Origin of the sequence: Solibacillus sp. CAU 1738 (assembly GCF_039888725.1) — a bacterium.
Lineage (GTDB): Bacteria > Bacillota > Bacilli > Bacillales_A > Planococcaceae > Metasolibacillus.
On sequence record NZ_JBDQQN010000001.1, the window covers coordinates 173,014 to 230,684 of the forward strand.

At 37.0% G+C, this 57,671-nt stretch carries 58 protein-coding genes and 1 other annotated feature (2 of these 59 only partly in view); of the genes, 39 read left to right on the plus strand and 19 right to left on the minus strand.

Going from position 1 to position 57,671, the window contains the following annotated elements; all coding sequences use genetic code 11:
* The 4 genes from infC to AAFN87_RS00860 form a co-directional block, all read left to right on the plus strand.
* On the plus strand, positions 1-149 hold the 3' end of the coding sequence (infC, locus tag AAFN87_RS00845) for a translation initiation factor IF-3 (RefSeq protein WP_347789097.1). Its footprint begins 358 nt before the window's first position; 149 of the gene's 507 nt are visible here — the last part of the coding sequence; its start codon lies off the left edge, out of view; its stop codon occupies positions 147-149.
* A gap of 33 nt (positions 150-182) precedes the next feature.
* Positions 183-383, plus strand: a complete 201-nt coding sequence (gene rpmI / locus AAFN87_RS00850) for a 50S ribosomal protein L35 (protein WP_036156293.1) — start codon at positions 183-185, stop codon at positions 381-383.
* 64 nt (positions 384-447) lie between these two features.
* Entirely contained in the window at positions 448-807 is a 360-nt protein-coding gene (rplT, locus tag AAFN87_RS00855) for a 50S ribosomal protein L20 (protein WP_347789098.1), read from the plus strand.
* A 58-nt stretch (positions 808-865) separates the two neighbouring features.
* Positions 866-1,129 carry a DUF1294 domain-containing protein gene (locus AAFN87_RS00860; RefSeq protein ID WP_347789099.1) on the plus strand — a complete coding sequence of 88 codons (264 nt, stop codon included), beginning with the start codon at positions 866-868 and terminating at the stop codon, positions 1,127-1,129.
* A 212-nt stretch (positions 1,130-1,341) separates the two neighbouring features.
* Here the strand turns inward: AAFN87_RS00860 and AAFN87_RS00865 are convergent, their stop codons facing one another.
* Positions 1,342-1,740, minus strand: coding sequence for a sigma-w pathway protein ysdB (locus AAFN87_RS00865; protein WP_347789100.1), 399 nt, complete (start codon positions 1,738-1,740; stop codon positions 1,342-1,344).
* 91 nt (positions 1,741-1,831) lie between these two features.
* Between AAFN87_RS00865 and AAFN87_RS00870 the strand changes: the two genes are divergently transcribed.
* Positions 1,832-2,314, plus strand: a complete 483-nt coding sequence (locus AAFN87_RS00870) for a dUTP diphosphatase (RefSeq protein ID WP_347789101.1) — start codon at positions 1,832-1,834, stop codon at positions 2,312-2,314.
* Positions 2,315-2,417: 103 nt separating this feature from the next.
* Here the strand turns inward: AAFN87_RS00870 and AAFN87_RS00875 are convergent, their stop codons facing one another.
* Positions 2,418-3,365 carry a 5-oxoprolinase subunit C family protein gene (locus AAFN87_RS00875; protein WP_347789102.1) on the minus strand — a complete coding sequence of 316 codons (948 nt, stop codon included), beginning with the start codon at positions 3,363-3,365 and terminating at the stop codon, positions 2,418-2,420.
* On the minus strand, positions 3,362-4,084 hold the full coding sequence (pxpB, locus tag AAFN87_RS00880; protein ID WP_347789103.1) for a 5-oxoprolinase subunit PxpB: 723 nt from the start codon (positions 4,082-4,084) through the stop codon (positions 3,362-3,364). The genes AAFN87_RS00875 and pxpB overlap by 4 nt, the downstream gene beginning before the upstream one ends.
* 153 nt (positions 4,085-4,237) lie before the next feature.
* Between pxpB and AAFN87_RS00885 the strand changes: the two genes are divergently transcribed.
* The 4 genes from AAFN87_RS00885 (at position 4,238) to AAFN87_RS00900 (ending at position 8,332) form a co-directional block, all read left to right on the plus strand.
* A complete protein-coding gene (locus tag AAFN87_RS00885; protein ID WP_347789104.1) occupies positions 4,238-4,999 on the plus strand; it encodes a LamB/YcsF family protein in 762 nt (253 codons plus the stop codon).
* Positions 5,000-5,010: 11 nt separating this feature from the next.
* Entirely contained in the window at positions 5,011-6,231 is a 1,221-nt protein-coding gene (locus AAFN87_RS00890; RefSeq protein WP_347789105.1) for an NRAMP family divalent metal transporter, read from the plus strand.
* Between the two features lie 107 nt (positions 6,232-6,338).
* On the plus strand, positions 6,339-7,124 hold the full coding sequence (locus AAFN87_RS00895) for a putative hydro-lyase (protein ID WP_347789106.1): 786 nt from the start codon (positions 6,339-6,341) through the stop codon (positions 7,122-7,124).
* A gap of 119 nt (positions 7,125-7,243) precedes the next feature.
* Entirely contained in the window at positions 7,244-8,332 is a 1,089-nt protein-coding gene (locus AAFN87_RS00900; protein ID WP_347789107.1) for a M42 family metallopeptidase, read from the plus strand.
* 786 nt (positions 8,333-9,118) lie between these two features.
* On the opposite strand, the gene AAFN87_RS00905 is transcribed toward AAFN87_RS00900, so the two are convergent.
* A complete protein-coding gene (locus AAFN87_RS00905; protein ID WP_347789108.1) occupies positions 9,119-9,256 on the minus strand; it encodes a hypothetical protein in 138 nt (45 codons plus the stop codon).
* 1,128 nt (positions 9,257-10,384) lie between these two features.
* On the opposite strand from AAFN87_RS00905, the gene AAFN87_RS00910 reads away from it, so the two are divergent.
* Complete coding sequence (locus tag AAFN87_RS00910) at positions 10,385-10,855, plus strand: GNAT family N-acetyltransferase (protein ID WP_347789109.1); 471 nt, start codon at positions 10,385-10,387, stop codon at positions 10,853-10,855.
* 127 nt (positions 10,856-10,982) lie between these two features.
* Here AAFN87_RS00910 and AAFN87_RS00915 read toward each other — a convergent pair whose 3' ends face one another.
* Positions 10,983-11,438: an SRPBCC family protein gene (locus tag AAFN87_RS00915; protein ID WP_347789110.1), complete on the minus strand. Its 456-nt coding sequence runs from the start codon at positions 11,436-11,438 to the stop codon at positions 10,983-10,985.
* A gap of 20 nt (positions 11,439-11,458) precedes the next feature.
* Entirely contained in the window at positions 11,459-13,129 is a 1,671-nt protein-coding gene (locus AAFN87_RS00920) for an FAD-binding protein (protein ID WP_347789111.1), read from the minus strand.
* A 328-nt stretch (positions 13,130-13,457) separates the two neighbouring features.
* Between AAFN87_RS00920 and AAFN87_RS00925 the strand changes: the two genes are divergently transcribed.
* Entirely contained in the window at positions 13,458-14,099 is a 642-nt protein-coding gene (locus AAFN87_RS00925) for a TetR/AcrR family transcriptional regulator (RefSeq protein WP_347789112.1), read from the plus strand.
* A gap of 28 nt (positions 14,100-14,127) precedes the next feature.
* Here AAFN87_RS00925 and AAFN87_RS00930 read toward each other — a convergent pair whose 3' ends face one another.
* Both AAFN87_RS00930 and AAFN87_RS00935 read right to left on the minus strand, forming a co-directional pair.
* Positions 14,128-14,583, minus strand: a complete 456-nt coding sequence (locus AAFN87_RS00930) for an SRPBCC family protein (protein ID WP_347789113.1) — start codon at positions 14,581-14,583, stop codon at positions 14,128-14,130.
* A 31-nt stretch (positions 14,584-14,614) separates the two neighbouring features.
* A complete protein-coding gene (locus AAFN87_RS00935) occupies positions 14,615-16,258 on the minus strand; it encodes an FAD-binding protein (protein ID WP_347789114.1) in 1,644 nt (547 codons plus the stop codon).
* Positions 16,259-16,555: 297 nt separating this feature from the next.
* Between AAFN87_RS00935 and argF the strand changes: the two genes are divergently transcribed.
* Positions 16,556-17,521 carry an ornithine carbamoyltransferase gene (argF, locus tag AAFN87_RS00940; RefSeq protein ID WP_347789115.1) on the plus strand — a complete coding sequence of 322 codons (966 nt, stop codon included), beginning with the start codon at positions 16,556-16,558 and terminating at the stop codon, positions 17,519-17,521.
* Between the two features lie 412 nt (positions 17,522-17,933).
* Here argF and sspI read toward each other — a convergent pair whose 3' ends face one another.
* Positions 17,934-18,143, minus strand: coding sequence for a small acid-soluble spore protein SspI (sspI, locus tag AAFN87_RS00945; protein WP_347789116.1), 210 nt, complete (start codon positions 18,141-18,143; stop codon positions 17,934-17,936).
* A gap of 121 nt (positions 18,144-18,264) precedes the next feature.
* Here sspI and AAFN87_RS00950 point away from each other — a divergent pair, with 121 nt between their 5' ends.
* The 4 genes from AAFN87_RS00950 to AAFN87_RS00965 all read left to right on the plus strand — a co-directional run bounded on the left by AAFN87_RS00950 (position 18,265) and on the right by AAFN87_RS00965 (position 24,657).
* Positions 18,265-19,026, plus strand: coding sequence for a TrmH family RNA methyltransferase (locus tag AAFN87_RS00950; RefSeq protein WP_347789117.1), 762 nt, complete (start codon positions 18,265-18,267; stop codon positions 19,024-19,026).
* A 47-nt stretch (positions 19,027-19,073) separates the two neighbouring features.
* Positions 19,074-19,312: a binding site (T-box leader), on the plus strand.
* A 163-nt stretch (positions 19,313-19,475) separates the two neighbouring features.
* Positions 19,476-20,513, plus strand: a complete 1,038-nt coding sequence (gene pheS / locus AAFN87_RS00955; RefSeq protein ID WP_347789118.1) for a phenylalanine--tRNA ligase subunit alpha — start codon at positions 19,476-19,478, stop codon at positions 20,511-20,513.
* 12 nt (positions 20,514-20,525) lie between these two features.
* Positions 20,526-22,934 carry a phenylalanine--tRNA ligase subunit beta gene (gene pheT, locus AAFN87_RS00960; RefSeq protein WP_347789119.1) on the plus strand — a complete coding sequence of 803 codons (2,409 nt, stop codon included), beginning with the start codon at positions 20,526-20,528 and terminating at the stop codon, positions 22,932-22,934.
* A 277-nt stretch (positions 22,935-23,211) separates the two neighbouring features.
* Positions 23,212-24,657 (plus strand): tetratricopeptide repeat-containing diguanylate cyclase, encoded by a 1,446-nt coding sequence (locus AAFN87_RS00965; protein ID WP_347789120.1) that lies wholly within the window; start codon positions 23,212-23,214, stop codon positions 24,655-24,657.
* Between the two features lie 49 nt (positions 24,658-24,706).
* Here the strand turns inward: AAFN87_RS00965 and AAFN87_RS00970 are convergent, their stop codons facing one another.
* Entirely contained in the window at positions 24,707-25,201 is a 495-nt protein-coding gene (locus AAFN87_RS00970; protein ID WP_347789121.1) for a nucleoside-diphosphate sugar epimerase, read from the minus strand.
* 125 nt (positions 25,202-25,326) lie between these two features.
* Here AAFN87_RS00970 and AAFN87_RS00975 point away from each other — a divergent pair, with 125 nt between their 5' ends.
* Positions 25,327-25,863 (plus strand): hydrolase, encoded by a 537-nt coding sequence (locus AAFN87_RS00975; protein WP_347789122.1) that lies wholly within the window; start codon positions 25,327-25,329, stop codon positions 25,861-25,863.
* A 141-nt stretch (positions 25,864-26,004) separates the two neighbouring features.
* On the opposite strand, the gene AAFN87_RS00980 is transcribed toward AAFN87_RS00975, so the two are convergent.
* Complete coding sequence (locus AAFN87_RS00980; protein ID WP_347789123.1) at positions 26,005-26,328, minus strand: DUF5658 family protein; 324 nt, start codon at positions 26,326-26,328, stop codon at positions 26,005-26,007.
* 112 nt (positions 26,329-26,440) lie between these two features.
* Complete coding sequence (locus AAFN87_RS00985; protein ID WP_347789124.1) at positions 26,441-27,631, minus strand: M14 family metallopeptidase; 1,191 nt, start codon at positions 27,629-27,631, stop codon at positions 26,441-26,443.
* Between the two features lie 130 nt (positions 27,632-27,761).
* On the opposite strand from AAFN87_RS00985, the gene AAFN87_RS00990 reads away from it, so the two are divergent.
* On the plus strand, positions 27,762-28,079 hold the full coding sequence (locus AAFN87_RS00990; RefSeq protein WP_347789125.1) for a hypothetical protein: 318 nt from the start codon (positions 27,762-27,764) through the stop codon (positions 28,077-28,079).
* A gap of 60 nt (positions 28,080-28,139) precedes the next feature.
* Here AAFN87_RS00990 and AAFN87_RS00995 read toward each other — a convergent pair whose 3' ends face one another.
* A complete protein-coding gene (locus tag AAFN87_RS00995; RefSeq protein WP_347789126.1) occupies positions 28,140-28,331 on the minus strand; it encodes an H-type small acid-soluble spore protein in 192 nt (63 codons plus the stop codon).
* An 11-nt stretch (positions 28,332-28,342) separates the two neighbouring features.
* On the minus strand, positions 28,343-28,501 hold the full coding sequence (locus tag AAFN87_RS01000) for a YfhD family protein (protein WP_347789127.1): 159 nt from the start codon (positions 28,499-28,501) through the stop codon (positions 28,343-28,345).
* Between the two features lie 281 nt (positions 28,502-28,782).
* Between AAFN87_RS01000 and AAFN87_RS01005 the strand changes: the two genes are divergently transcribed.
* Positions 28,783-29,199, plus strand: coding sequence for a VOC family protein (locus AAFN87_RS01005; RefSeq protein ID WP_347789128.1), 417 nt, complete (start codon positions 28,783-28,785; stop codon positions 29,197-29,199).
* A gap of 39 nt (positions 29,200-29,238) precedes the next feature.
* On the opposite strand, the gene bcaP is transcribed toward AAFN87_RS01005, so the two are convergent.
* Positions 29,239-30,627, minus strand: coding sequence for a branched-chain amino acid transporter BcaP (gene bcaP, locus AAFN87_RS01010; protein WP_347789129.1), 1,389 nt, complete (start codon positions 30,625-30,627; stop codon positions 29,239-29,241).
* 1,004 nt (positions 30,628-31,631) lie between these two features.
* Entirely contained in the window at positions 31,632-32,822 is a 1,191-nt protein-coding gene (locus AAFN87_RS01020) for a coenzyme F420-0:L-glutamate ligase (RefSeq protein ID WP_347789130.1), read from the minus strand.
* Positions 32,823-32,940: 118 nt separating this feature from the next.
* Here AAFN87_RS01020 and AAFN87_RS01025 point away from each other — a divergent pair, with 118 nt between their 5' ends.
* The 4 genes from AAFN87_RS01025 to AAFN87_RS01040 all read left to right on the plus strand — a co-directional run bounded on the left by AAFN87_RS01025 (position 32,941) and on the right by AAFN87_RS01040 (position 38,416).
* Positions 32,941-33,837 carry a LysR family transcriptional regulator gene (locus AAFN87_RS01025; protein ID WP_347789131.1) on the plus strand — a complete coding sequence of 299 codons (897 nt, stop codon included), beginning with the start codon at positions 32,941-32,943 and terminating at the stop codon, positions 33,835-33,837.
* A gap of 523 nt (positions 33,838-34,360) precedes the next feature.
* Positions 34,361-35,866 carry an acetyl-CoA hydrolase/transferase family protein gene (locus AAFN87_RS01030; protein ID WP_347789132.1) on the plus strand — a complete coding sequence of 502 codons (1,506 nt, stop codon included), beginning with the start codon at positions 34,361-34,363 and terminating at the stop codon, positions 35,864-35,866.
* Positions 35,867-36,062: 196 nt separating this feature from the next.
* Positions 36,063-37,601 (plus strand): DEAD/DEAH box helicase, encoded by a 1,539-nt coding sequence (locus tag AAFN87_RS01035; RefSeq protein ID WP_347789935.1) that lies wholly within the window; start codon positions 36,063-36,065, stop codon positions 37,599-37,601.
* Positions 37,602-37,636: 35 nt separating this feature from the next.
* A complete protein-coding gene (locus tag AAFN87_RS01040) occupies positions 37,637-38,416 on the plus strand; it encodes a YqhG family protein (RefSeq protein WP_347789133.1) in 780 nt (259 codons plus the stop codon).
* A 113-nt stretch (positions 38,417-38,529) separates the two neighbouring features.
* On the opposite strand, the gene AAFN87_RS01045 is transcribed toward AAFN87_RS01040, so the two are convergent.
* A complete protein-coding gene (locus AAFN87_RS01045; RefSeq protein WP_347789134.1) occupies positions 38,530-39,435 on the minus strand; it encodes a TetR/AcrR family transcriptional regulator in 906 nt (301 codons plus the stop codon).
* A 169-nt stretch (positions 39,436-39,604) separates the two neighbouring features.
* Between AAFN87_RS01045 and AAFN87_RS01050 the strand changes: the two genes are divergently transcribed.
* The 3 genes from AAFN87_RS01050 to AAFN87_RS01060 all read left to right on the plus strand — a co-directional run bounded on the left by AAFN87_RS01050 (position 39,605) and on the right by AAFN87_RS01060 (position 41,857).
* Positions 39,605-41,113, plus strand: a complete 1,509-nt coding sequence (locus AAFN87_RS01050; protein WP_347789135.1) for a DHA2 family efflux MFS transporter permease subunit — start codon at positions 39,605-39,607, stop codon at positions 41,111-41,113.
* Positions 41,114-41,248: 135 nt separating this feature from the next.
* Positions 41,249-41,626, plus strand: coding sequence for a VOC family protein (locus AAFN87_RS01055; protein WP_347789136.1), 378 nt, complete (start codon positions 41,249-41,251; stop codon positions 41,624-41,626).
* Positions 41,627-41,704: 78 nt separating this feature from the next.
* Entirely contained in the window at positions 41,705-41,857 is a 153-nt protein-coding gene (locus AAFN87_RS01060) for a YpzG family protein (RefSeq protein WP_347789137.1), read from the plus strand.
* A 249-nt stretch (positions 41,858-42,106) separates the two neighbouring features.
* Here the strand turns inward: AAFN87_RS01060 and rnhC are convergent, their stop codons facing one another.
* A complete protein-coding gene (gene rnhC / locus AAFN87_RS01065; protein ID WP_347789138.1) occupies positions 42,107-43,045 on the minus strand; it encodes a ribonuclease HIII in 939 nt (312 codons plus the stop codon).
* 170 nt (positions 43,046-43,215) lie between these two features.
* Here rnhC and zapA point away from each other — a divergent pair, with 170 nt between their 5' ends.
* The 12 genes from zapA to uvrC all read left to right on the plus strand — a co-directional run bounded on the left by zapA (position 43,216) and on the right by uvrC (position 56,610).
* A complete protein-coding gene (gene zapA / locus AAFN87_RS01070; protein ID WP_347789139.1) occupies positions 43,216-43,476 on the plus strand; it encodes a cell division protein ZapA in 261 nt (86 codons plus the stop codon).
* A 5-nt stretch (positions 43,477-43,481) separates the two neighbouring features.
* Positions 43,482-44,021, plus strand: a complete 540-nt coding sequence (locus AAFN87_RS01075) for a CvpA family protein (protein WP_347789140.1) — start codon at positions 43,482-43,484, stop codon at positions 44,019-44,021.
* Positions 44,022-44,075: 54 nt separating this feature from the next.
* Entirely contained in the window at positions 44,076-45,785 is a 1,710-nt protein-coding gene (gene polX / locus AAFN87_RS01080; protein ID WP_347789141.1) for a DNA polymerase/3'-5' exonuclease PolX, read from the plus strand.
* 18 nt (positions 45,786-45,803) lie between these two features.
* Complete coding sequence (locus tag AAFN87_RS01085; RefSeq protein WP_347789142.1) at positions 45,804-48,170, plus strand: endonuclease MutS2; 2,367 nt, start codon at positions 45,804-45,806, stop codon at positions 48,168-48,170.
* A 19-nt stretch (positions 48,171-48,189) separates the two neighbouring features.
* Entirely contained in the window at positions 48,190-48,603 is a 414-nt protein-coding gene (locus AAFN87_RS01090) for a DUF350 domain-containing protein (protein WP_347789143.1), read from the plus strand.
* A gap of 339 nt (positions 48,604-48,942) precedes the next feature.
* Complete coding sequence (locus AAFN87_RS01095; protein WP_347789144.1) at positions 48,943-50,634, plus strand: long-chain-fatty-acid--CoA ligase; 1,692 nt, start codon at positions 48,943-48,945, stop codon at positions 50,632-50,634.
* A gap of 99 nt (positions 50,635-50,733) precedes the next feature.
* A complete protein-coding gene (locus AAFN87_RS01100; RefSeq protein ID WP_347789145.1) occupies positions 50,734-51,315 on the plus strand; it encodes a TetR/AcrR family transcriptional regulator in 582 nt (193 codons plus the stop codon).
* A gap of 16 nt (positions 51,316-51,331) precedes the next feature.
* Positions 51,332-52,105 (plus strand): enoyl-CoA hydratase, encoded by a 774-nt coding sequence (locus AAFN87_RS01105; RefSeq protein ID WP_347789146.1) that lies wholly within the window; start codon positions 51,332-51,334, stop codon positions 52,103-52,105.
* A gap of 25 nt (positions 52,106-52,130) precedes the next feature.
* On the plus strand, positions 52,131-52,904 hold the full coding sequence (locus AAFN87_RS01110; RefSeq protein ID WP_347789147.1) for an electron transfer flavoprotein subunit beta/FixA family protein: 774 nt from the start codon (positions 52,131-52,133) through the stop codon (positions 52,902-52,904).
* A 31-nt stretch (positions 52,905-52,935) separates the two neighbouring features.
* On the plus strand, positions 52,936-53,913 hold the full coding sequence (locus tag AAFN87_RS01115; protein WP_347789148.1) for an electron transfer flavoprotein subunit alpha/FixB family protein: 978 nt from the start codon (positions 52,936-52,938) through the stop codon (positions 53,911-53,913).
* A 490-nt stretch (positions 53,914-54,403) separates the two neighbouring features.
* Positions 54,404-54,718, plus strand: coding sequence for a thioredoxin (gene trxA, locus AAFN87_RS01120; protein ID WP_347789149.1), 315 nt, complete (start codon positions 54,404-54,406; stop codon positions 54,716-54,718).
* A 101-nt stretch (positions 54,719-54,819) separates the two neighbouring features.
* Positions 54,820-56,610: an excinuclease ABC subunit UvrC gene (gene uvrC / locus AAFN87_RS01125; protein WP_347789150.1), complete on the plus strand. Its 1,791-nt coding sequence runs from the start codon at positions 54,820-54,822 to the stop codon at positions 56,608-56,610.
* Positions 56,611-56,716: 106 nt separating this feature from the next.
* Here uvrC and AAFN87_RS01130 read toward each other — a convergent pair whose 3' ends face one another.
* Positions 56,717-57,133 carry a YslB family protein gene (locus tag AAFN87_RS01130; RefSeq protein WP_347789151.1) on the minus strand — a complete coding sequence of 139 codons (417 nt, stop codon included), beginning with the start codon at positions 57,131-57,133 and terminating at the stop codon, positions 56,717-56,719.
* 271 nt (positions 57,134-57,404) lie between these two features.
* Between AAFN87_RS01130 and AAFN87_RS01135 the strand changes: the two genes are divergently transcribed.
* Positions 57,405-57,671, plus strand: partial view of a succinate dehydrogenase cytochrome b558 subunit gene (locus AAFN87_RS01135; RefSeq protein WP_347789152.1) — the start only. 348 nt of this gene lie beyond the right edge of the window; the window shows 267 of its 615 coding nt (coding positions 1-267); it begins with the start codon at positions 57,405-57,407; its stop codon lies off the right edge, out of view.

A 57,671-nucleotide genomic window follows, 5' to 3' on the forward strand; every position in this document is an offset into this window, starting at 1 on the left:
GTCGTGCTATAACGCACAAAGAAATCGGTCAACGCGTCTTAGATCGCTTTGCTGAAGCTTGTGCTGAACTATCAACGGTAGAACAGAAGCCGAAGATGGAAGGCCGTAGCATGTTTTTAGTTCTTCAACCGAAGAATGAAAAACAGTAATCATTTAGAAATTAGTTTAGGAGGATATTCGACATGCCAAAAATGAAAACTCACCGTGGCGCTGCGAAGCGTTTCAAAAAAACGGGTACAGGTAAATTAAAATTTGACCGTGCTTATGGTAGCCACTTATTCGCTAACAAATCTACTAAAGCAAAACGTCACTTACGTAAAGCGAAAGTTGCGTCTTCAGGCGACTTCAAACGCATCCGTACATTATTAACTTACATGAAATAATTTTTGAACATTCAGGTTCAAATTCAAAACAACACATTCGAAAGAAAAGCAGGAGGTAATTAGTATGCCACGCGTAAAAGGCGGAACAGTAACGCGCAAGCGTCGTAAAAAGGTTTTAAAATTAGCTAAAGGTTATTATGGTTCAAAACATACTTTATATAAAGTTGCTAACCAAGCAGTAATGAAGTCAGGTCAATATGCATACCGTGACCGTCGTCAAAAGAAACGTGATTTCCGTAAATTATGGATCACTCGTATTAACGCAGCTGCTCGCATGAACGGTCTTTCTTACAGCCGTTTAATGCACGGTTTAAAATTAGCAGGTATCGAAGTTAACCGTAAAATGTTAGCTGACCTAGCTGTAAATGATGCAGCAGCATTCGCTCAATTAGCAGACGCTGCAAAAAATGCACAAGCTAAATAATTTAACTTAAGGCTGATGGATTTCTCCATCAGTCTTTTTTCCATAAGAGGTGATGTTTATGGGTACAGCCGCTATCGCTTATGTTGCGGTCATTTCACTTGTACTTTGTATTTTAATGTACAATGATAAATCACGTGCAATAAAAAAAGAATGGCGTATCGCAGAAAAAACATTATTTACATTAGCGTTTCTCGGTGGTGCAATTGGTGGGGTTCTCGGGATGTATCTGTTTCGACATAAAACGAAGCACAATACATTCGCATTTGGCTTCCCACTACTTGCTGCAATTCAATTATTCATTATCGTGAGATTATTGACGTGAAAAATGGATCTACGTCAAATATTGGGGTGTACTAATTTTGAGGAATCAAAATTTAGTGCATCTTTTTTTTATGGGTGCGTTGATTTCCATTCTGGGTCGGAAAGCGATCGCCAGAATGGAAAAATCAACGGCATCGAAGAAAAAGCGAGTAGGTGAACAATTTTCGTTCACCTACTCGCTAATGATTTATGGATTTTTACAATGCTGTCGTTTTACAGCTCGTCACTTTTTTCATCTTTCATTAACTTTTCAATTGGGTTTTTCCAATTAATTTTTGCACTTGGGTAGCTCATTTTAATTTCCTTTTCTAAATACAAAAAATCTTCTTTCGTAAATCCTTGTAGTTTCATCGGGTCGTGAACAAATACGAAAATCGATACAACTTCAAATGCATTGGTCGTTGTACCTAAGTATTTTTCTCCTTCAAAAAGCGCACCGTTATAAGAAATAAAAAAGTTTTTACGTACATTTTTCACATCATCATAAAAATAATATTGCCCCTTTTCGAAAGCTTCGTCTAGTTTACGCTTTGGATCAAACAAATAGCGAACGCCTTTATAAAATATGTAAATGATGAGCGCAATAATTAATATACGAAATAGAAGAGCCATGAAAGTTCCCCCTTGTCAGTTCATGTTTCTTTGCTATACGATTAGAAGGTACAATAAGTTTCATTTTTTATAAAGAAATTGAGGGATTTTTATGGAATTTAAACAACTTTTTGAAATGCAGCACCAACTGGACCGCTTTATTGAGGAAACACAGCAAGTTACAAAAGATGTGTTCAATGAAAAAGGGCTTGCGCTATTAGTAGAGCTTGCAGAATTAGCAAACGAAACACGTTGCTTCAAGTTTTGGAGTACAAAAGGTGCTTCAGAACGAAATGTAATTTTAGAGGAGTTTGTAGATTCTATTCATTTTTTATTATCACTTGGCAATATGCGAAAATATTCAATTAATGAATGGCCAACAATACAACAGGAAGCAGATTTAACAATGGCTTTTTTACGTACGAATAGTGCGGTAGGAGAATTTGTTACAGAACCAACAGAGGAACGCTATATTAATGTTTGGGAGCAATACAGCATAATCGCCTATAATCTAGGTTTTACTGTTGAGGATATTATTCAAGCATATATAGAAAAAAATGAAAAAAACTATGAGCGTCAGCGTTCAGGTTATTAATAAGCAGTAAATAATAGCATGTAGGGTCGCAAAAGGGCTCTACATGCTATTTATTATTTAAAATAACGAATGAATTCAGGGGTGTTCGTAAAGGAGTCAGCTCTTACTCTTTTCGTGATAATGCAGTTTTCATGAAAGCAAGCTGCTGCTGCTGTTGTAAATATATTTTTTGTGCTTCTTCTAATGATACTATTTCAAAATGAATCGTCGACATCGGCTGTAATTGCGCAAGCTTAGGTAAGTCTGCTTTAATCACTTGTGCAATTTTCGGATAACCGCCTGTCGTTTGACGGTCAGCCATTAAAATAATTGGCTGTCCGTTTGGAGGGACTTGAATAGTGCCAAACGTAACTGCTTCAGAAATTAAATCCTCTTTCACAACCCGCTCTAATGCGCTATGACTTTCTAAACGATACCCCATACGATCCGCATCCTTCGTAACAGTGTACGGAATAGAAGTGAGTGTTTGCTTGCTGTTTTCTGTGAACGAATACCATTCAGTCCCAACTGCTATACGAATGGTCACGCTATTTGAAAAAGATAATAACGACTTATAGTTAGCTGAGTATTTCCTTGGCACTTCACTATGTAATTTAATTGGCAATTGGTCTCCTTTTTGCAATGCGCGCCCTTTGAACCCACCAATTTGTGCACGTAAATAAGTACTGCGACTGCCTAATACTTCAGGGACTTGAATACCATGCTTGAACGCGATATAGCCACGTGCCCCTTGTTTAGCAGCTTGGCATTTTAACACGCTTCCGGCCTTCACTGTAACAGGCTGCCACATTGGACAAGGTGCATCATTTAATAACGGAGAAAAATCTGCACCAGTGCAGGCGATTACCGTATCTACCTCGAAGCGTAATGTAGGACCAACAAGTGTCATTTCAATAGCTGCTGTCCCAGATTGATTCAATAATGTATTAGCAATTTCATATGATAATTGATCCATTGCACCGCTTACAATTACACCGTATTGCTGTTGTCCGATACGACCCGCATCTTGAATAGTTGAAAAAAATCCTGGTTTTAAAACAACGATGGTCATACATTTGCCTCCCATTGTAAAAATTGCTCTTCAGAAATAGCCTTAAAGCGAATACGGTCACCCGCTTCTAAATACGTCGGAGGATAATCATTCGGTAAAAACAATGGCTGTGGCGTCCGTCCGATAATTTGCCAGCCACCTGGAGTTTCGAATGGGTAAGCCCCCGTTTGCATGCCAGCAATACCAACTGATCCAGCAGGGATTTTTAAACGTGGCACCTCCTTACGCGGAGTAGCAATCGTTTCATCTAGTCCACCCATAAATGCAAACCCTGGAGCAAAGCCAAGCATGTATACTAAACACTCACTTTCGGTATGGCGTTTAATAACTTCCTCTTCGGATAGCTGATGATAATTTGCTACATAATGTAAATCAGGTCCATACTCTCCGCCGTAAACGACCGGTATTTCGACAAGTCGTCCTTCTGTATGATGCCCTTTTTGTAATTGAAGTAATAGACCTTCCAAATAATTTGTAATGCCTTGATAAATTGAATCTGCATCCTTCACAAGAGGACTAAGTGCAACCTTCAAAATATCGTAGTGAATACATATATTTGTATAACCAGGTACAATATCTAGCATACCTGTAAATGGATTTGCCTGTAGTAATTCATAAAAATTTTGTATTTTTTTGTGTGTATCAGTTGAGATTGAATTTCCGAATACGACGAATAATGCTGAATCGCCTAATGGTTTAAATGTAATGTTTTCTAACATAAAACACCTCCAAATTATGAACTTGTGACTAATTATAAGGTAAATATACTAAAAATCCATATATTTTTCACAAAAGATTCACTTTTATCAGAAATGTGTTAATATATTGTCATTGTCTTAGATAATAGTTAAATGAGAAAAGGGGGGAATGAAATGAAGTATACGGTAGATTTGAATTGCGATTTAGGTGAAAGTTTTGGTCGTTATACGTTAGGGGAGCAGCGGGAAATCTTAAGATATGTCACATCGGCTAACATTGCTTGTGGCTTTCATGCGGGTGACCCTACAGTAATGCGTGAGACTATAAAATTAGCAATTGACAACGATGTAAAAATTGGCGCGCACCCAGGATTACCGGATTTAGTCGGCTTTGGGCGTCGTGAAATGGCAATTACACCGCAGGAAGCATATGATATGGTCGTTTATCAAATCGGTGCATTACAAGGGTTTTTAACGACGATGAATGCAACGATGCAACATGTCAAGCCACATGGTGCGCTGTATAATATGGCCGCAAAAAATAAAGCGCTTGCAGAAGCGATTGCTCAAGCTGTTTATGATGTTTCACCAAAGCTTATTTTATTTGGGCTTGCTTCAAGCGAATTGACAAAGGCTGGAGAAAAAATAGGGCTTCAAACAGCACATGAAGTTTTTGCAGATCGTACATATCAAGCGGATGGTTCACTCACTTCACGTAAACAAGCAGATGCGCTAATAACGGATGAAGACCAAGCTGTCCAGCAAGTAATTAAAATGGTTACAACTGGTACAGTTACATCTCAACAAGGAATAGATGTAGCGTTGCGAGCAGATACAATTTGTATACATGGTGACGGAGCGCACGCAGTACAATTTGCAAAATTCACAAAGGAAAAGTTAGCAGAACAACAAATAGAAATAACAGCGTTTAACTAAGGGGATATTATATGGCAGAAATCAATATTAACTCACAAGTAAAAAAGGATAGAAATAGGCGCAATGCTTTGCTAGGTGCCGCATTTTTAATGGCAACATCTTCTATCGGACCGGGCTTTTTAACGCAAACAACTGTATTCACAAGTGAACTAATGGCAAGCATGGGGTTTGTCATTTTAATTTCATTATTATTAGACGTTATCGCTCAAATGAATGTTTGGCGCGTCATTGGGGTTTCAGGATTACGTGGACAAGATCTTGCGAATAAAGTATTCCCAGGTTTAGGTTATGTTTTAGCAGTATTAATTGTAATAGGGGGCCTTGCTTTTAATATCGGGAACGTAGCAGGCGCTGGTTTAGGCTTAAATGCAATGTTAGGAGTCGATACTATTTATGGCTCTATTATAAGTGCCGCATTTGCTATTTTCATATTTTTATTTAAAGAAGCTAGTAAAGTGATGGACCGTGTTGCGCAGCTAGCTGGATTCGTTATGATTTTCTTAATGCTTTACGTAGCCTTTACTACTTCACCACCAGTAGGAGAAGCAATTGCCCGTACAGTGTGGCCAGAAGAAATTGGTTTATTGGCGATTGTAACACTAGTTGGTGGTACTGTTGGTGGGTATATTACATTTGCAGGTGGACACCGTTTAATCGATGCAGGTATTACAGGAGTAGAAAATCTTCGCCAAATTACAGTAAGCTCGGTAACGGGAATAATAGTGACAGGAATTATGCGTGTTGCATTATTCTTAGCTGTTTTAGGTGTTGTATCGAAAGGCTTAACATTAGATCAAGCTAATCCAGCAGCGTCAGTATTTCAGTTAGCGGTTGGGGATATCGGATATCGTATTTTCGGTGTCATTATGTGGGCTGCAGCAATTACATCTGTTGTTGGTGCTGCGTATACTTCGGTATCATTTATTCGCACATTCCACCCAGTCATTGAAAAATATAAAAACTGGATTATTATCGGTTTTATCATTACTTCTTCAGTTATTTTTGCAGTCGTTGGTCAACCGGTTAAGATATTAGTCATTGTAGGGGCATTAAACGCATTAATATTACCACTAGCACTATCGATTATACTTATTGCAGCTCACAAAACGAGCATTGTTGGAAAAGTGTATAAACATCCTAAAGTGTTAACAGTATTAGGTGTAATCGTTATTGTTGTTATGAGTATTTTATGTGTTAATACAATGATTACAACATTCTCTAAGTTATTTTAATTGGTAAGAAAGTATAAATTTCTGGAGTGTGAACAGTGTCTAGCTCCAGCGCTTGTAGGGGCTAAGCAGGGCGCTTGCGCTTTTCTTAATAAAGGGGGAATGATTTTATGAATTATGAAACAATGACAGCACAGCAAATTAGACAATTAATTCGTGACGGTCAAATAACGGGGCCAACAGCAGGTATGGCTAAAGGTTTTACGCAAGCTAATTTAGCTATACTACGTAAAGAAGATGCATTTGACTTTCTTTTATTTTGTCAACGTAATCCAAAATCATGCCCTCTTGTTGATGTGCTAGAGCCCGGACAAATCGAAAGTTTAATAGCACCAGGTTCAGATATTCGTACCGATATCCCGAATTATCGAATCTACAAAGACGGAGAGTATGTCGAAGAAGTGGCAAATATTTTGGATTACTGGGAAGATGATTTTGTATGTTTCTTAATAGGCTGCAGCTTTACATTTGAAACGCCGCTACAAGAAAGTGGGATTCCTATTCGCCATATCGAAGAAGGCTGTAACGTACCAATGTATAAAACATCAGTCGCTACAACATCAGCTGGAAAATTCCACGGACCTTTAGTTGTTAGTATGCGTCCGATGAAACATGCCGATGCAATTCGCGCAGTACAAATCACTTCTCGTTTCCCAGGTGTTCATGGTGCACCGGTACATATCGGAGATCCTTCTCAAATAGGAATTAAAGATGTGCATAAACCGGATTTTGGTGATGCTGTAACGATAAAAGAGGGAGAGGTACCTGTATTTTGGGCATGTGGCGTAACGCCGCAAGCAGTCGCGATGCAGAGCAAGCCTTCAATAATGATTACACATGCACCGGGACATATGTTTATTAGCGATTTAAAAGATGTTCATTTAAGCGTATTATAATAAATTAATTGAAAATACCCACTTTTGAGATAAAATGTTGCGAAAGTGGGTATTTTCTCTTTTCTATTAGTTTTTATAGAGCTATAATACAATGGAGATATACTTAGGAGGTCGAAATAATGACGAATATAGATCCAACTATTCAAATGTTAAAAGAATTAACAGATGCAAACGGAATTCCGGGCAATGAACGTGCTCCACGCGAAGTAATGAAAAAGCACATCGCACCTTTTGCAGATGAAGTTGAAACAGATAATTTAGGTAGCTTAATTGCAAAAAAAGTAGGGGATGAAAACGGTCCTAAAATTGTTGTTGCGGGACACTTAGATGAAGTAGGTTTCATGGTAACAAAAATCGATGACAAAGGTTTCATTAGCTTCCAAACAGTTGGTGGCTGGTGGGGACAAGTAATGCTTGCTCAGCGTGTAACGATTACAACGCGTAAAGGTGAGGAAATTGTAGGGGTAATCGGTTCAAAACCACCACATATTTTACCTGCAGAAGTACGTAATAAGCCAGTTGATATTAAAGATATGTTTATTGATATTGGTGCAGTTTCAAAAGAGGAAGTGCTGAGCTGGGGTGTATTACCAGGAGATATGGTCACACCTTATTTCGAATTCAACGTGATGAAAAATGAAAAGCACCTCCTTGCTAAAGCATGGGATAATCGTATTGGTTGTGCCATTGCAATCGACGTATTACGTGCATTAAAAGACGAGCAACATCCGAACATTGTATACGGAGTAGGGAATGCTCAAGAAGAAATTGGCTTACGTGGTGCAAAAACATCTACACATAAGATCCAACCGGATATCGGCTTTGCTGTAGACGTTGGTATTGCTGGTGACACACCTGGAGTAACGCCGAAAGAATCTACTTCAAAAATGGGTGCTGGCCCACAAATCGTTATTTACGATGCATCAATGGTAGCGCATAACGGATTACGTGATTTCGTAATCGACGTAGCGGAAGAAAACAATATTCCGTTCCAATTTGAAGCAATTCCTGGCGGTGGTACTGACGCTGGCTCAATTCACATTACAGCAAACGGTGTACCATCACTTGCAATCGGTGTAGCAACTCGCTATATCCACTCACATGCGGGTATCTTACACCGTGATGACTACGAAAACGCTGTAAAATTAATCGTAGCTGTCATCAAAAAATTAGACCGTGAAGCAGTGAATAAAATTATTTTTGATTAAGTGCCGAGTAAAAACTTAGTGAACTAAATAGAAATACTATAGTTTTGCCTTCTAACAAAAATGTTAGAAGGCTCTTTTGTGTTGGTTAGACCAAAAGAAGTATAACCATGTTGAAGTTGATACGAGAATATTTGCAATTTAAACACAAACAAAAGAAGTAGAAGATGAGGTATTAGAAAAACAAAGCATTGTTGATAAGCTCTATATGCCAATTGTGAATGATAAGAGTATTAAGAACATTACTATTCATCATGCATTGCTCGTTCTCAATCAGCAAATGAAGCTGAATGGATTACGCAAGCGAACAATTGACGAGTACAATGGCTTTTTCTTAAAGTAACTAAGCATATTAGAGTAACTATTACTAGCCAAATTAATATTGCTAATTCTCTATCAGATAACATGTTTATACCTCCTATCCCTTAATACGAACGGAATTGGAAGAATTTTTGCTTTTATGAAAATATCAATAGTTGTTAGTAAGGGTAAGTACATTGTATAAGTGCATTTCCAGTTGTTGAAAAATACTAAATGATAAGTCATACAGGTGGAAATATTGGTTATAGTAGATTCAATCGAGTACTTTAACTTTGAGTTAGTATACAACATGCCCTTAGTTGTGTTTAAGGAGCCTATGAGCATTGATAGTGAAGCAGAGGAATTAAGAACACAGGTAGTCTGTTGGTGCTACAGCAGAGGTAGAGGAATTGAAACAAAAGGACTTGCATATATGAAGGTTAATCATATATGCAAGTCCTAGAGTAAGGATATTTAAGATTGACCTTTTTAGAATATATCTTTAATAAAGTTTTCAATGAAACTACCAATCGTGCCATAAAAGAAAAATTTACCTACAGTAATGACAACGAAAATTCCAACTACTAACAAAAGGTAGGTCATTGCTTTACTATTATTCGATTTCAAAATAATTACTCCCTTCTTACATTTAATCTCTTTATAAGTCTATACGAGAAATGGTCGAAAAAGTTTCGTTTTTTGTAAATTATGGGTATTTATGGTTTGTTTACCCGTGATAATATTGACTGTTATAGCAGTGCGATACTATGAAGTCTTAATGGCTTCAACTTTGAGTTAGCTTATAACAACAATCGTGGAAAGCTACTAGAAGGGTTTAACGTGCCTGTGGGCGTGGATAGTGGAGCAGATGAATCATTTACACAGGTTGTCTAATTGTAGCTACAGAGCAATGTGGTGCTATAGGAGTGATTGAGGAAACTTAACAAAAGGGCTTGTGTGTTAGGTACATGCCCCTAGATTGATGTGTGATGGTCGTTGAATGGTTGATGGTAGTCCACTATAACGAAAAATAATTTCTTTTAGTACAAATACAAGTACTGCATATATCCAAAATGAAAAAGACATTACAAAAAGAAAGATTAATCTAACAATCCAAGATGGCACACCAAAGGTTTCCACAATCTCCACAAACACCACTAATAATTCTGTCGTTTTTTGATTTCAATATTTTATTCATTTACTGACCCCTCCATCCTCTTGATAAGATAAGTACTCATAACGGAACTACCCTCTTTCTAAGTGATTGAAAATTCTATCTATAAAGAAATCATAACATAGCAAAGTGTGAGTTGGTATATAAGTGGTAATCGTGCATTAAACATGAATGACTGTTAATTAGACGACACGACAAAGTGTAAATGGCTTTGAAGTTTAATCACCAGTAAAACAAGCTATATACAGAAAAACTCTTCACTATTGCACAAATTGAATGACAAATCATTTAATAGCGATGCATAAAGGAAAAAATATTGTCACCTATAATGTGTGATCATGGTAAGGGTCTTTTGTGTTTGTTAGACCAAGGACGTATAACCATGTTGAGCTTGATACGATTACTGTTGTAAGCTATCAAAAATTTAACCTGTTTAACATCATCATAATAGTGTTTGTAATTATCAACCGCATTAGTTTCGTATTCTTCTTTAATATCCAAAAGGATAATTCACTGTGCTACAATCACCTTATAGAATGAATATTCAGCGAATTAATACAATGGCAGAAAGGTTGTGAATCATGGAAATCAATTTACTAACTAACTATCAAAAATATATTTTAGATGTTTCAATGATGATATATAAGGAATTTGTAGAAGGAACTAATAGTAAAAAAACATTTAGAGACGTAGTATGTTTTTTTGAAAATACAAACGTAAATACATTTCCAATAACTTTTATCGCAATTATTAATAATAAATGCGTAGGAACTGTTTCTGTCTTTGAAAATGATTTGGAAGAGCTTCCTCAATATAAACCTTGGCTCGCTTCGCTATATGTAGACCCTGAATATAGAAGTCAAAAAATAGGTAAGCAACTAATAAATTTTTTACTAGATTACATGGGGAGACTAGGATACAAAGAAGTGTTTCTTAAAACTGAAAACGCCTCTAATTATTACATAAAAAGAGGTTGGCATTTAATAGAATCATTAAAAGATTCTCAAGATGAACAAGTAGATATTTTTAAATATATTTTAAAAATGGATTAGTAAGTGGGTTTTTCTCTACTTTTCAGTTACTGAAACAATAGTCATTACTAACCACCTTGGGGGCTTGTGCGTACCATTTTCGCATAGAAAAAGGCGCTCCCAAGAATTTTGGGAACGCCCTTTTTGATTATTGGGAAACGCTGTTAAGTTCGAGTAGCTTCTCGACAATCGCATCTGTTAATTCTTGTGCGGTTTGAGGAACGAAATTTTTTAAGATCCCATTAATCATTGGTCCCATCATCCCACCAGCTGTAATGTCTAGGTGGCCAGTCATTTTTGTAGTGTGTTCATCAATGACTTCAGCTTCGAAATAACCGCCCCCACTAAAGTTTTCAGAAAGGCCTTTTAAATCGAAAAGAACTTGTGAAGGCTCATTCCATTCTTTAATATCAATTTGCAATTTGACAGTCTTTTTCATAAAACCTAAATCGCCTTTAAATTTCCAAGTGGATTGATTTTCACTTAATATTTCATGTTCGATATAACCAGGTACAAGAGGTGCCCAGTTATTCATTTCGCTTACAAAATCCCAAATTGTTTTAATATCTAAAGGGACATTGACTGAATGTATTCCGTTTGGCATATTATCACGCTCCTACTAGGTTAGTTCACAGACTGTTCTGACTTTATGTTACGTGCAGGTACACTTCCTACATGTTTACCGGCTAAGTAACCCACTGTCATAGCTGGTCCAATTGTGCCGCCAGCGCCAGCATAGGCTGTTCCTAAAATACCCATCGCTGCGTTTCCAGCTGCATATAGGCCTTCAATCTTGTTGCCACGAAGGCTAATCACTTGTCCATTTTCATCGATACGAGGTCCACCGTTTGTTCCAAGTGCCCCTAAGTTAACAGGAACAGCATAGAATGGAGCTTTTTCAATTTTACCTAAGTTAGCTTCTGCGTTACCGCCGCCATCAGCTAGAAGGTTTTCAAATTGTGTTGTACCACGATGGAAATCTGTATCTTTACCTTGTTCACATTGAGCATTCCAACGTGCAACTGATTGCTCTAATCCTTCTGCATCGACACCAATAATATCAGCAAGTTCAGCAAGTGTGTTTGCGCGGTCTAACCAGTCCGGCGCATCCTCACCAGGCATCATTGTAATAATCATTTGAGAATCTTTTAGTTGTTGGTCAAATACCATCCAAACAGGTGCTTCGTTTGGATATTCTAGTTTTACAGGATCATACTCATAAAAAGCACGTGGTAAATCATTGTATGTTGTCCCTTCATGCACGAAACGTTTACCGTATTTATTGACGATAATACTGTTCGGCCCCATACGACCACTACCTGTTTGGTTCATGATACGGTCTTCATATTCCATTGTTGGGTCCTGCATTGATGGATACCACCAAGCTTCACTCATATTTCCGAGTGCAGCACCAGCCTCCATTGCCATTATTAGACCATCTCCTTCATTACCAGGAGGGGACATTGGATGTGTAATAGGTGCTTTTAAGAATGTTTTAACAAGCTCTTGATTCCATTCATAGCCACCAGAAGCAAGTACGACACCTTTACGCGCTCCGATATAAATTTTTTCACCAGCTTCATCTTCTGCAACGACTCCAATTACAGCGCCGTTGTCATCTAACACAAGCTCTTTACCTGGTGTGTTATTTTTAATTTTTATATCGCGATCAAGTGCACCTTTTAATAAAGAAGCAATTAGTGATCTACCCATTGTTACAATATTATTTTCCATGCGCTCTGCGATTTTATTGAAATCCACACCACCGATTGCGCCACCTTCAGCTAAAGTTAATGGTGGGAATAATGGGTTTTGACGAATTAATGAACCCCATTCGCCAACTAAATTTAAATCGAATGGTTCTGGGTCAAGTGAACGTGTGCCCTTTTTTAATGCTTCATCTACATGTCCATAGTATTCATTAAATGGAACCGGCATTTCAAAACGAACTGGTGTATTTTCATGTAAGTAGTCAATCATTTTATGCCCGTTATCTACGTAAATCTCGATATATGCTGGATCAGGAACTTTACCTAAAGTTAAACGCTCTAAAAAGGCGATTGCATCTTCACGAGTATCCTCGATGCCTGCTTCCTTCATATAACGATTTACTGGAATCCAAGGCACGCCACCTGAGAACGCTGTTGTACCACCGATTTGATTTGCTTTTTCTAACATCAATACATCCGCACCTTGGTCCGCCGCTAAAATAGCAGCGGTAAAAGCTGCGCCACCCGTTCCTAAAACAATTACGTCAACTTCTTCGTGCCACTGATTTGGTTTTTTTGCTGGCATAAACATTCCTCCTATTATTTTAGTCCGTTTGCTGTTAATTAATGATAGCAAATCTATCATCAAACACATTGTACACAAATTATGGTATATTTGGAATAGTTAAAAAATAATTTTCTATCTAATTCAAATAATTTCTATTTTAAACATTAATTTTGTAAAATAATATTATTAAGATGGAAATTGTATTTGGGGATTAAATTAAGATAGTAGAATAATTTTTTGATATTAAGTAAGATGCAAGGCGTTTACTTATGATAGCCTACGTGTGTCTTATTTGATATATTTGTTTGGACAACTTTATTATGGGGGTATTAGAGGTGAGGGGGTTTTGAAAATACATGAAAATATATCAATAAAAGAGAGACGCCGGCAAAAAATATTAGAGTCTGCGTTTCAAGTATTTGCTCGAAAAGGTTTTGAGTGGACGACGATGCAAGACGTTGCAGATGAGGCCAATATAGGGGTCGCAACGGTATTTCGTTATTTTCCAAAAAAGAATAAGCTAATCATTAACGTGATTATATATATATTAGAAAATAGTTTGCCTACCTTTCAACAAATTTTTAATGAAAAAGGTACAGGATACGAAAAATTTGAGCAATTATTAAATCATTACATTCGTTTATCTGAGCCGGGGTCGTTAAATAATATGAAACTATTAGAAGCCTTCGAAACGTATATAGTATTTGCTCAGGAGCCTTTAGAAGATTTAGATGAATATTATGCTGCTTATGCAGGGATTACGAATATTATTTCTGACATGATTCAGCAAGGAAAACAAGATGGCTCAATACGTCAAGATATTGCAATTGTAGAGGTAATGGGGGCTATTGCCAATGCATTCGGTATTTTCACAAGAAAGCTATCGTTTTTTGAAAGTATGCGCATGGGTAAACTAGTCATTGTCCCAGCGGAGCAAGCTGAAATTGTAAAAAACGTTTTTCTAGAATATTTACAGCCAAAAAAATAGTCTGCGATCACTCGCAGACTATTTTTTACTATGCTTTTACGCTGTTAATTTCTGTGATTTTTGCAGCGATTGTTTCAGTTAATTCTGTAGCTGTTTCTGGAACGAAATTTTTCAAAATCGTATTAATCATCGCGCCCATCATACCGCCAGCTGTAATATCTAAATGACCTATCATTTTTGTTGAATGATCGTCAATTTTTTCAGCTTCGAAATAACCACCACCAGTAAAGTTATCAGATAAACCTTTTAAGTCGAATGTTACTTTAGTTGGCTCAATCCATTCTTGAATATCTATTTGTAGCTTTACTGTTTTTTTCATGAAACCAAGATCGCCTTTGAATTTCCATGTCGATTGACGTTCGCTTAATAATTCGTGCTCAATATACCCTGGTACTAATGGTGCCCATTTGTTCATATCGGCTACAAATTCCCAAATTTTTTCGATTGGTACTTGAATTTCTACTGTATGTGTTCCGTTTGGCATAATGTTTACACTCTCTTTTCAGTTAAATTTATTAAATATTACGTGCAGCTTTATTACCTGCATGGATACCTACTAAATAGCCCACTGTCATTGCTGGACCGATTGTACCACCAGCACTTGGATAAACTGGACCTAAAATGTTCATAGCCGCATTACCAGCCGCGTATAAACCGTCAATCACTTCACCACGTAAGCTCATTACTTGGCCATGTTCGTTAATACGTGGACCACCATTTGTTCCTAATGCGCCTAAATAAACTGGAATAGCATAGAATGGTCCTTTTTCAATTTTACCTAGGTTAGCTTGAATACTACCGCCGCCACCAGTTAAGTTTTCGAAATGCGTTGTTCCACGGTGGAAATCAGGATCCTCACCATTTTCACAATGCTCATTCCAACGCGCTACAGATGCTTCTAAATTTTCTGCAGGGATTCCAATTTTTTCAGCTAGTTCACTTAATGAATTAGCTTGGTCAACCCATTCAGGTGCATCTTCGCCAGGCATCATTGTAATAATCATCGTTTTGTCTTTTAGTTGTTGGTCGAATATCATCCAAACAGGTGCTTCATTTGGATATTCTAAAGCTACTGGGTCGTACTCAAAGAATGTACGTGGTAAATCATTGTAAGTTGTCCCTTCATGCGCGAAACGTTTACCGTGTTTATTCACGATAATACTGTTTGGACCAAAACGGCCACCACCAGTTTGGTTCATAACATGGTCTTCGTACTCAAAAGTTGGATCTTGCATTGTAGGGTAGTACCAAGCTTCAGTCATATTACCTAGAGCAGCTCCAGCTTCCATTGCCATAATAAGACCATCTCCTTCATTACCAGGAGGGGACATTGGATGTGTTACTTGTCCTTTTAAGAATGTTTTAATAAGCTCTTTATTCCATTCGAAACCACCAGATGCTATGATTACGCCTTTACGAGAACCGATGAATATTTTTTCTCCATCTTTTTCCGCAACAACACCAATAACTTTTCCTTCTTCATCAAGAACAAGCTCTTTACCAGGTGTATTGACACGTACGTCAATACCACGGTCTAATGCGCCTTTCATTAAAGCCCCAATAAGTGAACGACCCATTGTTACAATATTATTTTCCATACGTTCTGCAATTTTAGTGAAGTCGATACCACCAACTGCACCGCCTTCTGCAAGTGTTAGTGGTGGGAACACTGGATTTTGGCGAACTAATGAACCCCACTCACCGATTGAATTTAAGTCAAAAGGAACTGGATCTAATGAGCGCGTTCCGCTATGTAATGCTTCATTAATATGTGCATAATATTCAGTGTAGCCTTCAGGTGTGCTAAAGCGTACCGGTGTATTTTCATGTAAATAGTCAATCATTTTATAAGCTGTATCAACATATAAATCAATAAATTTTGGATCTGGTTCTCTGCCTTGTGTTAGGCGCTTAATAAATGCAATTGCCTCTTCACGAGAATCTTCAATTCCAGCTTCTTTCATATAACGGTTCATAGGAATCCATGGAACACCGCCTGAGAATGCAGTTGTACCACCGATTTGATGTGTTTTTTCTAACATTAATACAGATGCGTCTTGGTCAGCTGCTAAAATTGCTGCTGTATAAGCCGCTCCCCCTGTTCCAAGAACTACTACGTCTACTTCTTCGTGCCATTGTGCAGGTTTTTTTGCCGGCATACTTATTCCTCCTCTAACTGTAATCCCCTAAAAATGATAGCGTCACTATCATTACCGTAATTTTAATAGTAAATTTTTCGGATATCAATGGTAATAAATTACTGAAAAATATATCTTTGATAATAACTTTTTGTTAATATTTCTATTTTAATTGTAACATAGTGGGATTTTTATTCTTTTAACCTAATAATTGATTGTAAATTCGAATAGTTAAAATAAAACATAAAAATACACTTGTTTTAATAATTATGCATATGTATAATGGGGATATGATCAACTAATGAGGAGCGGAAGTACATGAAATTGTTAGAAGAGGTGCAGTTAAAATTAGTAACGAGCTTAAAAGGCAAAGACTTACTAACGCTGCTTGATTATACGAGTGAAGAAGTGCAAGACTTAGTGAAATTAGCAACACAGCTAAAATTTATTACAAAAGAAGGCAAGTGCCCCAAATTATTAGAAGGTAAAACGTTAGGGATGATTTTCGAAAAGCATTCTACACGTACACGAATATCATTTGAAGTAGGGATGAACCAACTTGGTGGTAAGTCGATGTTTTTACATTCACGTGATTTACAAATTGGGCGCGGTGAATCCATTTATGATACAGCACACGTATTGTCAGGATATTTAGACGGTATTATGATTCGTGCTAACTCACATGCGATGGTAAAAGAATTAGCAGAGCATGCTTCAATTCCAGTAATCAACGGTTTAACAGATATTTATCATCCATGCCAAGCATTAGCTGATCTAGAAACAATTGCTGAAAATAAAGGGGAGCTAAAAGGCTTAAAAATTGCTTATGTCGGTGATGGCAATAATGTTGCCCATTCTTTAGTCGTTGCATCAGCTCATGTAGGTATGCATGTAGCAGTTGCAACACCAAAAGGCTACGAATGTGATGCGGAAATTATTGCAAAGGCGCAAAAAATTGCTGCAGCAAATGGCGGTACGGTGACAGTGACAAATGATCCAGTTGCAGCAGTGATGGGGGCAGACGCTGTATACGCAGACGTTTGGACATCGATGGGGCAAGAAGAGGAAACGGCACAGCGCTTACTAGATTTCAAAGACTATCAAATTAACGACGAGTTAGTGGCACATGCAAAGCCAGACTATATGTTCCTTCATTGTTTACCAGCACATCGCGAAGAAGAAGTTGCAACTTCAGTTATTGATGGGCCAAATTCATATATTTTTGAACAAGCTGAAAATCGATTACATGCACAAAAGGCAGTACTTGCATCAGTACTTGCATAAGGGCTTACACATCTTTGAGATTTGCAAAATAATAGATCCGACATTTTACACAAACAGCAGAGGACTGTTTGTATAAAGTGGTAGTATAATTGACTGAGGCGTAGGGGACTCGCTACAAATCAGTCAAAAAACTACAAACGTGATGTTCGTTGTCAAGATGGATGGCCACATCACTACATAGTAAAACACAACTTGGGAGACGCTGGGTTGTGTTTTTTTACGTTTTTCTATTATATTTTATGTAATTTTTCTAGGTATGTGGTTGTTTCTTAGGTATAACCTAAATATTACATTTATTGAAAGAATATTGATACCCAATGAACATCCGCGAGCTTAGGCTTCCTAATGATGTTACTAGCCTAAAGTACTCGCGGATTATGTTTGATATATTTAATTTGCTTTATGGGTAAAACTAATGTGTATAATGTTTTGCTAATTTTTCTGAAAAAGCATTTCGCTCCGCCTCGTTAGACTCTTTCCACCAAGATTCTAAAAATACACCAAGCCCTGGTAATAAATGCTCATCGCCTCGCTCAATCGCGTCTTCTACAATATCTGTGAATTCCTGTGCACTTTGGTTTGTTACGTTTGCTGAAATAGCATCTCTTATTTGAAAGTTCATTAATCTTCCTCCTTTTACAAGTAGTTTGACCTCTCAGATGGCTTGCTATACACTCAGTTTTTACACAATCCTTATTTTCGGTTACACTAATAAAAGATTATGAATATAAAGGCGGAGCAATATGAAACGAATTGAATCAACTCAAAATGCGTTAGTTAAGCATTGGAAAAAACTAGTGACAACAAGAAAAGAACGTGAAAAATCAGGGGAATTTATCGTAGAAGGTTTCCATTTAGTAGAGGAAGCGTTAAAAAATATAGAGCAAATTACACAAATTATCGTGCGTGATAATGTTGATTTACCGTTATTATGGCCGATTGATGATGTTGAAATCGTACAAGTTAATGAAGCAGTTGCCAAAGAGCTTGCTGAAACAGAAAATTCTCAAGGTGTATTCGCACATTGCAAGCAACGTGAGGCAACAGAAATCGAAATGGCAGCTTGGCGAAAAGTGCTATTAGTTGATGCTGTACAAGATCCGGGCAATATTGGAACGATGATTCGTACAGCAGATGCTGCAGGAATGGATGCAGTCATTTTAGGAAAAGGCTGCGCAGATGCATTTAATCCTAAAACTGTGCGTTCAGCACAAGGCTCACATTTCCATATCCCAGTTGTGCGTGGGGATTTATTAGAGTGGGTAGAAAATTTACAAGAAGATGGCATTCGTGTGTATGGAACGTCGCTTGAAGAATCTGTTTCATATAGAGAAATAGAAGCATCAGATGCATTTGCATTAATAGTAGGGAATGAAGGTAGTGGTATAAGTCCGCAGCTTTTAGCGAAAACAGATCAAAATATTATTATTCCAATTTTAGGCCAGGCTGAATCATTAAATGTTGCTGTCGCTACCGGTATTTTATTGTACGCGTTTGTGAAGTAGACTTGAAAGCAATCAGGAAATGTCGTAAAATAAGTTGAAATATATAAATAAATGCTTTGACCGGGAAGAGTAGTAATTCCAATGATTCGTTTTAGGGAGTGCAAGCCATGACTGAAAGCTTGCATAGCGCAATCGAATTCTACAGTTCACCCCGTGAGCAGCTGTCCGGGAATTCAATTTTTAAATGATGCAAGGGCAGCCGGCGTAAATCGTCGTTATGAAAATGAAGTGATTGCTAATAGCAATAACTAGGGTGGTACCGCGATAAATAGTCCTCGTCCCTTTTATAGGGGCGGGGTTTTTTGTGTTTTGTGGGGGTTTGATCAATATTTTGGTGGGTTATTTAAATAATGCGCTAAATATGAAAATGAAGTTTGTATTTAGAAAATAGCAACCTCACTGACCTCACTATAGCGGATCATTTTTAACTATTAAAGGAGGCAAAAATAATGGAACAACAATTAAAGCAATTAGAGCAAGAAGCGTTAGCGAAAATTGAAAACGCCACTAATTTAAAAGAGCTAAATGATGTGCGCGTAGCTTATTTAGGGAAAAAAGGTCCAATTACGGATTTATTAAAAGGGATGGGTAAACTTTCTGCTGAAGAGCGACCAGTAATGGGAGCGCTTGTCAACACAGTTCGTGAAAACGTAACAGCTCAACTAGAATCTAAAATAACAATTCTTGAGGAACAAGCAATTTTAGAGCAGCTTGAAAAAGAATCGATTGACGTTACTTTACCAGGTGCTACTGTAAAAGTTGGGAATCGTCATCCACTAACGCGAGTTATTGAAGAAATCGAGGATTTATTTATCTCAATGGGCTATGAAGTTGGAGAAGGTCCAGAAGTAGAAAAAGATTACTACAACTTTGAAGCTTTAAACTTACCAAAAGGTCACCCAGCGCGTGATATGCAGGATTCTTTCTACATTTCAGAGGAAATCTTATTACGTACACATACGTCTCCAGTACAAGCGCGTACTATGGAAGCGAAAAAAGGTGAATCAATTCGCATTATTTGTCCAGGGAAAGTATTCCGCCGTGATACAGATGACGCAACACACTCTCACCAATTCATGCAAATTGAGGGGCTTGTTATTGGCGAAAACATTCGTATGAGCGATCTTAAAGGAACGCTTGATGCATTAGCGAAGAAAATGTTTGGTGATGAGCGTGAAATCCGTCTACGTCCATCATTCTTCCCGTTCACTGAGCCATCAGTAGAAGTAGACGTTTCGTGCTTCAAATGTGGTGGCGCAGGCTGTAACGTATGTAAGAAAACAGGTTGGATTGAGATTTTAGGAGCAGGTATGGTTCATCCGAACGTACTTGAAATGGCCGGTTATGACTCGAAAAAACTATCAGGATTCGCATTTGGTATCGGTGCAGAGCGTATCGCCATGTTGAAATATGGTGTAGATGATATTCGCCATTTCTACACAAATGACACACGTTTCTTATCACAATTCGAGCGTACAGAAGGGTAAGGAGGACTAATAATGTTAGTATCATTAAAATGGCTTAGCCAATATGTAGACACACAAAACTTATCACCTGAAGAGTTAGCGGAAAAAATAACGCGTTCAGGGATTGAAGTTGATGCAGTAATCGACCGTGCACAAGGTATGACAAATGTCGTTGTAGGGCATGTCGTTTCAAAAGAAAAGCATCCAGAAGCAGATAAATTAAACATTTGCCAAGTAGATGTTGGTGAAGAAAGCTTGCAGCAAATTATTTGCGGTGCACCAAACGTTGACGAAGGTCAAAAAGTTATCGTTGCTCGTCCAGGTGCTCATTTACCAGGCGGCATTAAAATAAAAAAAGCAAAACTTCGTGGTCACGAATCAAACGGGATGATTTGTTCATTACAAGAATTAGGGATTGAAGGTCGTTTAGTACCTAAAGCTTACGCAGAAGGTATTTATGTGTTACCTGAAGACGCTGTACCAGGTTCGGATGCGTTAGAGCTTTTAGGCTTACGTGATACAGTGCTTGAGCTCGGTTTAACACCAAACCGTTCTGATGCGTTGTCTATGTTAGGCGTTGCTTATGAAGTTGCGGCAATTTTATCAACAGACGTAAAATTACCAGAAATCAACTATACAGAATCTACTGAAAAAGCAGAGGACGTATTAAAATTACGCGTAGAAGATACTGAAGCAAACCCATTATATGCAGCAAAAGTTGTAAAAAATGTAAAAGTAGCAGAATCGCCACTTTGGTTACAGCATTATTTAATGGCTGCAGGTGTTCGTCCACATAACAATGTAGTCGATATTACAAACTACATTTTAATGGAATACGGTCAACCACTTCATGCGTTTGATTATGATAAGTTAGGTACTGGCGAAATCGTCACACGTCCAGCACAAGCGGGAGAAAAAATTACAACTTTAGATGATATTGAACGTACTTTACAGCCACATCACTATTTAATTACAAACGGTGAAGTGGCAGAAGCGGTAGCTGGTGTAATGGGCGGTGCAAAATCAGAGGTTTCAGATACAACGACTACTGTAGTAATTGAATCAGCTTACTTTGCAGGTTCTTCAGTGCGTCGTACGTCAAAAGATTTAGGTTTACGTTCAGATTCATCAGCTCGCTTTGAAAAAGGTGTTGATCCAAACCGAGTATTACCAGCTGCAGAGCGCGCGGCTCAGCTACTAGCAGAGCTTGCCGGCGGTGAAGTATTAGCAGGTACTGTATTAGTAGATGAGTTAGATAAATCTCCTTCTCGTGTTGTAGTATCACCTGACTTCATTAATGCTCGTTTAGGAATGAAAATTTCGTTAGAAGATATGCTATCTATTTTAAATCGCTTGCAATTTGGCGTAGAGGCTGCAAACGGATTATTGTTTATCGATGCACCAACGCGTCGCCAGGATATTAAAATCGAAGAAGATATCGTAGAAGAAATTGCTCGTATTTATGGCTATGATGAAATCCCAATGACATTACCTGAATCAGGTGAGCAAGTTGGTGGATTAACAGCGTATCAGGCAAAACGTCGTATTATACGTAATGTAATGGAAGGCGCTGGTCTTTACCAAGCCGTAACATATTCATTGACTTCTACTGAAGCGTCTCAAAAGTTTGCTCTGAAAGCCGAAGAAACAACAAAACTATTAATGCCAATGAGTGAAGAGCGTTCAACATTACGTCAAAGCTTAATCCCTCATTTAATAGAAGCGGCTAGCTATAACGTAGCACGCAAAGTAGATTCTGTAGCACTTTATGAAATAGGTTCAGTTTTCCTTGGTCAAACAACGGAAGAACTACCATTTGAAGAAGAGCATTTAGCATTTGTCTTAACAGGTCAATGGACAAATAATGCTTGGCAAGGTGAAAAGAAACATGTTGATTTCTTCGTTGCGAAAGGTATCGTAGAAGCTGTATTTTCTAAATTAGGCTTAACAGCTCGAGTAGCTTACGAAAAAACAGTAATCGACGGTTTACACCCAGGTCGTACAGCAAACGTACTGTTAGATGGCGAAAAAGTAGGCTTAATTGGACAATTACATCCAGCAGAGCAAAAGAAATCAGGTGTAAAAGAAACATATGTTGCAGAGTTAAACTTACATGCGATCTTAGCTGCTGCAACTGAAGCTTTAGTGTATACAGCAGTACCACGCTTCCCAGCTATGACACGTGACATCGCTTTAGAGCTAGACCGTTCAAAACCAGCAGGTGAAATTGTTGCAATCATTCGTGCAGCGGGTACAAAACTACTGAAAAATATAGAAGTATTCGATGTATACGAAGGTGAGAAAATGGCAGCTTCTAAAAAATCTGTCGCATTTTCATTAACTTATTTCGATGCTGAGCGCACTCTTACAGATGAAGAAGTCGTTGCAGCACATAGTAAAGTACTAAAAGCACTAGCAGAAGCAGGCGCAGAAGTACGATAATGAACGAAAAAACGCAGGACATAGCGCGCGCCTGCGTTTTTTTTTTATGTGTACCTACATGAAAGTTGAAGATTAATGTTAGTAGATGCATAACGGAAACCCAATAACTGTCATTTTTGAACTAATGAACTTTACCATTTTATTAATTGTGAGAAAATATATCTATTGAAAGACAAAAAGAAAATAAAAGTGATACTTTAGAATTGGATAATTATAGTGTAAAATAATTACAAAAGGTATAAAAGTAAAATATAGTATTAGATTAGGAGAATTAGACATGCTTGAGCAACAAACAGAAACAAAAACATTTGATGATCTAGCAACGCTTGATGAGAAGTTTGAATATGCAAAGAGCATGCATCTGGTTGCAAAGTTTGATGAAGGGTTAAGCTACTTTCGTATATTGAAAAATGAATACGAAGCGGTTAAACGCTATGATAAAGTAATCGACTGCCTAGGATGGATAATTCAAAATCTCGGTAATTTAGGGCGAGGAGAAGAAGTATACAATTATTTACCTGAATATACATCATATTGTAATGTTTATGGTACGGAATTAAACCAATTACAAATGAACTCTTATTTAGCGTTTATGAGCACCTCCATAGGTGATGAGAAATCGGCCATCAAATACAATAAGATAGCGCTAATGATAGCGAACCAATTGCAAGATACGAAACGTTATATGCTTATTTCACTAAACTTGCAGGCTGTATATTTATTAGTACTCGATCTTAAACGAGCATATGAAATCTCGCTTGAAGTAAAAACTTTATTTGAGCAAGATCCAAGTATTATGACAACAATGTCCGAAGCTGCCTATTACTTGAATTATATTACAATTCTATTAGAATGGCAGCAACTCGAAGAAATTGAATCTCTTTTACAACGCTTTAAGCAAATACCGAATATTGATAAGCATAACAGAGAAACGATGTATTATGAATGCGTCAAAGGACGTTATTACAATAAGCTTGAGCGTTTTGAAGAGGCGGTTGAAGCTCTAGAAAAAGCATATATTACTCTTGAAGAAACTAGTGAAGAACCATACTTAACGATCGTATTGGAAAATTTAGTGAAGGCTTATGAAAGTATGGGCAATTATAAAGAAGCACTATATTATGCAAATATATTAAACGCCCGTTTAATCAATCAAGAAAAAAAGCGAGTACTGAAGGAAACTATTAAAGTAACGAAGCAACTAGATTTTGAAAATATGAAGCAATTAGTATATATTGACGGCCTAACTTCTATTCATAATCGCCGCTATTTTGAAGAAGAAGGAACTAAGTTGGTCGAAGAAGCAAGTCGCACAAGTAGTAATATTTATTGTGCAATATTAGATATAGATCATTTTAAAAAAATTAATGATCGATTTGGTCACATAATAGGTGACGAAGCAATCCGAAAACTATCACAAGTAATAAAAGATGCGCAACCAACACCTGGTCGTATCTTTGCCCGTTATGGCGGGGATGAATTTGTTTTTTTATTTGCAGAAATCGAACGAGCAGAAGAGTTCTTTCAAGAGTTGTTTAACCAAATTACGAATTTTGAATTTCAAACAGACGGAATTTCGATGAGCATAACAATTAGTATGGGTGTTGCATCATTAAACGACTGCGAGATTCTATCACTTTCGAAATTATTAGATTGTGCAGACCAAGCACTTTATCATTCTAAAACAGCAGGTCGAAATCTAATAAGTTTTTATTTAAAGTAGAGGTAAGGGGGAAGTCTCAATTTATTTTTGAGACTTCCCCCCTCTTGCTTTACATATTATTTTCGTCTATTTGTGGCATTTCTTTTTTCGGCTTTATAATTCCGAACACAGCACCAGTAATAGCACTAATCGTATGTATGCACGCAAATGTATAGAAATTGATAAAAATACGATTTGTATATTCATTCAGAACAGGGAAGCCGTAAATAACGGAACCAGCATCATTAGTTGTGCCACCGAGTGAAGAGTACACCTCATTTTTATAAACATTCGCATAGTAGGCAGTTGCGATAATTAGCCCAATGCCTGCAATAATAAGAATGCCCCTTAAAATAGGATCACCCGCATTACGCGATGCTTCTGTAAAATAGCGGAAAGTAGTAAATAAGCTAAGTAAAATAAATGGAATTACTAGTGCAATACCTACAGCACCTAAATTGCCTGACCCCGCTATACCTTCGGGGGTAAGTGTGAAAAAATGTTCAATAACCATAACTCCGAAAAGTGAAATTCCGATACTAATTAACCAGCTTAATCTCAACATAAAGAGCCTCCTTACTAATATAACTATACATGCAAGGTGGATTACGTTCAATTGTTGAATTTGTTAGTGAAATACTAATGGGCACATTTTATAATGAAAGTATCACAAGTAAAGGGGTTATGTTTATGTTATACAATGATGAAGTCGTATTAGTCTTAATCGATATTCAAGGAAAGCTTGCGCAAATTGTAGATGAAAGTGAATCCGTTATTAGCAATATTGTTAAAGTTGTGAAAGGTGCAAATGTTTTAAAGTTGCCAATTTTATGGCTAGAGCAATATCCTAAAGGCTTGGGCTCAACTGTGGAAGCAATTGCTCATGAAATCGACAGTGAACCAATCGAAAAAATTACATTTAGCGCATACGACACAGAGGAATTCCGTACAAAGCTTGAAGCTACAGGTAGAAAAAAAGTGTTGCTAGCAGGCATTGAAACTCATATTTGTGTATACCAAACAGCTGCCCATTTACTTTCAAACGGTTATGAGGTTGAAGTGTTGGCTAACTGCGTATCGTCACGGACAGTAGGTGATAGAGAAGTAGGTATCCAAAAAATGATACAGCTAGGTGCTAAAATAACAAGCGTTGAAATGGCATTATTTGAAATGCTGCAAATCGCAAAAGGAGAACAATTTAAGGCAATTAGTGCAATTGTGAAATAAAATATTAAAAAAATAATATAGAATTAATTTTTATATGGAGCTTTGACTGCAAAAAAAAAGGGTTGTGCCGCTAGTTTAACTTGAGGCATAACTCTTTTTGTTAATCGCAAGTATTTAGTATTATTGTTTGCAATGCAAGTTTTATAATATAGACAACCAAAAAATATGCATGCAAGAAATTCCTACATAAATACCGCATACGCCTAGTAAAGAAATGAAAAATAGTTTCTGAAATCTAGCTGTACTTTTTTTATATACCAAATATGAAACTAATATAATCAATAATGAAAGAATAATTTTTATACATACAAATAGGATAGGGCTAAGTGACGCAAAAAACGCCATAATTGGATTAGATTCTTCGATTATATTGTTCATCAAACCATAATTAGTAGCAATACCATCAAACAAATTTAACATTGCTACTAATAAACTGTAGTCCATAATAATGCTATTATTTTTCATTTTACCATCCTTCGTTTGAAGTAGAAAAAAAGTAATATTTAAAAGCATTATTTACATGTTAAGATTTTACTATTCGCCGTAAAACGAATCATTTGCAAAGTTTTTTAAATGATTATAAATACAATGCTGCTAGGAAAATGCCCAATACATCATCGTATATTTTGTCAAATTGAGCAATAGGAAGTGGATTAATTCCTTTACCTATTTCAATGGTAAATCCTGGTCTTCGCCAATCTTGAATAAACCAGTCTTTATATCCTGCGTAGCTATTAGCTGATTGGATAGGTTCATAACCGCTTACTTTGCTAAACTCATTCGCAAGCATTTCTGATTCAGGAGGCTCGAGATTTTCAAATCCCCAATAAATGACTTCTCCTTGTGTATGAAACGCTAATACTCGTGCAAAATTCCGCTCCTTTGTTAAGTCTGCCATAGCAATAGATTCGGGTTCAGATAAAGGACTTTTACCGCCATAATCTCTTGGACCAGGAGTTTGCGGATTACGTGCATTTTCTAGCTCCCATTTCGCAGGGAACTGATCATTTAAATCCACACCATTTATATTAGCCTTCCAACCGGAAAAGTCTGTGCTGCCATTATTCCATTCTATTAGCTGATTGCGTAATTCCTCGTCTTCAGGAGGGCCATTTAACACTAAATTCACACCATCAGGATTGACCATAGGCACAATAGATAATAAAGCTTGTTCATAGGCAGGGAGAGTATATAGCCCGCGTATTGGAGTTTGATTTGTTAGGGAAAGTAAATAATCATTTAGAAAAGTCATGATAATTGGGGTCGTAATCCATTCATTCGCATGAAATGAGCCATCATAATGAACGCGTTTCGCCCCATTTCCAATGACGACTTCGGGAATTTCTCGATTTAAAACGGAATTTCCTATTGAAGTAATTTGTAAGAATGGATAAACCTCTTGTAGTTTTTTTATATCATTCATCATCGTATTATAATCATAATTTTGTTTGCCGTTGACGAGTCTCCAAGTAATCCTTAGAGGAACTCGAATCGTCTGTCCAATTTGCAGTTGGTACGGGTCCAGACCGGGATTGACAAGTGAAAGTGTATCTAAAGGGATTTTTCTGCTTTGCGCTATCGACCATAAAGAGTCTCCCGCTTTAATTTGATATTCAACAGCAACAAATCCAGGAATTTGAATTTGCTGACCTACTGAAAGTGTTTGCGGATTGATACCGCGGTTAGAATCGATGATAAGTTGAAGAGGTATTTTAAATACTTGGCTATAATACCATAATGAATCTCCATTTCTAACAACTATGTCCATGTCGTTCCTCCTTTTATGGAAAACCCTCAATTATAAAAGTATATGAAATATTAAGATGTTTATTATTAGGAAGATGGGAAGAACTTAATCTAATAATCAAAGAAGTACGTCAAAAGATTTATTTAAATTTATGAAAGCCGTTGTAGAACATAGATGTATAAAAAAAGAATCACTTATACAAATGATGCAATGGCGAAAAATGTGGTTAGGCGTAGATTATGGCTATGGGCTAATGAAAATACAATTACTTCCTTTAGTTAAAAAGTATAATGCATGGGGACATTTAGGGTCGATCGGTTCTTTTATGCTTTACAATCCTGTTTTAGATGTTTATATAATAGGTAATTTTAATAAAAAAGGCTATATAACGAAAAGTATGCGTTTTGTTCTCAAAGTTTTGCGGTTACTTTCCAAAATAGAGCCCGTAAAACAAGTAGGAGTTAAATAAAAAGGAGCGTCCATAGGGAATTGAGACGCTCCTTCTTTGAAAAAACTAGCCAACATTTTGTTAATGCACTAGTTTTTCTTCTTTTAATTCTGAAATATCTACCTCAGATCGCTCTTCTAATGAACGTCTTAAATGAACAGTTGCAGTTTTGCCATCATCGTGTACCTTATCAATCCAAACAGAAACGCCGTTGTAGCTCACTTCAAATTCTGATGCAGAGGCAACGATTTCTTGTGCACGTTGATAATCCAAACGAAGACCCCCTATTTTTCTTTAATAGACTTTGCAACCAGTTTCTCAAGTTCAGTTAATTCTTGAGAAAACTCTTCTTGCACTTTGTTAGGCGCTATTTTTTGATTTTTAGGCGTTTGAGGTAAGGAGCCTTTATTATTACTTTTACCTTGCTTATTGTCTCTTCCCATGCAGATCTCTCCTTTCGTTATGGATTGTTCTTAATATGGCATTGAAGCGTTTTTTTATCACTGGAAAAAATCATAACTTCAGACTAGAAAAACGGCGCAACTTGCAATAAATATTCAGATTGGATGAATAGATATTTTAAAAAATTCTCTCCAAATTGCAAATAAGGACTAGAAATTTTTGGGATGATTAATTGCGATAATTACTTAAATAATGCATAATTCAATTAGTTTTAGGCGATATTTTATTGCAGTTCAATACGATTTTTGAGGAGAGATATCAAATGGCGATAAATGTATATTTAGTATTCGATGGTAAAACACGTGAAGCATTAGCGCTTTATAAAGAAGCATTCCAAACTGACGACGCACAACTTATGACGTTTGGTGAGGCGCATCAAGAAGAGGAGCATAGTATTCCTGAGGTAATGAAAGATAAAGTGATGCACGCGAAAGTGGAAATTATGGGCGCAACTGTTATGTTTTCAGATACGTTCCCTGGACAACCATACACAGTAGGGAATAACGTAACACTTGCTGTTGTAACAGACGATGAAGCTAAGCTACGAAGCGCGTTTGCAGTGCTTAAACGCGAAGGTAAAGTAACTATGGAATTACAAGAAACATTTTGGAGTAAATGCTACGGTAATGTAACCGATAAATTCGGTGTTGAATGGCAGTTTAGTTTAGAACAAAAATAATCAAAAGGTTGTGCGTAAATGATGTTCATTCGCACAACCTTATTTGTTCATCAAACTATGTTTTTTGCCGTATCCGAAATATAGGAGAAGTCCAATTACAAACCAAATCCCGCAAGCAATCCAAGTTTGGACAGATAGTTGTAATATTAAGAAAATACAAAGCACAAATGAAACAATTGGTATGAATGGGAACAAAGGAACTTTAAATCCACCTTCAGAAATTTCCTTGTTTTTCCGTAACCAAAGGATACCAATTGATACCATTGTAAATGCGATAAGTGTTCCCATGTTTACAAGCTCTGTTAATTTATCGATTGGTAGTAAGCCTGCACATAAAGAAATTAAAGCCGCAAAAATCCATGTGTTTTTAACGGGTGTTTTATATTTGGGGTGGATTTCGCGCATTACTTTTGGCAATAAACCATCGCGGCCAAGTGCGAATAGTAAACGTGTTCCACCGTAGCACATGACAAGGATAACTGTCATCATCCCAACAATTGCACCAAGAGAAATTATACCAGCAATCCATTCTTGCCCTGCTAATTGAATAGCGTAGCTTACAGGATCACTAACATTTAAGTTTGTGTACGATACTAATCCAGTTAAAACAAGTGAAACTGCTACATATAAAACGGTACAAATAAATAGTGAACCGATAATCCCAATCGGCATATTGCGTTGTGGATTTTTTACTTCTTCAGCAGCAGAAGATACAGCATCAAAACCTAAATAAGCGAAAAACACAAGCGCGGCACCAGATAATACTCCGCTCATTCCGAATGGCATAAATGGTTGCCAGTTGTCAGGCTCAACATAAAATATACCGACGATGATAAATAATAAAATAACTACTACTTTTATAAATACCATAATTGTATTAAAGCGAGTTGATTCTTTACTTCCTAATGTTAATAAAAACGAGGTCAAGACAACGATAAAGATTGCAGGTAAATTAATATAAGTGTTTTCAGCTGGGTTGAAAGGTCCAGAGAAAGCAAGAGGAATATGAATATTAAACCCAGCAAGTAAGGAACTTAAATATGCTGACCAACCTGTTGCAACAGCAGCCGCTGCAAGCCCGTATTCTAAAAGTAATGCCCAACCTACAAGCCAAGCGATAACTTCACCGAAAACGATATAGCTATACGTATAAGCACTGCCTGTCACAGGTACTGCAGAGGCAAACTCCGAATAGCACATACCTGCAAGTGCACAGACGATAGCTGCAATCACGAATGAGAAGATAATAGCTGGACCGGAATGCTCCGCTGCAACTGTGCCAGGTAAAATAAAAATCCCTGTTCCGATGATAGCACCAACACCGAGTAAAATTAACGCAAATGGGCCTAAAGTTTTGCTTAACTGAACGTCATTATTTGCATTTAATAAATCATCAACATTTTTTCTTCTAAATAAAGACTTATTCATAGTAAACACCTACTCTTTTGTGGAGATAGATTTTATTTTGTGAGAAATAAATAAAATTATTCAAATGAAGTAATCGAATTATAAATAATTGCGCTGGGAAATGAGATTCACATGTTTTGGAGAAGGAATATTGAAGTTTTTTGGTTCTAATTCAATGTTGGGGTGTAGTGAATAATTTCACTGCACTCTTTCTTGCGAAAGAGGTTGATTTCCGCTCCGGGCAGGTCGCTTTTCGCGGGCACGGGTCCAACTAATTTTTGGGGGATTAATCCCCCGAAAAATGGATTTTCCTCACGTGCGACTGTCGCTCTGCTTTCGAAGCAGAAAACATTGCTGTTCCCGCAGAAGTCGGCTGCCCTTCGCTCCAATCAACGTAATCTTTCTAACCAAGGTGCACACCTACATTTTTATATACAAAATTTAATAATATCTTTGCTTTAAAATATTAATACTTCGTTTCTTTTAATGACTTTAGAAGTATTATTAAGCACTTCTAAAAAAACTATTCGAATAGCCAAATGCATAGCTATTTAGAGTTTCTAAGTGCCAATTTTTAAACTTGAACGAATCCGAACAACCTATTACATTCCTTAGAAAAGCGTTGATAGTGATCTATAAAAGTAGTGTTCTCGGAAAAACGTTTGCCATTTAGATGTTTAATTTTTTTGCATCCTATAATCCTGTACTTTACTTGTTTTTTACCACAAGTCGGGGAAGTATGTTCTTTATAGGGATAGAAAAAAGTTCATCACAAAAGTATGGTGTGATAATTTATTAAATAAAGTGAGAGTTGATTAGAGTGGAGGTTGGGCGACTCCTGGGGGATTAGCGTCCAAGATGAGACCCTGGACTGAGCTTGCGAGGGAAGCGGCTCATCTGACGCCCCCCGGAAAGCGTCCAACTGGAACGGAAATCAACCCCAAGTTACGCTGATGAATCGGCTTTTGTAGAGAATTTTTTTAGATAAATAAAAAGGAGACGGTTAACACCATCTCCTTTTAAAATTATTTCGTATAGTTATCGAAGTATCCTTGAATATAAATCATCGGAGTACCTTTGTCGCCTGAACCTGAAGTTAAGTCAGATAAAGAACCGATTAAATCAGTTAGCTTACGAGGAGTTGTTCCTTGCGCAGCCATTTGACCAGTTAAATCTTCATCTTTATTGCTAATGTATTCTGAGATAGCATTTTTCAATTCTTCACCGCGTAAGTTAGCGAAGTCATTATCTGCTAAATATTTAAGTTTAATTTCATTTGGTGTACCAACAAGACCTGGTGTATAAGCCGGTGAAACAACTGGGTCAGCAAGCTCCCAAATTTGACCTACTGGATCTTTGAATGCGCCATCACCGTAAATCATTACTTCAACAAGCTTTCCAGTTGCTGCTAAAATTTTTGATTGAATATTATCAACGATTGGCTGACAATTATCCGGGAATAATTTTACGCTATCTTCAGTCGATTTGTTTGAGCCAAGTAAACCGTATGCAGAGTTAAAACCTGAGCCGTTGTGCGATTCAGATAAAATATTATCTAACCCAAACACTTTTTCAGCACCGTTCGCATTTAAAATGCGTTTTGTACGGAAGCGAGAGTGGATATCACAAGTTAATACGTTCTTTGTATATTCTAAAATCGTTTTAGGATTGTTTGAGAAGATCACTTCAACTTCTGTGTTTTCTGCTTCAATGAGTTCTTTATAGTATTCAATATAGTCCACACCAGTAAATGTGTGCTTATTATAGCCGAAATGACCACGGAACTCTGCTTCAGTTAATACGTCAGTCCAAGGGTTAACGCCTTTTTCATCTAGTTCATCAAGTGAAACAAGGTGGTTACCTACTTCATCAGAAGGGTAGCTAAGCATAAGAACGATTTTTTTCGTTCCTTTTGCGATACCACGTAAAATATTTGAGAAACGGTTACGAGATAAGATTGGGAAAATCACACCAACTGTATCATCACCAAATTTTGCTTTTACGTCTGCTGCAATATCGTCGATTGTCGCGTAATTACCTTGAGCACGCGCTACAACAGATTCTGTTACTGTTACGATATCGCGGTCTTGAATTTCATAGCCCTCAACTTTTGCGGCATTTATTGCAGTATCGACAACGATTTGAACGATATCGTCACCTTCATTAATGATAGGGCCACGAAGACCACGTACTACTGTTCCAACTACACGTTCCAAAATAATCTCTCCTAACGATTTAACGTTCTTTAAATAAAACTTACATTGTTTACTATACAGCACCTATGTGATATAAGTAAAATTAATAATTATAATGGGCGATATAAGGAGTAGTTATATGATTGGGAAATTAGATTATTATCGTATTTTTAATGTAGTATGTCGAAATCTAAGCTTTTCTAAAGCTGCAGAAGAAATGTATATGACGCAGCCTGCTGTTAGTCAAGCAATTTTGAAGCTAGAAAAAGAGCTAGAAACGCATCTTTTTTATCGTACGCCAAAAGGAGTTACGCTAACGTCTGAAGGGAAATTGCTCCATGAATACGTTAATTCTGCGTTAGGTATTTTAGATGCAGGCGAAGAAAAGATTTTAGAATTCAAGCATTTAACAACAGGGCAATTACGGATTGGCGTAGGTGATACTATTTCACGTTATTTTTTACTTCCTTATTTAGAAGCATTCCACACAAAGTATCCGGGTATTCGTTTAAAAGTATTAAATGGTACAACATCAGAAATAACTGCGTTTATAAAAGCAGGAGAAGCAGATGTCGGCATTTGTAATTTGCCACTTGTAGATGATCAATTACAAGTACAGCCTTGTAAGGACGTTCATGATATTTTTGTGTGTGGAGAGAAATATAAAAATTTAGCGAGAAAACCAATTTCTTTACAGATGCTTATGAAAATGCCACTAATTTTTTTAGAGAAAAAGGCGAATTCAAGAAATTATGTAGAGAATTACTTAAAAAAACAAGGTTTTACAATTACACCGGAGTTTGAACTTGGCTCGCATGATTTAGTATTAGAGTTTGCGAAAATAAATTTAGGTATTGCCTGTGTGACGAAAGAATTCGCAAAGGATTATTTAGAAAAAGGTATTTTATATGAACTTCCTTTGCAAGAAGCTTTTCCGAAACGTAGCATTGGAATTTGTTATTTACAATCAGTACCATTATCGCGCGCAACAAGAAAGTTTATTGAGCTTGTCGATCCTGAATCACTTCGCACTTAAATAGGTAGAAGTGTTTTGAATGTATAATGTACTATTACAATTCAGTCAATCCATTAGTGAACCGATTTCAACATTATTGAGTTCATAATGAAGTAGGCAGTCATTTAGGTAAAAATCGTTGATTGTAGCAGAGGATCACCGACTCCACCGAGATGAGCACGAGCGGAAAATCAATTTTCGGGTGTTTCCCGAAAAAATTAGTTGAAGCCTTGCCCTGGGGAAAGAGTGCGGACCGTCAACACCCTTTGTAAGAAAGAGTGTATTAATTTGATCACCACACCCTAACATTCCATCCCTTCAATGCTTTTTCAGCGACAAGTAATCTCGGAAAAGATTGTATTATGTCGTATGAAAAAATGTTAGAAATAAAAATATTTTTTATTTTAAAGAGTGATATTTCCTGAATTAGTGGAATATATAGATAAATGATGGGCTGATTCTATCATTACTATAGAAATAATGAAAAAATTAGTAGTTTTGCGCCACAAAAAATTTATTGGAGAACAGCTAAAGGGGGATCTTTATGTTACAACAAGCAAATAAAAAAATTCGTCATGTATCTTTGCAGGACAAAGTTGTATCAGCAGAAGAAGCGGCTTCTTGGATTAAAGATGGCATGATACTTGGGATGAGTGGATTCACACGTGCAGGGGATGCAAAAGTAGTTCCACTTGCTTTAGTTGAAAAAGCAAAAACTGAGAAATTCAAAGTGGATGTATATACAGGTGCTTCTCTTGGACCTGAAGTGGACCAACATATGGCAGAAGCGGGTATAATTCGTAAACGTGCACCTTATCAAGGGGATCCTGCTATGCGCCAGAAAATTAATAGTGGTGAAATTATTTATACAGATGCACATGTTTCACACAATGCAGAGCTTATGAGACAAGGGATTATAGGACCGATTGATTTTGCTATAATTGAAGCTGCTGCGATTACAGAAGACGGCTTATTAATTCCTACGACGTCTGTTGGTAATTCACCAATTATTTTACAAATGGCGAAAGAAATTATTGTTGAGCTTAATGTAGCACATCCTGACTCACTTGAAGGATTGCATGATATTTATATTCCAACAGCACAAGGAGAGCGCGGGCCGATTCCGTTAACGAGTGCGGGCCAGCGTATAGGAACAGTTGGCATACCAATTGACATAACAAAAGTACGTGGAATCGTTTTGTCTGAAATTACAGATGCACCTTCAACAATTGTACCGCCAGATGAAGAAACGGCGATAATTGCAGAGCATTTACTGAATTTCTTACGCAATGAAATAAAAGCAGGGCGTTTAACGAATAAGTTAATGCCAATTCAATCAGGTGTTGGGTCAGTAGCGAATGCTGTGTTAAATGGATTCTTAAATTCAGAATTCGAAGACTTAGAAGTATATTCTGAAGTATTGCAAGATGCGGTGTTTGAATTATTAGACGCTGGCAAAGTGAAATTTGCATCTTGTACGTCGATTACTTTATCGAAGGAATGTGGAGAGCGAGTTTATAGCAATTTAGATCAATATGTTGACCGTTTAGTTTTACGTCCACAAGAAATTTCAAACCATCCAGAAATTATTCGCCGCTTAGGGTTAATTTCTGTTAATACAGCATTAGAAGTGGATATATACGGCAATGTCAATTCGACACATGTGAGCGGAACAAAGATGATGAATGGTATTGGTGGTTCAGGTGATTTTGCCCGCAATGCACGTCTCGGTATTTTCGTAACGAAATCATATGCAAAAGGTGGTAGTGTTTCGAGTATTGTTCCGATGGCGCCACATATCGATCATACTGAGCATGATGTTGATGTCATTGTCACTGAGCAAGGTGTAGCAGATTTAAGAGGTCTAGCGCCAAAAGAGCGTGTACCACTAATTATTAATAATTGTGCACACCCTGATTACCGCGAGCAGCTATGGGAATATTACAATGCCGCAGTAGAGAAAACAGGCAATCATCAGACACCTCATTTATTAGAGGAAGCTCTTTCATGGCATGTACGTTTAGCAAATACAAAAACAATGAAGAAATAATAAATATGTCCGAATCCTCTCATGCTAATAGCAGAGAGGATTATTTTGTTTAACAATCCGTATTCTATGCAAATACATAAATTACACTAATTTTATAAATCATAATAAAATCATGCGCAAATTTGTGGCTTTTATTAAACACAACATAGCATTCACTTTTTTGGACAATCTAATAAAGAAAAAATGGCATGAGGTGATGATCATGATTATCGAAAGGTCGTCCGAGTGGCAAGAAGATTTCTTAAATAGATTGGACAAGGATGAGCAGTGGAATAGCTGGACACTTTACAAAAGGAATTATGAAATCATTAAATCCAATCTAATTACTGAATTTTCCGGTTTGCAATGTGTGAAGTACTTACCAAAATTAACACCACTTCTTCACCAATTGGAAGCCGCCACAACTGTCATCGAAAGTATGAATGGTAAAGCCATTCTCGCAGATGAGGTTGGGCTCGGGAAAACGATTGAAGCAGGTTTAATATTGAAGGAATATCTTATTCGAGGGCTTGTGAAAAAAGCATTAATTTTGGCACCGGCTTCCCTTATTAATCAATGGGTAGAAGAATTAAATTTAAAATTTCATATTCCAGCAATGGCCTTTAAAAAAAAATATCCGATTGAGCATTACGATATTATTGTGATGAGTATGGATACAGCCAAAAAAAGCCCTCATAGGGAGGTTATTTATGCACAAGATTATGACATCATTATTATTGATGAAGCACATAAATTGAAAAATCATAAAACACAAATATACCAATTTGTTCAAAGCTTAAAGAAAAAGTTTTGCTTATTATTAACGGCAACACCAATTCAAAATGATGTGTTTGAGTTGTTTTATCTTGTATCTTTATTAAAACCGGGTCACCTCGGAAATTATGAAACATTTCAATCTGCATTTTCCGCTAGTAAGCATAATTTAGAGCATGATGAATTTTTAAAAGAACTAGTTAATCAAGTGATGGTAAGAAATAGGCGAGAGGATACAAGTATTGAATGGACGAATAGACGTGTTCATACTATTCCAATTCAATTTACGAAAGAGGAACGAGAAGCCTATGATTTACTCGTTATGCTAAAAGACGTTTCGCCTGTTTTTTCAAGCTCTATGTCACTCATTACACTCCAAAAAGAAATGTGCAGCAGTAAGGAAGCGACTTGTTTAACATTAAGTAAAATGCTTGAAAGCTGTGTCCAACAGGAAGAAATAGACTATGTGCAAGCGTTACTCGAAAAAATAATGTCACTTGAAATTAATTCGAAGGCAGAAAGAACTGCTGAAATTATCGCTCAGGTAAATGACAAAGTAATTATTTTTACAGAATATAGAGCGACGCAAATATATATACAATGGTATTTGCATACTAAAGGAATTACAAGTGTCCTCTTTAATGGGAAGTATAATAAAAGTAAACGTGATTATATGAAGCATCTATTTAAAGAACAAGCTCAAGTACTGATTGCGACTGAAGCAGGTGGTGAAGGGATAAACTTACAATTTTGTCATCACGTTATTAATTATGATTTACCTTGGAACCCAATGAAGCTAGAGCAACGGATTGGACGTGTTCATCGATTAGGACAAGAAGAAGACGTGCATATATATAATTTGGCGATTGAAAATACGATTGAAGACGACATATTGGCATTACTCCATACGAAAATTGATGTGTTTGAAAAAGTAGTAGGCGACTTAGATGCAATATTAACAAATCTGAAAAAATCCATATAAATAAAAGCGCCTAGCTGTTTGCGAGGAGGATTTCCATGTATCCACAGCAAGTTCATAGTTTTTTACGACAATTTTTTATAGAAAATCATTGCGAGGTTGTCCATGACAGTGATGATGCGCTTACAGTTCAATTAACAATTGATATAGATAAGAGAATAATGAATCGACCATATTATTGGCAGTATGTTGAAGCGACAAATAGTGAACCGAATCCAGCGCAAGTAACATTTATTACAGATCAAAACAAGCTTTCTGGGAATCGGCAAGGTGAAAACGTTCATTTTGGTTCCCAAAGGCTTAGCCAGTTATTTCAAGTAACAAAAGAACAAGGGGCTTTTGTCAAAATGTATGAGCAAGTTAATTCAGCCGAAGTCCAAGCAGTTTTAACGCCTTGGTTAAGTGTAAATTATAAAATATCCTACTGCAGTGATCGGACTAAAGAAATGTTATATTCATTTGGTATGAACTTATTGACAGGGCAAATAGAAGAAAATTTTCATGAATCATTATATGGTGTTGAGTTAGCACCTAATATGTCAGAAGCTGCATTTCATGTGCAATATATAATAAAACCAAGTCGAGCACTTGACCGATTAGATGCCGCAATTGAAGCTGTTATTTCCCAAGATGATCATACTTGGGCTGAAGAATCGGCAAAAAGATGGGAACGAGATATGAGGGTTTTAGAATATTTTTATGAAGGTATAGATAATAAACCTGAAAGCTATGAAATCGAAAAACAGGCGTTAGAAGAACGATACGATGCGAAAATTAAAGTTGAAATAATTAATGGCGGATTGTTTTATTTGAAATGAAAAAAAAACCCCAAATAATACACGTGAAAATTACGTTTATTATTTGGGGTAACTTCTTTATTGAGAGCCTTTGGAAACTGAAGAAGTGAAAGGGAAGATGTAGATGACGATTGTCAACAATCTGCTTCACCCGATTTAGTCATTGTATTGAGATAATACCACATCATATTTGCAAGGTCGATGGAAGCAGCCTCATGTGATGTATTGGAGAAAGCCTCGCGGAAAGGTTTTAATAACACTTCAATTACATGAGTACGTGGTGTTGCAAGCGAAAACTCCTCGGCTAAACAAGAAGCAAATTGTTCACCAATTATATTGGGCTCATTATCTAAACGGTTAATAAAGCCCTGTAATTGCTCAGTCAATTCGTCTTTCTCAATTGGTTTCTGCTGCATTTTTTTGCTCAGTAAATGCACAATATCAGGACCAAGCAAAACATCGTTTTCTTTTATTAATGTTGGCAATAATGCTTGGATATTGCGTAATGCAATACGAACAAGGCGTTTTGCTTCAATTTGTGTTTCATAAACATTGCGCCATGTCATAGACAAATGATTGACCATACCCCAAAAAATGATTCCGCATTCAAATGTGTATGGGCGGACCTCTTCACCGAAAACATCTGTAAACCTTTCCATTAACCACTCAATTTCGAATAGTCGATGGTTTGCTAAAGTTCTTTTCAGTTCTTTATCAGTTGATTTGATAACCCCTTCGAATAATGTAATTAAGTTTTGCTCCTCATTAATTTTCATAATAACTATAATTTGTTCGATTAAAACATCAATATCTTGTTTATCTTTGCCAACAAGTAGTTCGTGACGGCGTAGGCTTGCTTCATATCGGGATTGCTCTAAAATCGCCATGAAGCACTCATTTTTTGATGAAAAATAATTATAAAAAGTACCTTTAGAAATATTAGCGCGTTCTAAAATATCTTGGATGGATGTATTTTGAAATCCTTTTTCAGTAAATAGTTGTAGAGATGATTCTATAACTTGGCGTTTACGATTATTCATAAAATCCCCCCCTATTCAATAGTATTATACTCTCATTCTACCTTGGAAACGCTTTATTTACAACGTTTTATACTTAGCGGAATAAAATTGTTGATAATTTTGGACTGTGAGTATAAAATAAATCAAGCGAATAGCAATATAGAGATATAAAGAATTGTGAGGAACTAAAATGAATCAAGAAACACAAACTAAAAAACCTCCTTATTTAATGATTGCCATATTGTTTGTAGGTGCATTTGTTGCGTTTTTAAATAATACATTACTCAATGTAGCCTTACCTACAATAATGGTGGATTTAGGAATAAAGGATTATTCAACTGTACAATGGCTGTCAACAGGTTACATGCTTGTTAGTGGGGTATTAGTACCTGCATCTGCCTTTTTTATTACTAAATTTAAAAATAGACATATTTTTATAGTTTCTATGTCTTTATTTTTACTTGGGACAATACTAGCAGCAGTTGCGCCATCATTTGGTGTATTACTTGCTGGTCGTATGGTGCAAGCAGCAGGAGCAGCCACAATGTCTCCTTTATTAATGAACGTTATGTTGTCGAGTTTCCCTATTGAAAAACGCGGAGCGGCAATGGGTATTTTCGGTTTAGTAATGATTGCTGCTCCAGCAATTGGTCCAACTTTATCAGGTTGGATTGTAGAGCATCATGATTGGCGTTTATTATTCGAAATGATTATTCCATTTGCGGTAATCAGCTTATTATTAGGTATTTGGAAGTTAGAAAACGTCATGGAAACACGCGATGTGAAGCTTGATTACTTTTCACTCGTACTTTCCACAATTGGTTTTGGTGGTCTATTATATGGATTCAGTTCAGCTGGTTCAAAAGGCTGGGATACTCCTGAAGTATACGGCACGATTATCGTTGGGGGAATTAGCGTATTGCTCTTCATCTTGCGTCAAGTAAAAATGGAGCAACCGTTATTAAATTTACGTATTTACAAATACCCGATGTTTGCACTTGCTTCAATCATTTCGATGGTTGTGTCAGTGGCAATGTTCTCAGGTATGATCTTGACGCCGGCATATATCCAAACAGTACGTGGAATTTCTCCGTTAGATGCAGGGTTAATGATGCTTCCAGGGGCTATTCTTATGGGGTTAATGTCACCTATTACAGGTAAATTATTTGATAAATATGGACCGAAAATATTAGCATTAATTGGGTTAACTATTACTACAGTTTCAACATATTGTTTATCGAAACTATCAATGGACTCTTCTTATGCATATATTATCACAGTATACACTATACGTATGATGGGTATGTCGTTAGTTATGATGCCAATTATGACAAATGGTTTAAATTCATTACCTATGAAAATGAATCCGCATGGTACAGCGATTAATAATACTGTTCAGCAAGTTTCTGGTGCGATTGGTACAGCGATTCTTGTTACAATTATGAACTCTCATATTAAAACACGTGCAGCTGAGCTTGCAGCAGATGCCCAAGCTAATATGGTAGCAAGTGGTGTAACACCTACAGAGTCACAAATTGCTGAAATGACAGCACAAATCGGTCAAACAGCAATGTTAGACGGAATTAACTATACATTTATGGTAGCAACGATTGTTGCGGCTGTTGCATTATTCCTTGCTTTATTCTTAAAAAGAGTAGATGTAACAAAACGCGAAGGCTACCAATCTCCACAAAAGTAGTTTAGTAGTCTTTATAAATTAAGAGAAACAGGGCTTTCCTATAAGAGAAAGTCCTGTCTTTTTATAATTAAAAAAATTGCACATTTTTTGATATATGACATATAGTTAAAGAAATTGGTAGGAGGGAACTATAATATGATTCAACAAATTGGACAAGTTATGTTGTATGTAAAAAATCCGGAAGAAGTAATGAAGTTTTGGACAGAGAAGGCAGGATTTGTGTTAATTGCAGAACATTCAAATGAAATGATGCATTCGTATGAAGTGGCGCCAACTGTAGATGCTGAAACTTCTTTTGTTTTGCATGATAAAGCTATTATTGCGAAAATGTCACCTGAACTAACACTGGGCACGCCATCGATTATGTTTTATACAGCAAATATTGAAAGTTTGTATGCTGACTATCAACAAAAAGGTATTACAGTTGGTGAATTAGTGGAGATGCCTTTTGGAAAAGTGTTTAATTTTGCGGACGATGAAGGAAATTATTTTGCTGTAACAGAAAAGAAGTAAAAGGCGTATAAAAAGAGTGCTACAGCTTATACTATGACAGATTTCACACTAGTTCCAACATGGGTAGGAGGGAAAAAGATGAGTAAACCTGACAATTCAGATCCAAAATCTCGAAAAATCCGCCAAAACTGGACACGGATTAAGCATTCAAAATCTCAAGTAAATGGTGAAACGGAGATTACTCTCCATAACCAACTCTTGAGGTCAGAAGCAAAAGCCAGACAGTTTTAATTTCATGAAGGTGTTAAGTGAAATCGAGCCCGAAGAAAATTCTTCGGGCTTTTACTGTTGACAAACGTGATCTGCATCGTTGCACTAGCTTCGATCCGGACAATGCATTCGCTCGCATACTGCGTTACTTGCCTCGCTCGTCCGCTCATGAACTCATGTTCAATTCGCGTCTTCGCTCGACTGCGCGCCTTGTCTGACAAGCGTTTTCAAGACAGTCTGGTGTGTAAACTTGTTATTATTTTCAAAAAATTAATCCCGTGCACGCTTTTTTTGCACCAATTTCCGGGCTTTCTCTGTGTTTGCGAAATGCCATTTTGTCAACTTGCGTAATGTTTCCTCACCTTGTTTAAGCCAAATACGTGCAGCCATTTCATCGACTTTACTACTTGCTCCTTTTTGTAATGGGAAGCCTACAATTTCAGCTAATCGATCCATTTCCTTTAAAAAAGCATAGCGAGCTAAAATTGAAGCCGTTGCTACAGCGACGTGTAAATTTTCTGCCTTCGTTGAGAATAATACATTTTCACGAACAATTTCTTTTTCATTTTTTATATGGTTATAGTAAATGCCGCGCTCTGCAAACTGGTCAATTAATATATGCTGTGGTTTTTCAGGGGCAATTTTATTCAATACATGTTTAAGTGCCTGGTTATGCAGCATCGCCTTAATTTTCCCTTGAGAATAGCCACGTGCTTGAATCGCATTATATTTATCATTGCGTAAAGTTAAAATACTATGTGTACAAACCTTCATTAAATCAGGTGCAATTTTCCGCATATAGTCGTCTGTTAACATTTTTGAATCTTTGACGCCTAGCTCCTGCACAAGAGCGATTTTTTCTAAAGGGACGTAAACAGCTGCTACTGTTACGGGACCGAAATAATCACCTGTACCTGTTTCATCTGAGCCCAGAACCGACATTGAAGCGAAGTTTTCAGGTAGTGTATCACCTTTTGCTTTAGATACTCTTTTGTTATCCATAGTTTCTGTACCCCAGCGAGCTGCCTCGCGTTGTGCTCCCGCCCCCTGGAACATTACCTTTCCGGATTTGTACATCGTAATGGATGTATCGGAAAGCTTTGCTGCAAAAATTACGCCTGGTGCGTTTCGATTTATGAAATAAGTAGCATAATAGGATTGTACCTCCTTTTGTTTTTCACTTGTAAGTTGTAATACAATATTTGTCATTGATGGACTCCTTTCTACTCTCGTTATTCCCATTTAAAAGTGTTTCATGGTATGATATGTAGTATGAAAATTGCAGAAAATCGAACAGGGAATGTACGTGAGTTATAATCTATTAGAATGGCTACCTGATTGAGTTACTGTCGTTGCTTATGATTTTGGGAGGTATCAATTTGGCTGAACAAGAAAAAAATCGGATTTCAGTTGAAATTTACGGTCATACATATAAAATGGTCGGAACAGAGACAACTGGTCATATGCGATTAGTTGCTTCAATTGTAGACGATAAAATGCGTGAAATTAGTGTACATAATCCATCTTTAGATAGCGCTAAGCTAGCAGTCCTCACAGCGGTCAATTCCGTGCACGAATTACTACAATTAAAAGAGCAAGTAGGAGCACTTGAAGAAGAATTGAAAAAATTAAAGGATTGAAGTAAATGCTAGATATTATTTTATTATTTATATTGGTTGCTAGTCTAATTGTCGGTGCGAAGCGTGGATTTGTAGTTCAAGCAATTCATATTGGTAGCTTTTTTATTGCACTCATCGTAGCATATATTTATTATAAACCGTTAGCACAAAAATTCGTGTTATGGATTCCGTATCCTGGTTTTACAGAAAATTCTACTGCTACACTTATTTTGGATACATTAGACGTTGACCGGACATTTTATCGTGTTATTGCCTTTGCAATAATTTTCTTTGTTGTAAAAATCGCATTGCAAATTGTCGGTTCAATGTTTGATTTTTTAACGTATTTGCCTGTACTCGGGTCAATTAACCGATTACTCGGGGCATTATTATGCTTCGTAGAATTTTACTTCTTAATTTTTATCGGTTTATATGTATTTGCATTATTACCATTAGAAAGTGTGCAAGGAGTGCTAAGTAAATCTATTTTAACAGGTATCATACTCGAACATACACCAATAATAACGAGTATGTTCCAAAACTGGTGGTATATTTACTCGAAATAAGATGCACAAGGCTTCTCTCGACTAATGGGGGAAGCCTTTTTAAGGAGAGATAATATGAATAAAAAAATTATTATTCGTACGCTTGAAAAAATTGCGTTGTATCTAGAATTAAAAGGCGAAAACCCATTTAAAGTATCAGCATTTCGTAAAGCAGCAGCTGCACTAGAAACAGACGAGCGTAGTTTAAGTGAAATAGAAGATATTACGGCTATTAAAGGAATCGGAAAAGGTACAGCTACTATTATTTTAGAATTAATAGAAACAGGCGAGTCAAGTGTGTTAAAGGAGCTTGAAGAAACTGTTCCAAAAGGATTAGTGCCATTAATGAAGCTTCCGGGTCTTGGCGGGAAAAAGTTAGCCAAGCTTTATCAAGAGCTTAATATTATTGATGCTGCCTCATTGCAAGAAGCATGTGAAACAGGAAAAGTACAAGCATTAGCGGGGTTTGGTGCGAAAACAGCAGAGAAAATTTTAAAGGAGCTAGCGAATGTTGGCTCTCGTGCAGAGCGTTTACCAATTTGGCAACTAGAGCCGGTCGTCTTTGAAATTAATGAATTATTAGCTAGTTTATCTGAAGTACAGAAATTTTCGGTTGCAGGTAGCTTCCGCCGTGTAAGTGAAACGAGTAAAGATATCGATTTTATCGTCGCGACAGATGCATATGAGGCAGTACGCGAAGCGATTTTATCACAGCTCGTTATTTTAGAAGTTGTAGCGGCAGGCGATACGAAAATTTCGGTTATTTTAGATCGTGAGGAGCCGGTTAGTGTCGATTTCCGCTTAGTAAAAATGAGTGAATATGCGACAGCATTACATCACTTTACTGGTTCAAAAGATCATAATGTCCGTATGCGTCAGCTGGCAAAAGCACAAGGTAAGAAAATTAGTGAATACGGTGTTGAGCAGCCGGATGGTACAATTGCAACTTTTGAAACGGAGCAAGATTTTTTTGCACATTTTGATCTGCCATTTATACCTCCAACAGTTCGCGAAAACGGCAAGGAATTAGAGCGCTTAGATGAGCTAGATGATTTAGTGAAATTAAGCGATATCGTGTCTGATTTGCATATGCATACTACTTGGTCTGACGGTGCACATTCTGTAGCTGAAATGGGAGAAGCATTAATCGAACAAGGCTATAAATATGGCGTTATTACGGATCATTCACAATATTTAAAAGTTGCAAACGGTTTAACACCAGAACGTTTAGAGAAACAAAAACTTGAAATATACGCATTTAATGAAAAGCATCCGAATTTCCGATTATTTAGAGGGACGGAAATGGATATATTACCAGATGCTTCGCTAGATTTCTCGGATGATGTCATGAAGGAACTGGATTTTGTTATCGCGTCAATCCATTCAAGCTTTACGCAATCACAGGATAAAATTATGGCGCGTCTATATTCAGCAGTGACGAATCCATACGTGCATATGATTGCCCATCCGACAGGGCGCATCGTAGGTCAACGAGGTGGTTATAATCCAGATGTACCGCAATTAATTGAGTGGGCTGCGAAATATGGGAAAATTTTAGAACTGAATGCTAATCCATATCGATTAGATTTATGCATTGAACACTTACAGCTAGCGATGGAGAAAAATGTGCCAATCGCTATAAATACAGATGCTCATGCTATTGACCAGCTTCGTTTTATGGAAATTGGCACAAGCTATGCACAAAAAGCTTGGCTGAAAAAAGAACTGATTGTTAACACATGGTCAGTTGAACAATTTGAGACATTTATTCGCAAATATAAATAGATATAGGGGGTGTTTTTCATGATCGAAAAAAGAGCATTGAAAACACTAGAATTTGATAAAGTACGAGAGCAAGTAGCAAGCTTTTGTACATCTTCTATTGGGAAGGCTGCTATTGAGGAGCTAATACCCGAAACAGATTTTGAGACCGTTGTAGCGCTATTAGATGAAATGGATGAAGGACTATCTATTTTACGTGTCAAAGGCAATGTACCGATGGGTGGAATTTTCGATGTCCGTCCACATGCAAAACGCGCGCAAATTGGTGGGATGTTGTCACCTGTTGAGCTAATGGAAATTGCAAGTACAATTCGTGCGAGCAGAATTTTACGCAATTTTATAGAGGATATTGAGGCAGAGGGAGCGATTGAGATTCCTCATTTTGCTGAACGAAAAGAGCAAATGCCGATTTTAACCGCATTACAGCATGAAATTAATGATTGTATAGATGAAAATGGTGCTGTACTTGATTCAGCAAGCTCAGCATTACGTTCTATTCGCCAATCTTTACGGGCGGAGGAAGCAAAAGTCCGTCAAAAATTAGAAAGCTTAACGCGCGGTAGCAATGCATCGAAAATGCTATCTGATTCGATTATTACGATTCGAAATGACCGCTTTGTTATTCCGGTAAAGCAAGAATATCGTTCGCATTACGGCGGGATTGTACATGACCAATCTTCATCCGGTCAAACATTATTTATTGAACCAGATGCTGTTGTGCAAGCAAATAATGAAGTACAACGTTTAAAAGTAAAAGAACAAGCAGAAATTGAAAGAATTTTACTCGCGTTATCTGCAAAAGTAGAAGAAGTGGGTCATGACTTATTCGTACTAGTACAATTACTTGGCGAAATTGATGTGATTTTAGCGAAAGGTAAGTACGGTCAAGCGAATAAATGTACGAAGCCTACGATGAATAAAGAAGGCTTTACACGTTTAGTTCGTGCACGTCATCCACTATTATCAATTGAAGAGGCAGTGCCGAATACGATTGAATTTGGGCGTGACATTACAGCAATTGTTATAACTGGACCGAACACGGGTGGTAAGACTGTCACATTAAAAACTGTTGGTCTTTGCACAATTATGGCGCAGTCTGGTTTACCTGTACCTGCACTAGATGGTTCAGAGCTTGCCGTATTCGAGCAAGTTTTCGCCGATATTGGGGACGAGCAATCCATTGAGCAATCATTATCAACATTCTCCTCCCACATGGTGAATATTGTTGATATTTTAAGTAAGTTTGACGACAAATCACTGGTCCTATTTGATGAGCTAGGTGCTGGAACCGACCCACAAGAAGGAGCAGCCCTTGCGATTTCAATTTTAGATGAAGTAGTAGATTACGGTGCGCGCGTAATGGCGACAACACATTATCCAGAATTAAAAGCATACGGCTACAACCGTCCTAGCGTTGTAAATGCAAGTGTGGAGTTTGACGTAGAAACTTTAAGTCCGACGTATCGCCTGTTAATCGGTGTACCTGGACGTTCTAATGCTTTTGAAATTTCCAAACGTCTAGGCTTAAAAGCTGGAATTATTGATAGAGCAAAATCCTTTACTGGTACAGATCGCCATGAAGTAGAATCGATGATTGCATCACTAGAAGAAAGCCGCGTTCGCTCAGAGCGTGAAGCAGATGAGGCGCATGCATTGCTCGAAGAAGCGCAGTATTTACATGAACAGCTAGAAGAGCGTATACGCACATATGATGAGAAAAAAGAAAGCTTAGAGAAAAAAGCGAAAGATAAAGCTCGAAAAATAATTGATGAAGCAAAACGTGAGGCTGAAACAATTATTGAAGAGCTTCGTGAAATGCGCAAAAATGCAAGTAAAATCGTCAAAGAGCATGAGTTAATCGATGCGAAAAAACGTTTAGATGAAGCTGCTCCAAAAGAAAATAAAGTGTTGCAAAAAGCAGTAGCGCAAAGAGAACGTGCTCAAAATTTAACAGTTGGTGACGAAGTTAAAGTGTTAAGCTATGGTCAAAAAGGAATGTTACTTGAAAAAGTTTCAGATAAAGAATGGGTTGTACAAATCGGTATTTTAAAAATGAAGCTTGAAGAAGCGGATTTAGAATATGTGAAGCCTGAAAAAGAACAGCAAACGCGAACAATGACAAATGTAAAAAATCGCAATAGTCATGTAAAACTAGAGTTAGATCTACGTGGTGAACGTTACGAGGACGCATTAATCCGTACAGAAAAATATTTAGATGATGCGCTACTGGCAAACTATCCGCGTGTATCAATTATTCATGGAAAAGGAACGGGCGCATTACGTCAAGGTATTCAAAGTTATTTAAAAGGCCATAAACGTGTGAAGTCCTTCCGCTATGGAGAAGCAGGAGAAGGTGGGTTTGGCGTAACTGTTGTAGAATTGAAATAAGGAAAAAGGAGATGAGCATATGCTAGCCTCTACTTTTTGGCGACATCCATTAGTTGAAACAGCCGGATATTTTAGTGTTGTTGTTTTATGTCTTGTTGTATCTATGGTGTTGTTTGAAATTGTAACGAAATATAAAAACTGGGAGGAAATTAAAAAAGGAAATGTTGCAGTAGCTCTTGCTACAGGCGGGAAAATTCTCGGAGTATGTAATATTTTCCGGTATTCAATTGAGCGTCATACGACATTAGTTGAAATGCTCAGCTGGGGATTATTCGGCTTTGCATTATTAATTTTCGCTTACTTTTTATTTGAGTTTTTAACACCTAGCTTTAATGTAGATGAAGAAATAGCAATGGATAATCGCTCTGTAGGCCTTATTTCCTTCACAATTTCAGTAGGTTTATCGTTTGTCATCGGTGCAAGTATATTGTAGGAGTGCAAAATATGGAAAAATTAGCGAAAGTTTTGATTGTTGTTTGCGTTGTTTTTATTGCAGTGGGCATTTATTATTTAACAACAAGTTAATTATTGGGCAAGATCATGAAAATGGTCTTGCTCTTTTTTTATTTGGAAAGAAAGTATATTTATAAAATAAATCATAGGCTTTATAGAGTGAATCATTATTCATTCGATAACATTAAATAGAGAAATGAAGTATATTCGAGCGAATTTTGAAAATAATAACAATAAATCATTTGTAAACACATTCTTTTTTTATTATAATAAAAAATAATCAGAATATTTGTTAATTTAAAGCGAGGGGGAGATTAATATGACAGAAAAAGTTTGGTTATCAAAGTATCCAAAGGAGATTCCGCACACAATCGATTTACCTAGAATTCCAGTGCAACAATTTTTAACGGATGCGTATAAAGAGTATCCGGATAAAGTGTGTATTCATTTTATGGGGAAAGATCTAACGTACAAAGAAGTTTATGAATCTGCGCTCAAATTTGCAAACTATATACGATCTCTAGGGGTGGAGAAAGGCGATCGTGTTGCAATTATGCTTCCAAACTGTCCACAATCAGTTATTGCATATTATGGTACGATGTATGCTGGGGGAATAGTTGTACAAACGAATCCACTATATACGGAGCGCGAATTGCAATATCAAATGGCAGATTCAGGTGCCAAAGTTATTTTAGTAATGGATATTTTATATCCACGCGTTATGAAAATATTAAAAGAAACTCAGATTGAAAATGTTATTGTATCGGGCATTAAAGATTATTTACCTTTTCCAAAAAATTTATTATATCCGTTTGTTCAAAAGAAGCAGTATGGCTTTAGTGTAAAAGTAGAGCATAGTGGCATGAATCATTTATTCACTGAAATTATTAGATCAGCGCCATTAAAAGAGATAGAGTTACCGTTTGATTTTGAAGACGATGTTGCTTTGCTTCAATATACGGGTGGTACAACTGGCTACCCAAAAGGAGTTATGTTAACGCATAAAAACTTAGTTGCCAACACAATGATGTGTGATGCATGGATGTACCGGTGTGTCGATGGGCAAGAATCGATTTTAGGTATACTGCCATTTTTCCATGTATACGGTATGACAACCGTTTTAGTTTTATCTGTGATGAAGAAAAGTAAAATGATACTACTGCCGAAATTTGATGCTGAACAAGCATTAAAAACAATTGATAAGCAAAAGCCAACACTATTCCCAGGGGCTCCGACGATGTATATTGCTTTATTAAATCATCCAGACCTCGGTAAATATGACTTATCATCAATAAAAGCATGTTTAAGTGGGTCCGCACCTTTACCAGTAGAAGTCCAAGAGAAATTTGAAGCAATTACAGGTGGGAAGCTTGTTGAGGGATATGGTTTAACGGAAACTTCACCAGTTACGCATGTAAACTTTATTTGGGATGAACGTGTCTCCGGCTCTATTGGTGTTCCGTGGCCAGATACAGACGCTATTATTTTACGTTCGGGCGAATCAGAAGCTTTACCACCGGGGGAAATCGGCGAAATCGCCATTAAAGGGCCACAAGTAATGAAAGGCTACTGGAAACGCCCTGAAGATACTGCAATGACATTTAATGATGGTTGGTTTTTAACTGGGGATTTAGGTTACATGGATGAAAACGGCTATTTCTATGTAGTAGACCGCAAAAAAGATATGATTATTGCAGGTGGGTTTAATATTTATCCGCGTGAAATAGAAGAAGTTTTATATGAGCATGAAGCAATTCAAGAGTGTGTTGTTGCAGGTATTCCGGATCCGTATCGCGGAGAAACAGTAAAGGCCTATATCGTATTAAAAGAAGGACGTTCAGTAAAAGAAGATGACTTAAATGTATTTTGCCGTAAACAATTAGCAGCATATAAAGTACCTCGTCATTATGAATTCCGTAAAGAGCTTCCGAAAACAGCGGTTGGTAAAATTTTGCGTAGAACATTAATTGAAGAGGATAAGCAAAAAATGGAAAAGCAACAAGCGAAATAAATCAAGAGCCAACTATTGACAGAAGGTGGAACAAATTATAATATGAAAACATGAATGAATGGTCATTCATGTTTTCATATTTTTTTGGTGGTGAACAACTTGAAACGAAATAAACCCAAGTATAAACAAATTATTGATGCGGCAGTAATAGCAATTGCAGAGAACGGCTATCATCAAGCGCAAGTATCTAAAATTGCAAAGCAAGCAGGCGTAGCGGACGGAACTATTTATCTTTACTTTAAAAACAAGGAAGATATCCTTATTTCTGTATTTCAGGAAAAAATGGGGGTTTTCGTAGAGAATTTACAAGATATAATTAAAAGTGGGGATTCTTCTTCGGATAAACTTTGCCGAATGATTGAAAACCATTTTAAAGTATTATCTAGCGATCGCCATCTAGCAACTGTAACTCAATTAGAATTACGTCAATCGAATAAAGAAATAAGATTGAAAATTAATTCTATTCTAAAAGAATATTTAAAACTACTTGACGAAATTTTAATTGAAGGCATGGTCTCTGGAGAGTTCAATAGCACGATGGACGTTCGCGTAGCACGTCAAATGGTATTTGGTGCAATTGACGAAATTACTACGTCATGGGTTATGAACGATTATCGATATGATTTACTGGAACAAGCGCCAAAAGTGCAACAGTTGCTACTGAATGGTTTAAAAGCTTAAAAAGGGGTGTGGGAGAATGGAGTTTCTAAGTTGGACAATTGATGAAGGAGTAGCTGTTGTTACTATACAAAGACCACCAGCTAATGCATTATCACGAGGCATGATTGCCGAGGTGAATGAAATACTTGATGCGGTTGAACATGATGACTCTGTTCGCGTAATTGTTTTGCACGGAGAAGGTCGATTTTTCTCAGCGGGTGCAGATATAAAAGAATTTACAGCAGTATCTACAGGTGCAGAGTTTACTAAACTTGCACAAAACGGTCAAGTAGTTTTCGAACGATTAGAAACGTTTCCAAAACCAATTATTGCTGCGATACACGGTGCAGCACTTGGTGGTGGTTTGGAGCTTGCAATGGGTTGCCATATGCGTTTCGTTACTGAAAATGCAAAACTAGGCTTGCCTGAATTACAGCTAGGTTTAATCCCTGGCTTTGCTGGTACACAACGATTACCTCGTTATGTTGGTATGGCGAAAGCGGCTGAAATGATGTTTACTTCTGACCCAATTTCGGGTACAGAAGCCGTACAGTGGGGGCTAGCAAATAAAGCATTTTCAGATGAAGAACTACTTCCAAAAACGCTAGAAATAGCGAAGAAAATAGCGAAAAAAAGTCCAGTTGCGCTTAAAGCAGCAATTCAAATGCTGCAATATTCAAAGCCTGCTTCATTCTTTGAAGGAGTAGCAGCAGAAGCAGAAAGTTTTGGTACGGTATTCGTATCAGAAGATGCAAAAGAAGGAATTCAAGCATTTATCGAAAAACGTGATCCAGTCTTTAATGGTAAATAAATAATAGCTTCAGGAGGTCTGTATAATGAATATTTTTGTATTAGTAAAGCGTACATTTGACACAGAAGAAAAAATTGTCGTAGCAGGTGGCAAAATTCAAGAAGACGGTGCTGAATTCATCATCAACCCTTACGACGAATATGCAATTGAAGAGGCAATTCAAAAACGTGATGCACTAGGCGGTAAAGTTACGGTTGTCACAATCGGTGGAGAAGATGCAGAAAAGCAACTCCGTACAGCTCTTGCGATGGGCGCAGATGAGGCCGTATTAATTAATACAGAAGACGATTTAGATGAACTAGATCAATATTCATCAGCTTACATTTTAGCTGAATACTTAAAAGATAAAGAAGCAGATTTAATTTTAGCTGGAAACGTTGCAATCGATGGCGGTTCTGGTCAAGTAGGTCCTCGTTTAGCAGACTTACTAGGCATCAACTACGTAACGACAATTACGAGCCTTGAAATCGAAGGCACTAATGTGAAAATCGTACGTGACATCGAAGGAGATTCAGAAGTGCTGGAAACTTCATTACCACTTCTAGTAACAGCACAGCAAGGCTTAAACGAGCCACGTTATCCTTCTTTACCTGGGATTATGAAGGCAAAGAAAAAGCCGCTAGCTGAACTTGAGCTTGATGATTTAAATATCGACGAAGATGATGTGGCAGTAAAAATAGAAACAGTAGAAATCTATTTACCACCACAAAAAGCTGCAGGTCGTGTATTAGCAGGTGAGTTACAAGCACAAGTAAAAGAGTTAGTAAACTTACTTCATTCAGAAGCAAAAGTAATCTAATTTAACGAAGATAGGTAATGGAGGGATCGACATGTCAAAAAAAGTGTTAGTATTAGGTGAAGTTCGTGAAGGAAGCCTACGTAACGTATCATTCGAGGCAATTGCAGCAGCTAAACAAATCGCTGATGGTGGCGAAGTAGTAGGCGTATTAATTGGAGATGGGATTGCTAGCGTTGCGAGCGAGCTAGTAGCATATGGTGCAGACCGTGTTGTTACAGTTGAGCATCCACATCTTAAAGCATATACATCAGATGGCTTTGGTCAAGCATTTATGGCCATAGCTGAGCAAGAAAATCCAGAAGCGATCGTCTTTGGACATACAGCGCTTGGGAAAGACTTATCACCAAAAATTGCTTCTAAATTACAGTCTGGCTTAATTTCAGACGTAACTGAAATTGAAGGAGCAGGAGATACTGCGCTGTTTATTCGCCCAATATATTCAGGTAAAGCGTTTGAAAAAGTAAAAGTGAAAGACGGTATAGTATTCGTAACTATCCGTCCAAACAATATTGCGCCACTTGTAAAAGATGAAAGTCGTACTGGAAGTGTAGCAGCAATTTCTGTTGATATTACAAACTTACGTACGATTATTAAAGAAGTAGTACGTAAATCAACAGCAGGTGTAGACCTGTCAGAAGCGAAGGTAGTTGTTGCAGGAGGACGTGGTGTAAAATCAGAAGAAGGATTTGCGCCATTAAAAGAGCTTGCTAATGTACTAGGTGGAGCAGTAGGTGCTTCTCGTGGTGCTTGTGATGCAGATTACTGTGATTACTCATTACAAATCGGTCAAACTGGTAAAGTTGTAACTCCTGATTTATATATCGCTGCTGGTATTTCAGGTGCCATTCAGCATTTAGCTGGTATGTCGAACTCGAAAGTAATCGTTGCGATTAACAAAGACCCAGAAGCGAATATTTTCAAAGTAGCGGACTACGGTATCGTTGGCGATTTATTTGAAGTCATCCCGCTTTTAATCGAAGAATTCAAAGCGTTAAAAGTAAATGCATAATTATTTAGCCGTCTCTTTTAGAGGCGGCTATTTTTTATGGACTCTGTTAATTTCGTGTAAATTGCAATCATAGTGAGCGCACGAACACATTATCTTGACCAGTCGTAAATACGCTTTTATAAGTAAGTCTTATAGAATCGCTTGATAAAACCCCGTTTTATTCATGAAAAATTTTTAAAGATAAATAACTTAATATGTAAGGTTGATATATTAGTAAATTATATAAATAACTGACAACGTTAGAAACACGCTACAATAAAATTTTATAAACAAACTATGATTTACAAGAAATTCTCCTTTTTACAAAGAAAGGGTAGTGACCTTCGCCACTTATTAGAGAACGAATCTAATATTATATTAGGAAAGTGGAGTACATTTTAGTTTTTATGTACACTAATTGAGAAAAATTCAACGCAAGCATATAAATGTTTTTTCTTTGGTAAATCATGTTATACTACAAACAGATGTTAGTTTAAGGAGGCTATATAATATGGCAATTGTACACGGTACAGATCAAACTTTTGCACAAGAAATCGCACAAGGCGTAGTTCTTGTAGACTTCTGGGCAGCATGGTGTGGTCCTTGTAAAATGATCGCTCCAGTTCTTGAAGAAGTGGATGCGGAAATCGGTAATGACGTGAAAATCGTAAAAGTAGATGTAGATAACAACCAAGGTACTGCAGCGGAATATCAAATCATGTCAATTCCTTCATTATTATTATTCGTAGATGGTGAATTAAAAGCAAAAACTGCTGGCTTCCAACCAAAAGAAGCGTTAATTGACTTCATCAACTCAAACAAATAATGTATTGAATGGCCGTGTGTATTTAATTATACACACGGCTTTTTATTTACCTTCTTTTCAGATAAAATTGACGTATATGACAAAAATTTAGGTGATCAATGATGAATGAAATCATTCAAAATAAATTAGCCATTTTACCAGATGAACCGGGCTGTTATTTAATGAAAGACCGCCAAGGCACGATTATTTATGTTGGTAAGGCCAAAATATTAAAAAATCGTGTGCGCTCTTATTTTAATGGCACGCATAATGGGAAAACGCAGCGCTTAGTAAGTGAAATTGAGGATTTTGAATATATCGTTACGAGCTCCGATTTAGAAGCACTAATTTTAGAATTGAACTTAATTAAACTACATGATCCGAAATACAATATTATGTTAACGGATGATAAAACGTATCCATATATAAAAATTACGAATGAAAAGTATCCACGTATTTTAACTACTCGTAAAGTGAAAAAAGATAAGGCCAAATATTTTGGTCCGTACCCAAACGCCTATGCAGCGAATGAAACACGTAAATTATTGGATCGTATCTACCCGCTTAGAAAATGTGCACAGCTTCCTAGTCAAGTATGCCTGTACTATCATTTAGGACAATGCTTAGCACCATGTGTGAAAGAGATAGAGCAAAAGGTTTACGATGAAATGATCGAGGAAATAATAAAGTTTTTAAACGGTGGCTATGAAGATGTAAAAAAGGACCTTGAAGTAAAAATGCTAGAGGCAGCCGAAAATTTACAATTTGAACGAGCGAAGGAATTTCGGGATCAAATTGCACATATTGAAACAGTGATGCAAAAACAAAAAATAGTTACGGGGGATTTGTCGAATCGGGACGTTTTTGGTTTTGCTGTTGAAAAAGGTTGGATGTGCGTTCAAGTATTTTTTGTACGGCAAGGAAAACTAATTGAACGCGATGTATCGATATTTCCAATTTACCGTGATCCGGATGAGGAATTTTTAACGTTTGTTGGGCGTTTTTACGCTACGCCACAACATATTAAACCGAAAGAAATTTTCATACCTGCATCAATTGATGAAACACTACTTGAAAAATTGCTTGATGTAAAAGTCATTATTCCGAAGCGCGGCTCGAAAAAAGAGTTAGTCGATATGGCAATGAAAAATGCTCAAATTGCAATTCACGAAAAATTCCAGCTAATTGAGCGGCAAGAAGTACGGACAGTCGGTGCATGTGAGGCACTTGGTGAAGCGATAGGAATCAGTCCACCACTTCGTATAGAAGCTTTTGATAATAGCCATATGCACGGGGCGGACGCGGTGTCTGCAATGGTTGTGTTTATTGATGGTAAACCGGCGAAAAAAGAATATCGAAAATACAAATTACGTGAGGCTGGGAAACATGACGATTACGGTGCAATGCAGGAAGTTATTCGTCGCCGCTATACACGTGTATTAAAAGAAAATTTGCCACTTCCTGATCTTATTATTATTGATGGTGGAAAGGGGCAAATGGAAGTTGCACGTGAAGTGATAGAGGATGAGCTGGGGTTATACATTCCAATTGCTGGATTAGCCAAGGACGATAAACATAATACATCACAATTATTATTCGGTGAACCACCTGAACCAATAGAAATGAAGCGAACGAGCGATGGTTTTTATTTATTGCAACGCATTCAAGATGAGGTGCACCGTTTTGCTATTACGTTTCTACGTCAGCAGCATGGCACGAACGCAATTAAGTCAGTACTTGATAATATTGAAGGTGTTGGACCAAAACGTAAGCAGCAGCTACTCAAGGCATTTGGTTCGGTGAAAAAAATTCGAGAGGCGAGTATAGATGACCTTATAGAAGCGGGTATCCCGCGAACCTCCGCGAAAAATATTAACGAATATTTCCAAAATGAAGCGCAACAAAAGCAATAGCATCCTCATACTTTTGTTTATATATAGCCGATTTAAAAAACAAAAAAACAAGGCATTTGTGAAATGATTTCACTTAATGCCTTGTTTTTTGTTGAAGTAACGGGGATTATTTGATTTGCTCTTTTAAATCGGATTTTAAATTGAATATTACCGTTTGATTTTTAATATTTTTTTCATCATAGCATTCTGTTAAAAAACCTAATTGGTGTTGCATCTGTTCAGCAAGAAAACCAGCTTCAATTCTAAAGCAGCGACTTTCGATTTTTAATACATCTATATCACCAGTTAGTATGTAAGTACGACTATCTTTCGTTTCTTTTTCTAACGTTAAAGTACCCCAGCCCGCTTCGTGAAAAAATGCGGAAGCTTCATCCATTGAAAATAATGGGAATTTACGAGCGATTTCTTTTCCTGCCCAATATAAAACATCTTCTTCATGTTTTCCAAGAATAGAAGATAAAATATAATCACGGATAATTTCATAGCCAAACGTTGGAATCGTTTTCATTTGATCGACTTCCATAATAAAAAACCTCTTTCTAAAATTTTCTTATTTATTAGATTAATAATATGAAAAAACTATATTATTAGAGAAAAAATCGTATAAACCAGCGAAAAAGTCTTTTTTTTATATTCGCAAAATTTTGCAAGCAACCTTGACGCTCTATAGCGTTGAGAGTACAATGGACATGTCATAATATTGTACCATGATGAAATGCGCAGTCAATGTGAAACGTTTACAAATTCGTGACGTTCTTGACTTCGGATTTTAAGTACTAAGGGGGGTAACAGTCTTGTCGAAAGATCGTGAGTTTTTATGGCGCCGCTTACATTCTCTACTAGGAATCATTCCAGTAGGTCTGTTCTTGGTGTTCCACTTGTCTTTAAACTTCACTGCTGTAGGTGGTGAAGAGACGTACAACAATGCAACAGGAGCTATGGGATTAGTACCACATGCGCTATTGTTGATTATGGAATGGGTAATTATTTATATTCCATTATTATTCCACGCACTTTACGGAATTTATGTTGCATTTACTGCAACGTACAATACGAAACGT

What these genes read in the sequence shown, in the direction of transcription:
- AAFN87_RS00990 (WP_347789125.1), top strand. Translation starts at nt 27,762, where the DNA reads ATGAAAGCCGTTGTAGAACATAGATGTATAAAAAAAGAATCACTTATA.
- AAFN87_RS00980 (WP_347789123.1), bottom strand. Translation starts at nt 26,328, where the DNA reads ATGAAAAATAATAGCATTATTATGGACTACAGTTTATTAGTAGCAATG.
- AAFN87_RS01025 (WP_347789131.1), top strand. Translation starts at nt 32,941, where the DNA reads ATGATTGGGAAATTAGATTATTATCGTATTTTTAATGTAGTATGTCGA.
- AAFN87_RS00900 (WP_347789107.1), top strand. Translation starts at nt 7,244, where the DNA reads ATGACGAATATAGATCCAACTATTCAAATGTTAAAAGAATTAACAGAT.
- AAFN87_RS01035 (WP_347789935.1), top strand. Translation starts at nt 36,063, where the DNA reads ATGATCATGATTATCGAAAGGTCGTCCGAGTGGCAAGAAGATTTCTTA.
- AAFN87_RS01030 (WP_347789132.1), top strand. Translation starts at nt 34,361, where the DNA reads ATGTTACAACAAGCAAATAAAAAAATTCGTCATGTATCTTTGCAGGAC.
- AAFN87_RS00965 (WP_347789120.1), top strand. Translation starts at nt 23,212, where the DNA reads ATGCTTGAGCAACAAACAGAAACAAAAACATTTGATGATCTAGCAACG.
- AAFN87_RS00950 (WP_347789117.1), top strand. Translation starts at nt 18,265, where the DNA reads ATGAAACGAATTGAATCAACTCAAAATGCGTTAGTTAAGCATTGGAAA.
- pheT (WP_347789119.1), top strand. Translation starts at nt 20,526, where the DNA reads ATGTTAGTATCATTAAAATGGCTTAGCCAATATGTAGACACACAAAAC.
- AAFN87_RS00920 (WP_347789111.1), bottom strand. Translation starts at nt 13,129, where the DNA reads ATGCCAGCAAAAAAACCAAATCAGTGGCACGAAGAAGTTGACGTAATT.
- AAFN87_RS01130 (WP_347789151.1), bottom strand. Translation starts at nt 57,133, where the DNA reads ATGGAAGTCGATCAAATGAAAACGATTCCAACGTTTGGCTATGAAATT.
- rpmI (WP_036156293.1), top strand. Translation starts at nt 183, where the DNA reads ATGCCAAAAATGAAAACTCACCGTGGCGCTGCGAAGCGTTTCAAAAAA.
- AAFN87_RS00970 (WP_347789121.1), bottom strand. Translation starts at nt 25,201, where the DNA reads ATGTTGAGATTAAGCTGGTTAATTAGTATCGGAATTTCACTTTTCGGA.
- AAFN87_RS00870 (WP_347789101.1), top strand. Translation starts at nt 1,832, where the DNA reads ATGGAATTTAAACAACTTTTTGAAATGCAGCACCAACTGGACCGCTTT.
- AAFN87_RS00975 (WP_347789122.1), top strand. Translation starts at nt 25,327, where the DNA reads ATGTTATACAATGATGAAGTCGTATTAGTCTTAATCGATATTCAAGGA.
- AAFN87_RS00910 (WP_347789109.1), top strand. Translation starts at nt 10,385, where the DNA reads ATGGAAATCAATTTACTAACTAACTATCAAAAATATATTTTAGATGTT.
- pheS (WP_347789118.1), top strand. Translation starts at nt 19,476, where the DNA reads ATGGAACAACAATTAAAGCAATTAGAGCAAGAAGCGTTAGCGAAAATT.
- trxA (WP_347789149.1), top strand. Translation starts at nt 54,404, where the DNA reads ATGGCAATTGTACACGGTACAGATCAAACTTTTGCACAAGAAATCGCA.
- sspI (WP_347789116.1), bottom strand. Translation starts at nt 18,143, where the DNA reads ATGAACTTTCAAATAAGAGATGCTATTTCAGCAAACGTAACAAACCAA.
- AAFN87_RS01115 (WP_347789148.1), top strand. Translation starts at nt 52,936, where the DNA reads ATGTCAAAAAAAGTGTTAGTATTAGGTGAAGTTCGTGAAGGAAGCCTA.
- AAFN87_RS01050 (WP_347789135.1), top strand. Translation starts at nt 39,605, where the DNA reads ATGAATCAAGAAACACAAACTAAAAAACCTCCTTATTTAATGATTGCC.
- pxpB (WP_347789103.1), bottom strand. Translation starts at nt 4,084, where the DNA reads ATGTTAGAAAACATTACATTTAAACCATTAGGCGATTCAGCATTATTC.
- polX (WP_347789141.1), top strand. Translation starts at nt 44,076, where the DNA reads ATGAATAAAAAAATTATTATTCGTACGCTTGAAAAAATTGCGTTGTAT.
- AAFN87_RS01040 (WP_347789133.1), top strand. Translation starts at nt 37,637, where the DNA reads ATGTATCCACAGCAAGTTCATAGTTTTTTACGACAATTTTTTATAGAA.
- AAFN87_RS00930 (WP_347789113.1), bottom strand. Translation starts at nt 14,583, where the DNA reads ATGCCAAACGGAACACATACAGTAGAAATTCAAGTACCAATCGAAAAA.
- AAFN87_RS00865 (WP_347789100.1), bottom strand. Translation starts at nt 1,740, where the DNA reads ATGGCTCTTCTATTTCGTATATTAATTATTGCGCTCATCATTTACATA.
- AAFN87_RS01095 (WP_347789144.1), top strand. Translation starts at nt 48,943, where the DNA reads ATGACAGAAAAAGTTTGGTTATCAAAGTATCCAAAGGAGATTCCGCAC.
- AAFN87_RS01085 (WP_347789142.1), top strand. Translation starts at nt 45,804, where the DNA reads ATGATCGAAAAAAGAGCATTGAAAACACTAGAATTTGATAAAGTACGA.
- AAFN87_RS00875 (WP_347789102.1), bottom strand. Translation starts at nt 3,365, where the DNA reads ATGACCATCGTTGTTTTAAAACCAGGATTTTTTTCAACTATTCAAGAT.
- AAFN87_RS01060 (WP_347789137.1), top strand. Translation starts at nt 41,705, where the DNA reads ATGAGTAAACCTGACAATTCAGATCCAAAATCTCGAAAAATCCGCCAA.
- AAFN87_RS01105 (WP_347789146.1), top strand. Translation starts at nt 51,332, where the DNA reads ATGGAGTTTCTAAGTTGGACAATTGATGAAGGAGTAGCTGTTGTTACT.
- AAFN87_RS01055 (WP_347789136.1), top strand. Translation starts at nt 41,249, where the DNA reads ATGATTCAACAAATTGGACAAGTTATGTTGTATGTAAAAAATCCGGAA.
- AAFN87_RS01090 (WP_347789143.1), top strand. Translation starts at nt 48,190, where the DNA reads ATGCTAGCCTCTACTTTTTGGCGACATCCATTAGTTGAAACAGCCGGA.
- AAFN87_RS01000 (WP_347789127.1), bottom strand. Translation starts at nt 28,501, where the DNA reads ATGGGAAGAGACAATAAGCAAGGTAAAAGTAATAATAAAGGCTCCTTA.
- rplT (WP_347789098.1), top strand. Translation starts at nt 448, where the DNA reads ATGCCACGCGTAAAAGGCGGAACAGTAACGCGCAAGCGTCGTAAAAAG.
- AAFN87_RS00890 (WP_347789105.1), top strand. Translation starts at nt 5,011, where the DNA reads ATGGCAGAAATCAATATTAACTCACAAGTAAAAAAGGATAGAAATAGG.
- AAFN87_RS00915 (WP_347789110.1), bottom strand. Translation starts at nt 11,438, where the DNA reads ATGCCAAACGGAATACATTCAGTCAATGTCCCTTTAGATATTAAAACA.
- AAFN87_RS00885 (WP_347789104.1), top strand. Translation starts at nt 4,238, where the DNA reads ATGAAGTATACGGTAGATTTGAATTGCGATTTAGGTGAAAGTTTTGGT.
- uvrC (WP_347789150.1), top strand. Translation starts at nt 54,820, where the DNA reads ATGAATGAAATCATTCAAAATAAATTAGCCATTTTACCAGATGAACCG.
- AAFN87_RS01110 (WP_347789147.1), top strand. Translation starts at nt 52,131, where the DNA reads ATGAATATTTTTGTATTAGTAAAGCGTACATTTGACACAGAAGAAAAA.
- argF (WP_347789115.1), top strand. Translation starts at nt 16,556, where the DNA reads ATGAAATTGTTAGAAGAGGTGCAGTTAAAATTAGTAACGAGCTTAAAA.
- AAFN87_RS01075 (WP_347789140.1), top strand. Translation starts at nt 43,482, where the DNA reads ATGCTAGATATTATTTTATTATTTATATTGGTTGCTAGTCTAATTGTC.
- AAFN87_RS01045 (WP_347789134.1), bottom strand. Translation starts at nt 39,435, where the DNA reads ATGAATAATCGTAAACGCCAAGTTATAGAATCATCTCTACAACTATTT.
- bcaP (WP_347789129.1), bottom strand. Translation starts at nt 30,627, where the DNA reads ATGAATAAGTCTTTATTTAGAAGAAAAAATGTTGATGATTTATTAAAT.
- rnhC (WP_347789138.1), bottom strand. Translation starts at nt 43,045, where the DNA reads ATGACAAATATTGTATTACAACTTACAAGTGAAAAACAAAAGGAGGTA.
- AAFN87_RS00985 (WP_347789124.1), bottom strand. Translation starts at nt 27,631, where the DNA reads ATGGACATAGTTGTTAGAAATGGAGATTCATTATGGTATTATAGCCAA.
- AAFN87_RS00895 (WP_347789106.1), top strand. Translation starts at nt 6,339, where the DNA reads ATGAATTATGAAACAATGACAGCACAGCAAATTAGACAATTAATTCGT.
- AAFN87_RS00935 (WP_347789114.1), bottom strand. Translation starts at nt 16,258, where the DNA reads ATGCCGGCAAAAAAACCTGCACAATGGCACGAAGAAGTAGACGTAGTA.
- AAFN87_RS01005 (WP_347789128.1), top strand. Translation starts at nt 28,783, where the DNA reads ATGGCGATAAATGTATATTTAGTATTCGATGGTAAAACACGTGAAGCA.
- AAFN87_RS00860 (WP_347789099.1), top strand. Translation starts at nt 866, where the DNA reads ATGGGTACAGCCGCTATCGCTTATGTTGCGGTCATTTCACTTGTACTT.